The organism is Microbacterium sp. F01 (genome assembly GCF_056156365.1).
Genome location: NZ_CM149592.1, coordinates 1 through 57671, shown reverse-complemented (window position 1 = coordinate 57671; position 57671 = coordinate 1). Strand labels below are relative to the sequence as shown.

At 69.5% G+C, this 57671-nt stretch carries 48 protein-coding genes and 3 tRNA genes (1 of these 51 running past the window's edge); 25 read left to right on the top strand and 26 right to left on the bottom strand.

Going from position 1 to position 57671, the window contains the following annotated elements:
• Nucleotides 1-3590, bottom strand: the 5' portion of a protein-coding gene (locus ACVN90_RS00255) for a DUF5979 domain-containing protein (RefSeq protein WP_475100160.1). It extends 5404 nt beyond the left edge of the window; the window shows 3590 of its 8994 coding nt (coding positions 1-3590); it begins with the start codon at nucleotides 3588-3590; its stop codon lies off the left edge, out of view.
• Nucleotides 3591-3765: 175 nt separating this feature from the next.
• Between ACVN90_RS00255 and argG the strand changes: the two genes are divergently transcribed.
• The 5 genes from argG (at nucleotide 3766) to ACVN90_RS00230 (ending at nucleotide 11328) form a co-directional block, all read left to right on the top strand.
• The gene (argG, locus tag ACVN90_RS00250; protein ID WP_475100159.1) at nucleotides 3766-5208 is read left to right on the top strand and encodes an argininosuccinate synthase; all 1443 of its coding nucleotides are present in this window, start codon (nucleotides 3766-3768) and stop codon (nucleotides 5206-5208) included.
• Nucleotides 5209-5260: 52 nt separating this feature from the next.
• A complete protein-coding gene (locus ACVN90_RS00245) occupies nucleotides 5261-5902 on the top strand; it encodes a TetR family transcriptional regulator (RefSeq protein ID WP_475100158.1) in 642 nt (213 codons plus the stop codon).
• Nucleotides 5899-6567, top strand: a complete 669-nt coding sequence (locus tag ACVN90_RS00240) for a hypothetical protein (RefSeq protein WP_475100157.1) — start codon at nucleotides 5899-5901, stop codon at nucleotides 6565-6567. Before ACVN90_RS00245 ends, ACVN90_RS00240 begins: the two co-directional genes overlap by 4 nt.
• Nucleotides 6564-8417, top strand: a complete 1854-nt coding sequence (locus ACVN90_RS00235; RefSeq protein ID WP_475100156.1) for a YhgE/Pip family protein — start codon at nucleotides 6564-6566, stop codon at nucleotides 8415-8417. The genes ACVN90_RS00240 and ACVN90_RS00235 overlap by 4 nt, the downstream gene beginning before the upstream one ends.
• Before the next feature lie 256 nt (nucleotides 8418-8673).
• Nucleotides 8674-11328, top strand: coding sequence for a penicillin acylase family protein (locus ACVN90_RS00230; protein ID WP_475100155.1), 2655 nt, complete (start codon nucleotides 8674-8676; stop codon nucleotides 11326-11328).
• 20 nt (nucleotides 11329-11348) lie between these two features.
• Here the strand turns inward: ACVN90_RS00230 and mnhG are convergent, their stop codons facing one another.
• The 7 genes from mnhG to ACVN90_RS00195 all read right to left on the bottom strand — a co-directional run bounded on the left by mnhG (nucleotide 11349) and on the right by ACVN90_RS00195 (nucleotide 18840).
• Entirely contained in the window at nucleotides 11349-11705 is a 357-nt protein-coding gene (mnhG, locus tag ACVN90_RS00225) for a monovalent cation/H(+) antiporter subunit G (RefSeq protein ID WP_475100154.1), read from the bottom strand.
• Nucleotides 11705-11971 carry an MrpF/PhaF family protein gene (locus ACVN90_RS00220; protein ID WP_220288949.1) on the bottom strand — a complete coding sequence of 89 codons (267 nt, stop codon included), beginning with the start codon at nucleotides 11969-11971 and terminating at the stop codon, nucleotides 11705-11707. Before ACVN90_RS00220 ends, mnhG begins: the two co-directional genes overlap by 1 nt.
• A complete protein-coding gene (locus tag ACVN90_RS00215; protein ID WP_475100153.1) occupies nucleotides 11968-12567 on the bottom strand; it encodes a Na+/H+ antiporter subunit E in 600 nt (199 codons plus the stop codon). The genes ACVN90_RS00220 and ACVN90_RS00215 overlap by 4 nt, the downstream gene beginning before the upstream one ends.
• Complete coding sequence (locus tag ACVN90_RS00210; protein ID WP_475100152.1) at nucleotides 12564-14147, bottom strand: Na+/H+ antiporter subunit D; 1584 nt, start codon at nucleotides 14145-14147, stop codon at nucleotides 12564-12566. The genes ACVN90_RS00215 and ACVN90_RS00210 overlap by 4 nt, the downstream gene beginning before the upstream one ends.
• On the bottom strand, nucleotides 14144-14689 hold the full coding sequence (locus tag ACVN90_RS00205) for a Na(+)/H(+) antiporter subunit C (RefSeq protein WP_475100151.1): 546 nt from the start codon (nucleotides 14687-14689) through the stop codon (nucleotides 14144-14146). Before ACVN90_RS00205 ends, ACVN90_RS00210 begins: the two co-directional genes overlap by 4 nt.
• The gene (locus tag ACVN90_RS00200; RefSeq protein WP_475100150.1) at nucleotides 14686-17616 is read right to left on the bottom strand and encodes a Na+/H+ antiporter subunit A; all 2931 of its coding nucleotides are present in this window, start codon (nucleotides 17614-17616) and stop codon (nucleotides 14686-14688) included. Before ACVN90_RS00200 ends, ACVN90_RS00205 begins: the two co-directional genes overlap by 4 nt.
• Before the next feature lie 156 nt (nucleotides 17617-17772).
• Nucleotides 17773-18840: a LacI family DNA-binding transcriptional regulator gene (locus ACVN90_RS00195; protein ID WP_475100149.1), complete on the bottom strand. Its 1068-nt coding sequence runs from the start codon at nucleotides 18838-18840 to the stop codon at nucleotides 17773-17775.
• 82 nt (nucleotides 18841-18922) lie between these two features.
• Here ACVN90_RS00195 and ACVN90_RS00190 point away from each other — a divergent pair, with 82 nt between their 5' ends.
• Entirely contained in the window at nucleotides 18923-20152 is a 1230-nt protein-coding gene (locus ACVN90_RS00190) for an MFS transporter (RefSeq protein ID WP_475100148.1), read from the top strand.
• Between the two features lie 41 nt (nucleotides 20153-20193).
• Here the strand turns inward: ACVN90_RS00190 and ACVN90_RS00185 are convergent, their stop codons facing one another.
• Entirely contained in the window at nucleotides 20194-21516 is a 1323-nt protein-coding gene (locus ACVN90_RS00185) for a MinD/ParA family ATP-binding protein (RefSeq protein ID WP_475100147.1), read from the bottom strand.
• A 139-nt stretch (nucleotides 21517-21655) separates the two neighbouring features.
• Here ACVN90_RS00185 and nucS point away from each other — a divergent pair, with 139 nt between their 5' ends.
• The 6 genes from nucS (at nucleotide 21656) to ACVN90_RS00155 (ending at nucleotide 30106) form a co-directional block, all read left to right on the top strand.
• Nucleotides 21656-22351, top strand: a complete 696-nt coding sequence (gene nucS / locus ACVN90_RS00180) for an endonuclease NucS (RefSeq protein ID WP_475100146.1) — start codon at nucleotides 21656-21658, stop codon at nucleotides 22349-22351.
• Nucleotides 22352-22457: 106 nt separating this feature from the next.
• The gene (locus ACVN90_RS00175) at nucleotides 22458-25394 is read left to right on the top strand and encodes a glycosyl hydrolase (RefSeq protein WP_475100145.1); all 2937 of its coding nucleotides are present in this window, start codon (nucleotides 22458-22460) and stop codon (nucleotides 25392-25394) included.
• Between the two features lie 32 nt (nucleotides 25395-25426).
• Complete coding sequence (locus ACVN90_RS00170) at nucleotides 25427-25945, top strand: MarR family winged helix-turn-helix transcriptional regulator (protein WP_475100144.1); 519 nt, start codon at nucleotides 25427-25429, stop codon at nucleotides 25943-25945.
• Nucleotides 25946-25955: 10 nt separating this feature from the next.
• A complete protein-coding gene (locus tag ACVN90_RS00165; protein ID WP_387142574.1) occupies nucleotides 25956-26675 on the top strand; it encodes an HAD hydrolase-like protein in 720 nt (239 codons plus the stop codon).
• On the top strand, nucleotides 26668-27939 hold the full coding sequence (locus tag ACVN90_RS00160) for a hypothetical protein (RefSeq protein ID WP_475100143.1): 1272 nt from the start codon (nucleotides 26668-26670) through the stop codon (nucleotides 27937-27939). The genes ACVN90_RS00165 and ACVN90_RS00160 overlap by 8 nt, the downstream gene beginning before the upstream one ends.
• Nucleotides 27940-27991: 52 nt before the next feature.
• The gene (locus ACVN90_RS00155) at nucleotides 27992-30106 is read left to right on the top strand and encodes a bifunctional lysylphosphatidylglycerol flippase/synthetase MprF (protein ID WP_475100142.1); all 2115 of its coding nucleotides are present in this window, start codon (nucleotides 27992-27994) and stop codon (nucleotides 30104-30106) included.
• A gap of 92 nt (nucleotides 30107-30198) precedes the next feature.
• Here the strand turns inward: ACVN90_RS00155 and ACVN90_RS00150 are convergent, their stop codons facing one another.
• On the bottom strand, nucleotides 30199-30405 hold the full coding sequence (locus ACVN90_RS00150; RefSeq protein ID WP_229384785.1) for a cold-shock protein: 207 nt from the start codon (nucleotides 30403-30405) through the stop codon (nucleotides 30199-30201).
• Between the two features lie 385 nt (nucleotides 30406-30790).
• Here ACVN90_RS00150 and ACVN90_RS00145 point away from each other — a divergent pair, with 385 nt between their 5' ends.
• Together ACVN90_RS00145 and ACVN90_RS00140 are read left to right on the top strand one after the other, a co-directional pair.
• Nucleotides 30791-31423: a GntR family transcriptional regulator gene (locus ACVN90_RS00145; RefSeq protein ID WP_475100141.1), complete on the top strand. Its 633-nt coding sequence runs from the start codon at nucleotides 30791-30793 to the stop codon at nucleotides 31421-31423.
• A gap of 43 nt (nucleotides 31424-31466) precedes the next feature.
• The gene (locus ACVN90_RS00140; protein ID WP_475100140.1) at nucleotides 31467-31958 is read left to right on the top strand and encodes a GNAT family N-acetyltransferase; all 492 of its coding nucleotides are present in this window, start codon (nucleotides 31467-31469) and stop codon (nucleotides 31956-31958) included.
• Between the two features lie 56 nt (nucleotides 31959-32014).
• Here ACVN90_RS00140 and ACVN90_RS00135 read toward each other — a convergent pair.
• Nucleotides 32015-32098, bottom strand: a tRNA-Leu gene (locus ACVN90_RS00135).
• 157 nt (nucleotides 32099-32255) lie between these two features.
• On the opposite strand from ACVN90_RS00135, the gene ACVN90_RS00130 reads away from it, so the two are divergent.
• The 7 genes from ACVN90_RS00130 (at nucleotide 32256) to pknB (ending at nucleotide 41208) form a co-directional block, all read left to right on the top strand.
• Nucleotides 32256-32999, top strand: coding sequence for an FhaA domain-containing protein (locus tag ACVN90_RS00130; RefSeq protein WP_475100139.1), 744 nt, complete (start codon nucleotides 32256-32258; stop codon nucleotides 32997-32999).
• Nucleotides 32996-33538, top strand: a complete 543-nt coding sequence (locus tag ACVN90_RS00125) for an FHA domain-containing protein FhaB/FipA (RefSeq protein ID WP_475100138.1) — start codon at nucleotides 32996-32998, stop codon at nucleotides 33536-33538. The genes ACVN90_RS00130 and ACVN90_RS00125 overlap by 4 nt, the downstream gene beginning before the upstream one ends.
• An 18-nt stretch (nucleotides 33539-33556) precedes the next feature.
• Entirely contained in the window at nucleotides 33557-34795 is a 1239-nt protein-coding gene (locus tag ACVN90_RS00120) for a PP2C family protein-serine/threonine phosphatase (protein ID WP_475100137.1), read from the top strand.
• Complete coding sequence (locus ACVN90_RS00115) at nucleotides 34792-36186, top strand: FtsW/RodA/SpoVE family cell cycle protein (RefSeq protein WP_475100136.1); 1395 nt, start codon at nucleotides 34792-34794, stop codon at nucleotides 36184-36186. The genes ACVN90_RS00120 and ACVN90_RS00115 overlap by 4 nt, the downstream gene beginning before the upstream one ends.
• A 66-nt stretch (nucleotides 36187-36252) precedes the next feature.
• On the top strand, nucleotides 36253-37713 hold the full coding sequence (locus ACVN90_RS00110; protein ID WP_475100135.1) for a peptidoglycan D,D-transpeptidase FtsI family protein: 1461 nt from the start codon (nucleotides 36253-36255) through the stop codon (nucleotides 37711-37713).
• Entirely contained in the window at nucleotides 37710-39419 is a 1710-nt protein-coding gene (locus tag ACVN90_RS00105; protein ID WP_475100134.1) for a serine/threonine protein kinase, read from the top strand. Before ACVN90_RS00110 ends, ACVN90_RS00105 begins: the two co-directional genes overlap by 4 nt.
• Nucleotides 39420-39513: 94 nt before the next feature.
• Entirely contained in the window at nucleotides 39514-41208 is a 1695-nt protein-coding gene (pknB, locus tag ACVN90_RS00100; RefSeq protein ID WP_475100133.1) for a Stk1 family PASTA domain-containing Ser/Thr kinase, read from the top strand.
• Between the two features lie 25 nt (nucleotides 41209-41233).
• On the opposite strand, the gene ACVN90_RS00095 is transcribed toward pknB, so the two are convergent.
• The 3 genes from ACVN90_RS00095 to ACVN90_RS00085 are packed head-to-tail and all read right to left on the bottom strand — an operon-like array spanning nucleotide 41234 to nucleotide 42854.
• Entirely contained in the window at nucleotides 41234-41875 is a 642-nt protein-coding gene (locus ACVN90_RS00095) for an anthranilate synthase component II (RefSeq protein WP_475100132.1), read from the bottom strand.
• A complete protein-coding gene (locus ACVN90_RS00090; RefSeq protein WP_475100131.1) occupies nucleotides 41872-42060 on the bottom strand; it encodes a hypothetical protein in 189 nt (62 codons plus the stop codon). The genes ACVN90_RS00095 and ACVN90_RS00090 overlap by 4 nt, the downstream gene beginning before the upstream one ends.
• On the bottom strand, nucleotides 42060-42854 hold the full coding sequence (locus ACVN90_RS00085; protein WP_475100130.1) for a class E sortase: 795 nt from the start codon (nucleotides 42852-42854) through the stop codon (nucleotides 42060-42062). Before ACVN90_RS00085 ends, ACVN90_RS00090 begins: the two co-directional genes overlap by 1 nt.
• A 55-nt stretch (nucleotides 42855-42909) precedes the next feature.
• Between ACVN90_RS00085 and ACVN90_RS00080 the strand changes: the two genes are divergently transcribed.
• A complete protein-coding gene (locus ACVN90_RS00080) occupies nucleotides 42910-43149 on the top strand; it encodes a cell division protein CrgA (RefSeq protein WP_045301992.1) in 240 nt (79 codons plus the stop codon).
• A gap of 164 nt (nucleotides 43150-43313) precedes the next feature.
• Here the strand turns inward: ACVN90_RS00080 and ACVN90_RS00075 are convergent, their stop codons facing one another.
• Both ACVN90_RS00075 and ACVN90_RS00070 read right to left on the bottom strand, forming a co-directional pair.
• Nucleotides 43314-44204 (bottom strand): rhomboid family intramembrane serine protease, encoded by an 891-nt coding sequence (locus tag ACVN90_RS00075; RefSeq protein ID WP_475100129.1) that lies wholly within the window; start codon nucleotides 44202-44204, stop codon nucleotides 43314-43316.
• 87 nt (nucleotides 44205-44291) lie between these two features.
• Nucleotides 44292-44864 carry a peptidylprolyl isomerase gene (locus tag ACVN90_RS00070; protein WP_475100128.1) on the bottom strand — a complete coding sequence of 191 codons (573 nt, stop codon included), beginning with the start codon at nucleotides 44862-44864 and terminating at the stop codon, nucleotides 44292-44294.
• A gap of 97 nt (nucleotides 44865-44961) precedes the next feature.
• Between ACVN90_RS00070 and ACVN90_RS00065 the strand changes: the two genes are divergently transcribed.
• Nucleotides 44962-45477, top strand: coding sequence for a DNA helicase (locus ACVN90_RS00065; protein ID WP_475100127.1), 516 nt, complete (start codon nucleotides 44962-44964; stop codon nucleotides 45475-45477).
• On the top strand, nucleotides 45470-45967 hold the full coding sequence (locus ACVN90_RS00060) for an aminoacyl-tRNA deacylase (RefSeq protein WP_475100126.1): 498 nt from the start codon (nucleotides 45470-45472) through the stop codon (nucleotides 45965-45967). The genes ACVN90_RS00065 and ACVN90_RS00060 overlap by 8 nt, the downstream gene beginning before the upstream one ends.
• Before the next feature lie 12 nt (nucleotides 45968-45979).
• Here the strand turns inward: ACVN90_RS00060 and ACVN90_RS00055 are convergent, their stop codons facing one another.
• The 3 genes from ACVN90_RS00055 to ACVN90_RS00045 all read right to left on the bottom strand — a co-directional run bounded on the left by ACVN90_RS00055 (nucleotide 45980) and on the right by ACVN90_RS00045 (nucleotide 46642).
• The gene (locus ACVN90_RS00055) at nucleotides 45980-46411 is read right to left on the bottom strand and encodes an NUDIX hydrolase (protein WP_475100125.1); all 432 of its coding nucleotides are present in this window, start codon (nucleotides 46409-46411) and stop codon (nucleotides 45980-45982) included.
• Nucleotides 46412-46484: 73 nt separating this feature from the next.
• Nucleotides 46485-46557: transfer RNA gene (locus ACVN90_RS00050), tRNA-Ala, on the bottom strand.
• Between the two features lie 11 nt (nucleotides 46558-46568).
• Nucleotides 46569-46642 (bottom strand) — tRNA-Ile (locus ACVN90_RS00045).
• 75 nt (nucleotides 46643-46717) lie between these two features.
• Between ACVN90_RS00045 and ACVN90_RS00040 the strand changes: the two genes are divergently transcribed.
• Entirely contained in the window at nucleotides 46718-47443 is a 726-nt protein-coding gene (locus ACVN90_RS00040) for a VIT1/CCC1 transporter family protein (RefSeq protein ID WP_475100124.1), read from the top strand.
• A 66-nt stretch (nucleotides 47444-47509) separates the two neighbouring features.
• On the opposite strand, the gene ACVN90_RS00035 is transcribed toward ACVN90_RS00040, so the two are convergent.
• From ACVN90_RS00035 to dnaA, 7 genes are all read right to left on the bottom strand, one after another.
• Nucleotides 47510-47914: a DUF3566 domain-containing protein gene (locus tag ACVN90_RS00035; RefSeq protein ID WP_475100123.1), complete on the bottom strand. Its 405-nt coding sequence runs from the start codon at nucleotides 47912-47914 to the stop codon at nucleotides 47510-47512.
• Nucleotides 47911-50556 carry a DNA gyrase subunit A gene (gene gyrA, locus ACVN90_RS00030; protein WP_475100122.1) on the bottom strand — a complete coding sequence of 882 codons (2646 nt, stop codon included), beginning with the start codon at nucleotides 50554-50556 and terminating at the stop codon, nucleotides 47911-47913. Before gyrA ends, ACVN90_RS00035 begins: the two co-directional genes overlap by 4 nt.
• Before the next feature lie 52 nt (nucleotides 50557-50608).
• The gene (gene gyrB / locus ACVN90_RS00025) at nucleotides 50609-52651 is read right to left on the bottom strand and encodes a DNA topoisomerase (ATP-hydrolyzing) subunit B (protein WP_475100121.1); all 2043 of its coding nucleotides are present in this window, start codon (nucleotides 52649-52651) and stop codon (nucleotides 50609-50611) included.
• Between the two features lie 121 nt (nucleotides 52652-52772).
• Nucleotides 52773-53336 (bottom strand): DciA family protein, encoded by a 564-nt coding sequence (locus tag ACVN90_RS00020; RefSeq protein ID WP_475100120.1) that lies wholly within the window; start codon nucleotides 53334-53336, stop codon nucleotides 52773-52775.
• Nucleotides 53329-54543, bottom strand: a complete 1215-nt coding sequence (recF, locus tag ACVN90_RS00015) for a DNA replication/repair protein RecF (protein ID WP_475100119.1) — start codon at nucleotides 54541-54543, stop codon at nucleotides 53329-53331. Before recF ends, ACVN90_RS00020 begins: the two co-directional genes overlap by 8 nt.
• Nucleotides 54544-54581: 38 nt before the next feature.
• Nucleotides 54582-55736, bottom strand: coding sequence for a DNA polymerase III subunit beta (dnaN, locus tag ACVN90_RS00010; protein WP_475100118.1), 1155 nt, complete (start codon nucleotides 55734-55736; stop codon nucleotides 54582-54584).
• A gap of 483 nt (nucleotides 55737-56219) precedes the next feature.
• Entirely contained in the window at nucleotides 56220-57671 is a 1452-nt protein-coding gene (gene dnaA, locus ACVN90_RS00005; RefSeq protein ID WP_475100117.1) for a chromosomal replication initiator protein DnaA, read from the bottom strand.

The window sequence follows — 57671 nt, the reverse complement described above, 5'->3', positions numbered from 1 at the left end:
ACCGGGGCGGGCACGGTGATCCGGGCACCGGTGTAGTCCATCGTGTTCCAGAACGTCGGCGTCGTGTCGGTGAGGCTGAAGAACGTGGCACGTGCGGTCCCGTTGGGACGGCCCCCGAGCTGCGTCGTGTAGTCCTTGGACTGGTCCTCGTAGATGGACTCCGGCGTGATCGTCTTGGTCGTCGTGATGGCGTAGCTCGCGTCGACGATCTGGAAGTCGTCGTTCGCTGTCGCCGCACCCGTGCCGCACTGGTTGTCGTCGCAGTCCGTGAGCACGGGACTCTCCAGCTGCGTGCTGGCGTCGTTCTCGATGCTCTCGCCGGGCGCCGTCACATCGACGGGCGTGCTCGGGTCGGAGCGCAGCACGTCCCGCAACTTCCACGTGAGGGTGACGCCGCCCTTCGCTCCGGTGGCGATCACGGCGCCGCCCGCGTCGTCGCGGAAGGCGATCGAGATCCCGGTCACGTCGGCGAGATCCGTCGGATCGAGGGCGAGCGCGTCCGTGTAGCTGTAGCCCTGCGTCGCGGCGCCGCGCGTGAGGGTGACGGTCGTCTCGGCCTGGGTGATGCCGGAGGGGATCTGGATCGAATCGATGTCGTAGAGGTTCAGGGTGTCGAAGGCGGTCGGGGCGGCCTGCGTCGGCGACGGGTCGGTGATCACCATTCCGGTCACGCGCGCTGCGGACGTGTTCTCAGCCACCAGCGTGGCCGAGATGAGCGGATAGTCGGCCGGATCGACGCCGAGCGCGGGATCGGGCAGCCCGAGCGCATCCTGGTCGAACTCCTTGGTGAGGGTGGCGTTGATGGGCTGGTCGACGATCAGGATCGTGTCGTCGGCGACGTCGACACTGTCGACACCGGTCGTCGTGTTGATCCCGTGCGCACTCGCGGTGTTGTCGACGAGGCCCTGATCCCCCGTGTTGTAGGTGTAGGGGTGGAGGTCGCCGAGCACGAACTGCGTCGGGTCGCTGCGCAGGGTGTCGCGCACGCGGAAGTCGAGGTCGACCGGTCGCCGGTCGTAGGACGTGCCCACGCCCGCGCCCGCCACCCTCTCGGTCAGGACGATGCGAACGGCGAGCGTGTCGGCGCTCTGCGGGCCGCTGAGCGCGTAGCCGCCGAACTGCCCGTCGCAGCCGTTCACGCACGCCTGCGCGGTGATGTCGGTCCACCCGTCGCCGTCGATCCACAGCGACACCTCGCTGATCACCGCGTTCACGATGAGAGGGTCGGTGGCCGGCGTGATCGGATCGATCGCCACGAGGTCGAACGCGTCGTAGACCGACGTCACGGTGTCTACCGGATCCTCGGTCTCCGAGATGTCGGTGAGCGTCATCTCGCTGATGTTCAGGCCGTCGGTCGACCACAGCAGCCTTGCCGTCCTGACTTCGGCGGACAGGGCCGGAACGTCGTCCTGCAGCCACTGCTTGTCGAGGAAGTCCGGCCCCGTGCCACCGCCGTCGATCGGCCGCAGGTGGATGTCATCCTCGTCGGTGGCGGTGTGCTCGCCACCGGCGTCCGGGTTGTCCACCAGAGACTCGGCGGTGTTCGTATAAGTGGCCTCGGTGTCGTGCGGGTCGGTGACCTCCACGCCGACGTGCGTGACCACGGTGAAGCCCGGCGGCAGCAGAGCGGGGCACCCCGGCGCGCCCGAAGGGTCGTACTCGAACTGGATGCCGCCGATGTCGTCCTGCAGGTCGGCGGGGATCTGGTACGACCACAGCGCCTGAGGTCCGGCGACGTCGGTCGCTCCGGGCAGATCCGTCCACGGCCCATCTGTGGACTTCGGCCAATAGCGGACCGTGAGCGTGGTGCAGTCGGGGATATCGGTGTTGCTGATGTCGGTGGCTGTGAAGTTGTCCCAGAACTCCGTGTCGCCGGACGGGTCGGCCGGGTCCGAGATCACCAGCTTCTCCGAGCCGGCGTTCGATTCGGGCGTGACGTTTCCCGTGAGGGTCATGTCGGCACGGGTGCCGGGCACCCCCCAGATGTCGGACGGCGTGATGGTCTTGGTCACGCTCGTGTCGAGGTTGAGCGGATCGATGGTGAACGAGGCGTCGGCGTCGTCCACCCCGGTCTGCCCGTTGGTGTTCTCGACCTCGGTGTCGACCTCGTTCGTGCTCGTGACCGGCACGTCGGTCGGCAGCGCCGTGACGTCCACCGGGAGCGTGGCGTAGGCGCCCGAGACGATGTCGTCGCCGGCCGCGGAGAAGACGACGGTGAAGCCCTCGACGGTGCACCCGGTGTCCGGATCGGGCAGTGTGTCGACCGCCGTGGTCGACGCCGTGCTCGACGGACAGTCGGAGTACGTGTAGGTGATCTCGGCCGATGTCGCCGCGACCGGCCACGCGAGTCCGGCGCCGAAGCCGTCGAACGACAGACCCTGGTCCGAGAACGAAGGGCTGCCGGCGGACGGCTCGGTGATCGTGAGTGTCTGCACGTTCTGCTGACCGACTGTCGCGGTGATGTTCGCCGTGGTGCTCTGGCCGCTGACCAGCGTGTTGTCGCCGAAGGACTTGGTGATCGACACGTCGGGCTCGCGCTGGGCGATCGTGATGCTCGCGTCATCGGTGACCCGGTCAGTGGTGACCCCCTGCTTCGAGACGGTTGCCGAAGCGTCGTTGTCGACCGTGACGTCGGTGCCGTCGGGAATCGTCGTCACGGTGTCGTTGGTCTCGGTGTGCACCACGACGCTGCCACTGGCTCCCGGGGCGAAGTTCCCGGTGAAGACCACCCGCACGCCGCCGGCGCCGGAGATGGGGTCAGGCGGCGTGTCCGTCCAGCCCGCCGGGTCGACCCAGTACTGGACGGTCTGCCCCGTCGTGCCCGGCGGCGCGGTGATGTCGACGCCGGTGACATCCAAGTAGCCGCCGAAGTCGGCGGGCGGGTTCACCGGGTCCTGCACGGTGATCGTGTCGACGTTCTGGTTCGAGTTGTTCCCGGGGGTGATCGTCCAGTCGACGGGCTGGCCGGCGACGGCGGGGAGGGTGCTCGTCGGGTCGACGGTCTTCTCGACCTTCGGCGCCAGGGTCACCGGGATGTCCAGGACGATGTTCGCCGACGCATTGGCGGGCGGCGCGTTGTCGCCATCCACATTCGCCACGTTGGTGACGGTCTGGCCGTCGAATGTGCCCGATGCGGTGGGGTCGACGATCGCGTTGACCGTGATGGTCATGCTGTAGCCGGCCGGCCAGAGCACCGGGCTCACCGACGTGTCGAGGCCCGGGACGACCGTGAAGCTGTTGCCGGCGGTGTCGACGTTCAGGTCGTACTCGCCCACGGGTTGTCCGCCCGGCGGGTTGATCTGCACGGTCACCGGGTTCGGGTTCGCCGGGTTGAACAGGAGCGGTGCCGGCAGCGTGTCGCTCAGCAGTGTGTTGTAGCAGCCGGCGTCGTTGGCCGACGAGCAGTTGACGGTGATCTGGTAGGTGACGCTGTCGCCCGGCCCGAACGGCCCCGCCTGCACCGCCGACTTCTGGATCGAGTACGTCGCGGTGTCGTCGGCGAGCGCCGCAGGCGCGACCCCGACGAAGACCGATGCCGCCGCCAAGATCAACGCTGTGATGCCCGCGAGAAGACTCCGACGACGTTTCATGCTTCGACCCCCGAACGCGAACACGTAACGGCCCTCAGCCTAGGGGCAGATCAGCGAGCATTTCCAGACGCGGGGTGTTACTCGAGTGAATATTGTGGCCTGCTCGAAACGTGTGCCGGCCGGACGGATGCGGGCGGCCACGGCAACCGTCACCGCCTCAGTAAACTGGGGGACTATGTCGAAGGTCCTCCAGTCCCTGCCCGTCGGCGAGCGCGTCGGCATCGCCTTCTCGGGAGGACTTGACACCTCCGTAGCCGTCGCGTGGATGCGCGACAAGGGCGCGATCCCCTGCACGTACACCGGCGATCTCGGTCAGCCCGACGAGGACGACATCGACGCGATCCCGAGCCGGGCTCTCGAGTACGGCGCCGAGGTCTCGCGCCTGGTCGACTGCAAGCCCGCCCTCGTCGAAGAGGGCTTCGGCGCCCTCGCGTGCGGCGCGTTCCACATCCGCTCGGGCGGACGCACCTACTTCAACACGACGCCCATCGGCCGCGCCGTCACCGGCACGCTCCTCGTGCGCGCCATGAAGGAGGACGGCGTCGACATCTGGGGCGACGGCTCGACCTACAAAGGCAACGACATCGAGCGGTTCTACCGCTACGGCCTGCTCGCCAACCCCGCTCTGCGCATCTACAAGCCCTGGCTCGACGCTGACTTCGTCACCGAGCTCGGCGGCCGCCAGGAGATGAGCGAGTGGCTCGTCGAGCACGGCTTCCCCTACCGCGACTCCGCCGAAAAGGCGTATTCCACCGACGCGAACATCTGGGGCGCGACGCACGAAGCCAAGACCCTCGAGCACCTGAACGTCTCGCTCGAGACGGTCGAGCCGATCATGGGCGTGCGCTTCTGGGACCCGTCGGTCGAGATCGAGACCGAGGACGTGACGGTCACGTTCGAGTCCGGCCGCCCCGTCGCGCTCAACGGCGTCGAGTTCGCCGACCCGGTCGCGCTCGTCTTCGAGGCGAACCGCATCGGCGGCCGCCACGGCCTGGGCATGAGCGACCAGATCGAGAACCGCATCATCGAGGCCAAGTCGCGCGGCATCTACGAGGCACCGGGCATGGCGCTGCTGTTCACCGCGTACGAGCGCCTGGTCAACGGCATCCTGAATGAAGACACGCTCGCGACCTACCACGAGCAGGGCCGCCGTCTCGGGCGCCTGATGTACGAGGGCCGCTGGCTCGAGCCGCAGTCGCTCATGCTGCGCGAGTCGATCCAGAAGTGGGTCGGTTCGACCATCACCGGCTCGGTGACGCTGCGCCTGCGCCGCGGCGAGGACTACACGATCCTCGACACCACCGCCCCGCGCCTGTCGTACCACCCCGACAAGCTCTCGATGGAGCGCGTCGGCGATGCCGCGTTCGGCCCCACCGACCGCATCGGCCAGCTCACCATGCGCAACCTCGACATCGCCGACTCGCGCGTGCGCCTCGAGTACTACGCGTCGAAGGGCCTCATCGGCGGCGCGACCGGCGAGCTCGTCGGGCACCTCACGCAGGGCGAAGCCGGCGAGATCACGGAGCGCGCCGAGGACTTCAGCGCCGAGCAGGAGGAGCTGGCGGAGGCGACGGATGCTGCGAACGAGGCGTCCGCGTTCGACCTGGGAACCGACTGACAGACGCGGCAATAACTTGCACACAACTGTGCAAGTTATCTAACGTGGAGGGATGACCTCCCCGATCGATGCCGCGCGCCGTCCGCGGCGCGACGCCCTCGAGAACCGCGCGGGCATCCTCGCCGCCGCTCACGTCGCCCTCGCGCACGACCCCCGCGCTTCCGTCGACGCCATCGCCCGGCAGGCCGGCCTGTCGCGCCGCGCGCTCTACGGGCACTTCGACGACCGCGACGCCCTGGTGCGCGAACTCGTCGCGCAGGGCGCCGCGCGCTTCAACGCCGTCGCCGCCGCGATCGACGACGCCGACGCGCGCGTCGCGCTCGCGCGTCTCGCCGCGGCCCTCTGGAACGAAGCGGCGCACGTGCAGGTGCTGGCGGCGATCGCGCTCGACGAGGCCCACCTCGAAGAGACCGCGACCGCGCTCGCACCCCTGCGCCGCACGGTCGTGCGCATCGTGCGCGACGGGCAGGAGGCCGACGTGCTGCGCACCGACGTCGCCGCCCCGACGCTCGCCCGCCTGGTCGAAGAGACCGCGCGCACGGTCATCACGCGCATCGATGCCTCGTCCCCCGCCGCTCGCGACCTCGCGGTGCGCGCCGTGCTCAGCATCGCCGGGCTGTCGTGGCGGCAGGCCGACGCGCTCCTCGAGGCGCATCCCGAGATCCTCGCCGCTCCCGAGGCGGCGAGCGCGTGAGGGTCGTGCTCGACGCGGTCGGCAAGGGCCGCCGCGAGCACGCTCTGCCGGTGACCTCGGCCTTCTTCGAGTCCGGCCGCGCCACGCTGGTCGCCGCCGAGACCGAGCAGCGGCCGACGGTGCTCGGGCTCATCGCGTCCGGGCGCATGCGCCCGGACACCGGCCGCGTCGAGCTGGACGGGCGGACGGATGCCGCGGCCCTCCGTCGCCGCATCGCACTCGTGGACGCTCCCGAGGTGTCGGAACCCGAGCCCAACGTCACGCTCGCCGGTGTGGCCGCCGAAGAGCTCATGTTCGCCGGACGCCGGTCGGATCCCGTCGCGGTGCGACGCTGGCTCGACGAGCAGGGCCTCGGGGACGAGGCATCCGTCCCCGTCTCGAACGTCGACCCCGCCGGCCGCGTGCGTGCGCTGTGCGAGTTGGCCGTGCTGCGCAAGGGCGTCGAGGGGATCGTGCTCGTCTCGCCCGATCGCCACGGCGGCGCGCCCGCCGCATGGTGGGCCGTGGCCGAGGACTTCGCCGAGCGCGGCTTCGCCGTGCTCGTGATCGCGGGGCAAGCGTCTTTCCCGCTCGTTGAGCGAGCGAAGCGAGTCGAAACGCCCCGCACCATCGGACGACCCCGGATCCACCGCCTCACGACCCCCACGAAGGAGGGTCGGGCATGAAGGTCCCCCAGATGATCCTCGCGGAGCTCCGGCGGCTCGGGTCGACGCGCATGTCGCTCATCGCCCTCATCGCGCTCATGGTGGTGCCGATCCTCTACGGCGGCCTGTACCTGTGGGCGAATCGCGACCCGTACGGCCAGCTCGACCAGGTGCCGGTGGCGCTGGTCGTCGCCGACACCGGCGCGGAGCTCAACGGCTCCGCGCGCAACCTGGGCGACGAGGTCGCGCAGGAGCTCATCGAGGACGGCACGTTCGACTGGCACCTCGCCACCATCGAAGAGGCCGATGCCGGGCTCGACGACGGTGGTTACGACTTCGCGATCGAGCTGCCCGCCGACTTCACGGCCGCCATCGCCTCGATCACGACCGGCGACCCGCGCACGGCCGACATCATCCTGCACACCAGCGACGCCAACAACTACCTCGCCTCGACGATCGGCACGCAGGCGGTCGAGCGCATCCAGGCGACGATCACCGAGAAGGTCGTCGCCGAGGCGGGCCTCACGATGCTCGATGCCCTCGACACCATTCGCGTGCAATTGACGGATGCCGCCACCGGCGCCTCGCAGCTGGTCGACGGCCTTGCGCAGGCCGGCGACGGTGCGTCGCAGCTCTCCGACGGGGCGACGCAGCTCGCCGACGGCACCGCCCAGCTGCGGGACGGCGCCGCCCAGCTCTCCGACGGCTCCGCGCAGGTCGCCGACGGCGCGGCCCAGGTCGCCGGCGGCACCGCACAGCTCGACGCGATCGCGGATCGCATCGGCGCAGCATCCGCGTCGGCGATCTCGGCACTGCCCCAGGTGCGCGACGAGATCGCCGCGAAGCTCGCCGAAGCGGGACTCGACCAGGCGCAGATCGACGACGTGCTCACCACGCTCGATCCGGTGGGCGACCGCCTCGACGCGGTCGACAGCCGCGTGCAGGGAGCCGTCGCCCAGATCGACCGGCTGAACGCCGGCGCCCAGCAGGTCTCGGCGGGAGCGGCATCCGTCGCCGCCGGCTCGGCGACCCTCGCCTCGGGCACGGCGACCGCGGCCGACGGCGCGGCGCAGCTGCGCGAGGGCGCGACGACGCTCGACAGCGGCCTCACGCAGCTCGAGGACGGCGCGACCCAACTGCGCGACGGACTCTCCGCGGGCGCAGCGCAGCTCCCCTCCTACGACGCGAACACCCGTCAGGCGCAGGCCGACACCCTCGCGGCGCCCGTCGAGGTCGAGCGCTCGTCGCTCACGCAAGCGCAGAACTACGGCGCCGGTCTCGCGCCGTTCTTCGCCGCCCTCGCGGGCTGGATCGGCATCTACGCGCTGTTCCTCATCGTCAAGCCGGTCTCGAAGCGCGCGGTCACGGCGCTGCACTCGCCGATCCGCATCACCCTGGCCGGGTGGGCGACCCCGGCGCTCCTCGGCGGCGTGCAGATGCTCGGCCTCTTCGGCGTGCTGTCGCTGGCGCTCGGCTTCTCGTTCGCGCATCCGCTCGCGACCCTCGGCATCCTGCTGCTCGCCTCGGCCACGTACGCCGCGATCGTGCTCGCGCTCAACGTGTGGCTCGGGTCGGTCGGACAGTTCCTCGGGCTCGTGCTCATGGTGCTGCAGCTCGTGACCGCCGGCGGCACGTTCCCGTGGCAGACGCTGCCCGCGCCGCTGGCGGCGCTGCACCACGTGCTGCCTATGGGCTACGTCGTCGACGCGATGCGCCAGGTCATGTACGGCGGCAGCGCCGACCGCGTCTGGCTCGACCTCGCCGTCCTGCTCGCCTGGCTCGTCGGCGCGGGCGTGATCGCCGCGATCGGCGTCACCCGCATGACCCACTTCCGCACGCTGCGCGACCTGCAGCCGAGCGTGATCGGGTAGCGGGCACACCGAGGACACGGATGCTGCGGGGACGCGGCATCCGTGTCATTCGATGCTTCTCAGCCGACGCTGCCGGGCACTCACGACAAGAGGCCGGTCTCGTGATTCCCGGAGGGATCGGGGGGGCGATTCGGCGGCCGGCGCACCCCGGGGTTAGCATGCGGAATGGTGCCGTGCGACCCGAACGCGCGCGGCACCGAATGTCGCGGTGTCCGGCACCGCGTATCCCCCCACCTCGCCCGGAAAGCCTTTTTCAATGACGAAGCCCCAGCCCTCCCCGTATGCCGTCGACGACACCGTGCCTCGCCGGTCCGCGGGGAGGACGATCGGCATCGTCCTGTTCAGCATCCTCGCGGGCATCGTGGTGCTCGCCCTCATCGCGGTCGGCTTCGTCACATACACCGCGCAGCACTCTTTCCCGCAGCTGAGCGGCGAGGTGAAGGCAGAAGGGCTCGAGGCCGAGGTGACGGTCCAGCGCGACGTGCTCGGCATCCCGACCATCACCGCGGACTCGCCGGGTGACCTCTTCTTCGCGCAGGGCTACGTGCACGCACAGGACCGGTTCTGGGAGATGGACTTCCGCCGGCACGTCACGAGCGGGCGCCTCTCCGAGATGTTCGGCGAGTCGCAGCTCGGCACCGACAAATTCCTGCGCACCCTCGGCTGGCACGACATCGCCCAGCGGGAGGTCGACGCACTCGACGCCACCGAGCGCGCGTACTACGACGCCTACGCCGACGGGGTGAACGCGTACCTCGCCGACCACCAGGGCGCCGACGCGTCCTTCGAGTACGCCGTGCTGGGCCTGCAGAACTCGGACTACCAGATCGAGCCCTGGACGCCCGCCGACTCCGTGGCGTGGCTGAAGGCGATGGCCTGGGACCTCCGCAGCAACATCGAGAGCGAGACCGAGCGCGCCGTCATGGCGCCGGACTTCACCGAGGCCGAGATCGATCAGCTCTACCCCGGCTACCCGTTCGATCGGAACCCGGTCATCGTGCCGAAGATCTCGACGGTGCCGGCGCTCGGCACGGCTCCCGACCTCCCCGCGGAAGAGGGAGCGGCCGAGGGCGAGGGTGATGCGGCCGGCGACGCTGCGGGAGAGACGGATGCTGCCACCGCCGCGATCGAATGGACCGAGGTCGACAGCGTGATCGAGGCCGTCGGCGAGCTCGTCGGCGACGCGGGCGAGGGCATCGGCTCGAACTCGTGGGTCGTGTCGGGGAGCGCCACCGACACCGGGATGCCGCTCCTCGCCAACGACCCGCACCTCGGCGCGTCGCTGCCGAGCGTGTGGCACCAGATCCAGCTCACGTGCTCCACCGTGAGCGAGGAGTGCCCGTTCGACGTCGCCGGCTTCGGCTTCTCGGGCCTCCCCGGCGTCGTGATCGGCCACAACGCGCGCATCGCGTGGGGGTTCACGAACCTCACCACCGACGTCACCGACCTGTACCTCGAGAAGGTCGAGGGCGACTCGTACTGGTACGACGGCGCGCTCGTGCCGCTCGAGACGCACACCGAGACGTTCAAGGTCGCCGGTTCCGAGGACGTCGAGCTCGAGGTGCGGTCCACCGCGAACGGACCGATCGTCTCCGGCCTCACCGACGACTTCACCTCGATCGCGAAGGCCCCGTACACGGGGACGGGCGGCACGGTGGCGGAGCCGCCGGCTGATGCGCCGGCGGGCGAGACGGCCGTGAGTCTGCGGTGGACCGCGCTGCAGCCCGGGACCACCGCATCCGCCATCTTCGCGCTCAACACCGCTGAGGACTTCGACGACTTCCGGGGCGCCGCGGCCCTGTTCGACGTGCCGGCGCAGAACCTCATCTACGCCGACGTCGACGGCAACATCGGGTATCAGACGCCGGGCAAGCTGCCGATCCGCGGTGCCGGCGACGGCTCGATGCCGCAGCCCGGGTGGGACTCGACGTATGCCTGGAAGGGCTATATCCCGTTCGAGGAGCTTCCGGTCTCATACAACCCCACCGAGGGGTACATCGTCACCGCGAACAACGCGATCGTCGGGCAGGACTACACCTACCCGCTCACGCGCGACTGGGACTACGGCTGGCGCGCTGCCCGCATCACGGAGCTGATCGAGCGCGCGATCGCCAAGGGGCCGGTCACCGCGGACGACCTCAACGCCATCCAGGCCGACAACTACTCCTTCATCGGCATGCGCCTCACGGCCGCCTACGCCGACGTCACCACGGGCGACGACGAGACGGACGCCGCGCTCGACCTGCTGCAGGAATGGGACGCCCAGAACAGCGCCGACTCGGCGGCCGCGGCGTACGCGAACGTGCTGTGGGACACCCTGGCCGAGAACGTGTTCGTCGACGGGCGCGAGAACCCGGCGCCGATGAGCGGTCAGGGCCGCCAGTTCCTCGTGATCGATGCGCTGCTCGACGACGAGGCATCACCGTGGTGGACCAACGACGAGCTCGGAGTGGACGGCATGACCGACATGCTGAAGCGCTCCGCGATCGACGCCTACGAGCGCCTCGTCGACGCCCAGGGCGATAACCCGTCGCGCTGGAACTGGGGGAACCTGCACGCCCTCCCGCTCGAGAACGAGAGCTTCGGCCAGTCCGGCATCGCGCCGATCGAGTGGCTGTTCAACCGCGGCCCGTTCCCCGTGGGCGGCGGCTCGTCCGTCGTCAACGCGACCGGCTGGGACCTCGGCTCGAGCTTCGCGACCGTCACGGTGCCGTCGATGCGCATGATCGTCGACCTGTCGGACTTCGACGCCTCGCGCTGGAACCAGCTGACCGGCCAGAGCGGCCACGCCTTCCACACGAACTACATCGACCAGGTGGAGTCGTGGCAGAAGGCGGAGCTGACGCCCTGGGCGTTCACACCCGAGGCTGTGGAGGCGGCGACGACCGACACGCTCGTGCTGAAGCCCTGACCGCAGGCCCCGTCCCGCCGTCAGCCGCCCGAGGCGGGCGGGGTGCGCTTGGATTCGGCGAGCTCGTCGACGTGCAGGCCGGTCTCGTCGATCGTGCCGTTGCGGTAGGCCTGACGGCCTACCATGTGCGCCGACAGCGGTGCCGTCGCGAGCTGGATCAGCACGACCGGCACCAGGAAGGCGACCACGGGCCACGACCGCAGCGACAGCGCGATCGCGAGACAGATGAGGATCAGCCCGAGCACCTGCGGCTTGGTCGCGGCGTGCAGGCGGGTCGGCACATCGCGGAAGCGCAGCACGCCGATCGCGGCGGTGAGGCACAGCAGCGCGCCGATGAGGATCAGCACCATCGCGGCGATGTCGAGAGCGGCGTCCATCAGCGGTCCTGGTCCCTTCTCGCGACGAACCGCGCGATCGAGATCGACCCGAACACGCCGACGGCGGCGATGATCAGCAGCACCGGCAGCGTGCGCGTGTGGTGGTTGATCGCCATCTCGGCGCCGAGCACGCACATCACCAGGGTCAGCAGAACATCGGATGCTACGGCCCGATCGAGGATCGAGGGTCCGATGACGATGCGCCACAGCGTGAGCAGCGCCGCGACCGCGAAGATCACGTAGATCGCGAGCAGCAGCACGTTCATCGGGAACCCCCTCGGGCCACGGTGCCATGGGGCGCGGCATCCCTCATCGCCTGCAGCTGCGCATGCGAGCCGACCGCGCGCACGATGCGCTCCTCCCAGTGGTGCACGCTCGCGCGCTGCTTCTCGACGTCGGCGTCATCGCGCACGCCGATGACGTGGAGGTACAGGATGCGGCGGTCGCGGTCGGTGTCGACGATGAGGGATCCCGGGATGAGGGATGCGGTGACCGCCGTGTGCGTCATGATGAGGTCGTCGTCGGTGACGAGCTGCGCCGCGATGATCGCGGCACCGGGCTGCCGGCGGAAGTCGAGCACCTGCCACGCCACAGTGAGCGAGCCCTGCACCACCGCGAGGAGGAATTCGACGACGAAGACGAGCCCCCACCAGAGGTTCACGCGGCCCGACAGCTCGACGGGCGGCAGGCGGAAGACGCGTGTCACGACGAGGGCGGCGACGAGCCCGGTGAAGAACGCGAGCCACGTGAACTGGCCCCACAGCAGCATCCACAGCGCGATCAGCCACACGAAGAACGGCAGCTGCCGCCACGCCGTCGCGAACCCGCGGCGGAGCCGGCTCTGCGGCAGGTCGGGACTCACGGCGCCTTCTCCGTTCCCGAGGTGTCGGCTTCGAGCTGCGTCAGCGACACCGGCTGCAGCAGCGCCTCGCCGATGCGCGTGCACACGTCGTAGAGCGGCCCGGCGAAGATCGTGAGGGCGACGGTGATCGCGACCATGCCGGTCGTCGCGGCGGTCATGATCTTCGGGATGACGCGGCGCTCGGTCTCGACACCGGCAGCGGGCGCCGAGCCGAGGTACGAGATGCGCGCCTCGGTCTCGGCCGAGTCCTCGTCTTCCCGCCAGAACGAGAGGTTCCACGCCCGCATCAGTGCGTAGAGCGTGAGGAGGCTGGTCAGAATGCCGCCCACCATCAGCACCAGCATGATCGGCGTGCCCACCTGCGCGGCCGCGTCGAACAGCGCGAACTTGCCGATGAAGCCCGAGAACGGCGGCAGTCCGCCCAGATTGACCGCGGGGATGAAGTACAGCACTGCGATGACGGGCGCCGCCTTCATGAGGCCCTTGACCCGCAGGATCGACGTCGAGCCTGCGCGACGCTCGACGAGGCCGACGGCGAGGAACAGGGTCGTCTGCACCACGATGTGGTGGACCATGTAGTAGATCGTCGCGCCGATGGCGGCAGGCGTCGCTATCGCCAACCCGAAGATCATGTAGCCGATGTGGCTCACGAGCGTGAACGACAGGATGCGTTTCAGCTCCGCCTGCGCCACCGCGCCCAGCACGCCGACGATCATGGTCGCGAGCGCCACCCACATGAGCAGCTGGTTCACGTCGTTGTCGAGGAAGAGCTCGGTCTCGGTGCGGATGATCGCATACACGCCGACCTTGGTCAGCAAGCCCGCGAAGACCGCGGTGACCGGGGCGGGCGCCGTCGGGTACGAGTCCGGCAGCCAGAACGACAGCGGGAAGACGGCGGCCTTGATGCTGAACGCGAGCAGCAGCATGAGGTGCAGGATCAGCTGCGTCTCCTGCGGCAGCTCGCCCATGCGCTCGGAGATCTGCACCATGTTCACGGTGCCGAGCGCGCCGTAGATCATGGCGATCGCCGCGAGGAAGAGGATCGACGACACCAGTGAGACGACGATGTAGACGACGCCGGTGCGGATGCGCGACTCGGTCGAGCCGAGGGTGATCAGCACGTACGAGGCGACGAGCAGGATCTCGAACCCGACGTAGAGGTTGAAGAGGTCGCCCGCGATGAACGCGTTGAAGATGCCCGCGCCGAGGATCAGATACGACGGATGGAAGATCGAGACGGGGGTGTCGTCGTCGCCGTCCGCGGCACCCTGGCCGACGGAGAACAGGAGGACCGCGAGCAGCACGATGCTCGACACGACCACGAGAAGGGCCGCGAGCCGATCGACGTAGAGCACGATGCCGAACGGGATCGGCCAGCCGCCGACCGACACCGCGATCGGCTTGTCTCCGGTGTCGACGACGTACAGCAGGATCGCGGCGATGACGGTGACCGCGCTGAGGGTGACGACCGAGACCGTGACCTGGGTCTTGCGGTGACGCCCCGCGATCAGCGCGATCGCGGCGCCGAGCAGCGGCAGTGTGACGAGGAGGGGGACGAGGGCGGGCGCGATCTCGGTCATGCGTCGTCGCCCCGATCCCGCGGATCCTGGTCGGGGCGGTCGACCGGCGCGTCGTCGCGCAGGCCTGCGAAGTCCCGCGCCCCCAGGATCGTGATCGGAGCGGTGTCAGTGCCGACGAAGTCCGTGGTGGCGTCGTCGTCGGTGTCCTCGATCTCGGTCTCCTCGTCCATCGTCTCCTCGGCCTCGGCGGCGCGTTCGCGCACCTCGAGGTCGGCCTCGTCGTCTGCCACGGTGTCGGCTTGACCGAGCTGCCAGGACCGGTAGATGAGGGCGAGGAGGAACGCCGAGACGGCGAAGGTGATGACGATGGCGGTGAGCGTGAGGGCCTGCGGGAGCGGGTCCGACATCTCGTCGACGGAGGCCGAGCCGAAGAACGGCGCGACGCCCGGGTCTCCCATGACGATGAGCAGCAGCAGGTTCGTCGCGTTGCCGAGCAGCAGGAACCCGATGAGCACACGCGTGAGGCTGCGCTCGAGCATGGCGTAGACGCCGCAGGCGAAGAGCACGGCCATCACGATGATGAGCACGAGGGAGACGTTCACGGCACGCTCACCCCCTGCTGCTCACGCGCTTCCTGCGCCTGGCGGTCGACCTCGGCGCCGAGGCTGCGCAGCACGTCGAGCACGAGACCGATGACGACGAGGTAGACGCCGATGTCGAACAGCGTCGAGGTGACGAACTCGACGTGGCCGAGCAGCGGCACATCCCATTCCCAGAAGTAGCTCGTGAGCGGCTGGTCGCCGAAGAACACCGGCACGATCGCGCACGCGACGGCGATCGTCATGCCCGTGCCCAGCAGGCGCCCGGCGTCGGTGGGCGCGGCGGCGCCGAGTTCGTAGCGGCCGCCCGCGACGTAGCGCATGACGAGGGCCATGCCCGCGACGAGGCCGCCCGCGAACCCGCCGCCCGGCAGGTTGTGCCCGGCGAAGAGGAGATACAGCGACACGATGATGATCGTGTGGAAGAGGATCCGCACGATCACCTCGAGCATGATCGAGCGGTTCTCGGGCCGCACGCGCTGGCCGCCGACGAGCCACGCCATCCGCCCGCCGCCCGCGCCGCGCGGCTGGACGCCCTCAGCGGTCTCGACCAGGGGGCGCCGCGTGCGCGTCGCGCCGGTGGGCAGCGACGAGATCGCGCGTGACAGCGTGTCGGCGCGGTGGGTGACGAACACGAGGGATGCCACGCCCGTCGCGGCGAGGATCAGCACCGACAGCTCTCCCATGGTGTCCCAGCCGCGCAAGTCGACGAGGGCGACGTTGACGACGTTCTTGCCATGGCCCAGCTCGTACGCGAGGTCGGGGAAGGCGTCCGAGATCGGCTTCTCGACACGGGCGCTGGTGGCGACGATGGCGACGAGCGCCATCGTGATGCCGACCGCCGCGCCGAGGACGGCGCGGGCGACGGGCCAGACCGAGGCGTTGTGCTCGCCCAGGCGCGATGGGATTCGGCGCAGCACGAGCGCGAACGCGACGAGCGTCACCGTCTCGACGAGGATCTGAGTGAGCGCGAGGTCGGGCGCGCCGCTGGTCGCGAAGAGCAGCACCATGCCCAGGCCCGTCACCGACACCAGCACGACGCCGGTGTACCGCTTGCGCGCGCGGATCGCGATGAGGCCCGCGGCGATCATGACGGGCGCGACGAGCAGCTGCGTCGGCGTCTGATACGCGTCGAGCTTCGCCTGCCAGTCGTCGCTCGCGAGCAGGGCGGTGGCCTCGGCCGCGACGAACACGACGAAGATCGTGCCGACGTAGACGGGCAGCGAGCCGCGCTGCGTGAGGCTCGTGGTGATCACCGACAGGCGCGCGACGACGCGCAGCGTGCCGTTGTACGCCTCGGCCGCAGTGAACGGCAGCAGGCGCTTCGCCGGTCGCCAGCTGCGCGTCGCCCAGAACACGAAGACGCCGATCGCGATCGTGGCCAGCGAGATCCACAGCGCCGGCTCGAGCCCGTGCCACAGCGCGAGGTGGGCGGGATGCTCAGGTGGGGCGACGCCGGGCGTCGACGACGGCGCCTGGTCGGCGTAGGGCGTGAAGACCTTGTCGAGCCACGGCGCGAAAGCGCCCGCCACGACCGTGAGGCCCGAGAGCACGATCGGCGCCACGAGGAATCCGATCGGCGGGTCGGGCCATTCCGTATCGGGCATACGGTCGCCGTTCGCTTCGCGCTTGGTTGAGAACGCGCCCCAGAGGAAGCGGATGCCGTAACCCGCCGTCAGCACGGATCCCAGAGCGATGCCCACGAGGGCCACCATCCCCCACGCGGAGCCGCCCAGCGCCTCGTGCAGCAGCGCGGCGAGGGCGCCCTCCTTGGCGACGAAGCCGATGGTGGGGATGATGCCGATCATCGACGCGACGGCGATGATCGAGAACGTCGCCATGACCGGCGCCTGCCGGCCGACGCCCGAGAGCTCGGTCAGGTCGCGGGTCGACAGCTGGCGGTCGATGACGCCGACCACGAGGAACAGCGCCGACTTGAAGAGGGCGTGACTCAAGAGCAGCGCGAGACCTGCGAGCGCAGCATCCCGTGTCCCGTATCCGAGAACGACGGTCAGAAGGCCCAGCTGGCTCACCGTGCCGAAGGCGAGCACGCGCTTGAGGTCGGTCTCGCGCAGCGCCTGGAAGCCGCCGAGCAGCATCGTGAACACGCCCAGCGAGATCACGATCGGCCGCCACGGCGGGGCGATCGCGAACACCGGGGCGAGTCGCGCGATGAGGTAGATGCCCGCCTTCACCATGGCTGCGGCGTGGAGGTAGGCGCTCACCGGCGTCGGCGCCGCCATCGCACCGGGAAGCCAGAAGTGGAAGGGGAAGATCGCCGACTTGCTGAGCGCGCCGACCAGGATCATCACGAGCGCCGCGTTCACGACCGGGCCTGACGGCGCCTCGGCGAGGATCGTCGAGATGCTGGAGGTTCCCGCGTCGACCACGAGCAGCACGACGCCGATCAGCATGACGAGTCCGCCGAGCGTCGTCACGAGGAGCGCCTGCAGGGCGGCACGACGGCTCGCCGCGCGCTTGTTGTAGTACCCGATGAGGAGGTACGACAGGACGCTGGTGACTTCCCAGAACATCACCAGCACGACGAGGTCGTCGGTGAGGACGAGTCCGTACATCGCCCCCGCGAACGCGAGCAGCACCGCCGCGAACTGGCCGAGATTCTCTTTCTTGCCGCGGAAGTACCAGCGGCAGTAGATCATCACGAGCGCGCCGACACCGGTGACGACCAGCGTCATGAGCCACGACAGCGTGTCCATCCGCATCGAGAGGTCGATGCCGAGCGGCGGGATCCAGGCGTATGTCTCGAACGGAATGTCACCCGCGAGCACCTGCGGCGTGAGCACGACGGCGTAGAGGAATCCGGCGATCGGGAGGATCGCCGCGATGTAGAACGCGCGGGCGCCGATGCGCGCCACGAACCACGGGAGAAGGATCGGAACGACCGCGAACGCGCCGAGAACGAGGAGCATACGGGCCTCCTCGGGGTCGTCGGCAGTCGCACATCAGAGGAGGACGGCGCAAAGCCCAGGCGATCGGGGTGTCGGTAACCATCCTAACGGGCGCGTCGCACCCGATCGCCCGGACGGCATACATCGCTCGCCTCGGGAGCCCGTGGGGACGCCGTCTCAGGCAGAGGTGGGAGCCGGTCCCGTGGTGTTGCCCTCGCGGAAGGTGCAGGTGAACCGGATCGACGCCGCCGGGGTCCCCTCGAGCATCGCGGCGACGGCCGCGCCCGCCGCGCGACCCTTGTCGGTGGCGGGCTGCACGAGGGTGGTGAGCTCGTACGGAGCGAGGCCGTCGACGACGATGCCGTCGAAGCCGGTGACGCTCACGTCCTCCGGCACGCGCAGGCCGGCCTCTTCGGCCGCCCGGATCACGCCGGCCGCGAGCAGGTCGCTCTGCGCGATGACCGCGGTCGGTCGCCGGTCGGGATCGGAGAAGATCTCGCGGCCGGCGGCGAACCCCTCGTCGATGAAGCTGCCGGCGGCGGCGAAGGCGGCGGCATCAGGGAAGACGTCGAGGGCGCCGGCGAGCCGCTCACGGGTGACGTCGACGGTGACGCCGGTGGCGTCGTGCAGCCAGCCGCGCTGCCAGTCGACCCGCGCGGGAAGGGTCACGACGGCCACCTCGCGGTGCCCCAGCGCACGCAGGTGACTCGCCGCCTGGCGCTGGGCCTCGCGGTTGTCGAGGCCGATGCGTGGGACGTCGTCTCCGGCATCCCCTTCGATGACGACGACCGGGATGCCTCGTGCCTTGACGGTCTCGAGGGACTCGCGCAGCAGGCCGCTGCAGCCGATGAGGACCGCGGCGTCGAGCGGTGCGGTGGTGAGTGAGGGGCCGCTCCCGGTGGGCTCGTGGTCTCGCAGCAGCAGGAGCCCCGCGCCGAGCGGGGTGACGGCGTCGGCGAGACCGTCCATCATGAGGGTCTTCACCGGGTCGAGGAACGCGGTGCCCAGATGCTCTTCGAAGACCACGCCGACGATCCCCGAGCGCCCGCGGCGGAGCGACGCCGCGCGCGGGTCGGGACCGGTGTAGCCGAGCGCGGCAGCCGCGTCGAGCACGCGACGGCGGGTCGCGTCCGACACCGGTGTCTTCCCGCTGAACACCACGGAGGCGGTCGACGGCGAGACGCCTGCCTCGCGGGCGACGTCCGAGATCGTGGCGCGGCGGATGCCGGTGTCCTGTCGGCTCATGCTGTCACGATCGTAGCCCGTCGCGAACACGTGATGTCGAATCGATTCGGGCAACTCCGAATCGATTCGGTAGCATGTGCGGATGGACACCGCGCTCACCCGTCGGCAACTGGTCGCCTGGCGCACCGCGATCTTCACGATCTTCCTCATCATGGGCGTCGGCTTCGCGTCGTGGGCGTCCCGCCTGCCCGCGGTGAAGGTGGTCCTGGGCATCAACGACCTCCAGGTGGGCGTCCTCCTGTTCGTCTCGGGTGCGACATCGATCCTGGGCCTGTCGCTCGCCAACGTGATCGTCGCGCGCTGGGGCGCACGGCGCGGCATGTTCGCGACGATCATCACGTTCGCGCTCGGCGTCGTGGTCGCGGGCGTCGGCGTGGAGTTCACGCAGTCGTACGTCGTCGCCGCCGTCGGGCTGGGACTCATGGGCCTCGGAATGAGCGCCACCGACGTCATGATGAACGTCGAGGCCGCGGCCGTGGAGCAGGCGTTCGAGCGCACCCTCATGCCGCTGTTCCACGCCTTCTTCAGCCTCGGCACGGTCGCCGGCGCGGGACTGGGGGTGGCGATGGCGGCCCTCGGCATCGGTGTCGGCTGGCATCTCGGCATCGCCGGCCTGCTCGTCGCCGTGGCCGGCCTGCTGTCGCTGCGCGCCGTCCCCGTGCGCGAGTCCATGCACGACGACCCCGCGACGAGCGTCACGCGCCGCGAGCGCTTCGCCGAGGTCCTGGCCGTGTGGCGCGATCCGCGCACCTACGCGATCGGCGCCATCATGCTGGGCATGGCCTTCGCCGAGGGCAGCGCGAACGACTGGCTCACGATCGCGATGGTCGACGGCCACGACCAGACCGAGGCCGTCGGTGCCATCGCGCTGACCGTGTTCTCGGTCGCGATGACGACGTTCCGCATCCTCGGCGGTCCGCTCGTCGACCGGATCGGCCGCGTCTGGTCGCTGCGCATCCTGTCGATCGCGGCCGGCGTCGGCCTCGTCATGTTCATCCTCGCGCCGAACCTGCCGATCGCCTTCATCGGCATCGCGCTGTGGGGCGCCGGCGCATCGCTCGGCTTCCCCCTGGGGATGTCCGCGGCGGCGGACGACCCGAAGAAGGCGGCGGCGTCCGTCTCGGCCGCCGCGACCATCGGCTACCTCGCCTTCCTGTGCGGTCCGCCGATCCTCGGCTGGATCAGCCACGAGATCGGCATCCTGCCGACCCTGTGGATCATCGTCGCCCTCATCGCGATGTCGGGGCTCGCTTCGGGCGCCGCGAAGCCGATCGCCGGCTCCAAGGTCGGCGCGGGCCACGCCCACCACTGAGCCGGCGCCGACCGCGGCGGCCGGACCCGGATCAGGTCAGGTCAGAGCCGGTCGGCCACGGTCGCTGCGACAGTGAGCCACGCGTCGCGGGTCTCGGGCGAGAGCGCGTCGAAGTCGATGGGTCCGCCGTCGACGAGCGACGGATCGAACGGCGCGTTCACGACGGCCGACGTCACCTGCTCGAAGTGCTGCGAGAGGCGCGCTTCGAGCTTGCGGTCGGGGCGCGAGGACGGCGCCGTGAGCACGGTCACGGCCTCGTCGATCTTGCGGCCGAAGCCCTTCTCGCGCAGGCCGTCGAGCAGCCACGCAGCGCTGGCCGCCGTGTCTTCGCGGACCGTCGACACGATCACGAGCTGGTCCGCGGCGGCGACGGCCGCGACCCAGTTCGACGCGCGCATGTTGTTGCCGGTGTCGACGATCATCAGACGGTAGTAGCGGCGCAGCAGCGCGTGGAGGCGGTCGAACGCGGCCGCGTCGATCGTCGAGGAGGCCGCGGCATCCTCATCCGAGGCGAGCACGTCGAAGCGCGCGTCGACCTGCGTGCGGACGTAGTGGTCGAGCGCCGCGAGGCTCGACCCACGGAAGTTCGAGGCCTCGTCGAGGTCCTCGAGGAGGTCGACCGCGGTGCGGTGGTGCGGGGCGTGCTGTGCGCGCCAGCCGAGCGTGCCACGGGTCTCGTTGTTGTCCCACGCGAGGGTCGCCCCGCCGCGCAGCGTCCCGAACGTGGCGGCGAGCAGCAGGGTGCTCGTCGTCTTGTGCGCGCCGCCCTTCGGGTTGAGCACGACGATCGTTCGCGGGGCGTCGAGGCGACGCTGAACGCGCTTCTCACGGTCCAGGCGCGACCGCTCGACACGACCGGGAGCGGGAGAGATGAGGCCGCCGGTCGCGCGGCGCACCGCGCCCTGCCAGCCCGTCGTGGCGCGGGGGCGGCCGCCGCCGGTGCGCGAATCGAGCAGGTCCTGCACGGTCGGGCGCGCAGGGTCTTCGGCGACCGGGGCGGCCGACGGCACCGCGGGCACCGGCGTGGGGGCTGTGACCGGAAGGGCCGACACCGGGGCCGGAGCAGCAGCGGGCACCGCGGCCACGACCGGCACCGCCGTCGTGTCGACCGCCGCCTCCTCCAGCGCCTCGTCGAAGGTGCCGTCGGGATGCACCACGAGGGGCCAGCGGGACGCGCCCTCGACGAGCGTCGCGTGGGCCGGTTCGCCGGCGGATGCCGCGAGCTGGCGGATCTCCTCCACCACGCGGTCGCGCAGCGCGAGGCTGTCGGGGGCGACGACCTCCGCCACGTCGCTGCCGACGTGGAGCTCGGCGACGGTGCTGGACAGGATGTGGACGGTCGCGTCGGGCTGACGAGAGTTCATCGGTTCTTCTCCGGACGAAGGGGCGGCGTGGGGAGCCGGGGTCTGGGGGTCGCACGGACGCACGACTGCGCGCGCAACGAGGGGAAAGGCTATCCGACCAGCCTGCGGGCAAGCTGATGCGGGAGGCTAGGCTCTTCGGGTGCGTCTTGTCATCGCCCGCTGCTCCGTCGACTACACCGGGCGGCTCAACGCCCACCTTCCCCTCGCCACCCGCCTGCTCGTCCACAAGGGCGACGGCTCGCTGCTGGTGCATTCCGACGGCGGCTCGTACAAGCCGCTCAACTGGATGAGCCCGCCATGCCGGCTCGACGTCGAGCTGCCCGACGAGGAGTCGGCGTCCGCCGGCGTGCTCGAGCACTGGCGCGTGACGCACGCCAAGACCGGCGACGCACTGCTGGTGCGCATCTACGAGGTCATCCACGACTCTTCGCACGAGCTCGGCATCGACCCGGGACTGCAGAAGGACGGCGTCGAAGCCGACCTCCAGCGACTCCTCGCCGAGCAGGTCGACGTCATCGGCGAGAACCTGACGCTCGTGCGCCGCGAGTTCCCGACCGCGATCGGTCCGGTCGACCTCCTGCTGCGCGACCCCGAGGGCGGCACGATCGCCGTCGAGGTGAAGCGCCGCGGCGACATCGACGGCGTCGAGCAGCTGACGCGCTACCTCGAGCTCCTCGGCCGCGACCCGCACCTCGCCCCGGTGACGGGGGTCTTCGCCGCGCAGGAGATCAAGCCCCAGGCCAAGGTGCTCGCCGCGGATCGCGGCATCCGTTGCGTCACCCTCGACTACGAGGGCATGAAGGGCATCGAGTCCGGCGCCCCGCGCCTGTTCTAGGCGACCCCGACAGACTCCCCGACGTTCGACGGGGTCTTGTGTCGTGTCTTGGTGACAGTACATACTGTCGCCGAGACAGTTCTTGATTCGAACGGATGCTGCAGCAATGACGCTCGACGACTTCCGGCGCGCGATCGCCGAACCCGCCATCGAATACCGCCCCGAGCTGCGCTGGTGGCTCGCCGAGGGCCTCCACAGCGACGCGACGCTCCGGCGCGAGATCGCCGACGCCCATCGCCTCGGCTTCGGCGGCATGGAGTTCCTCGCCATGGACGAGGGCGCGATCGACCACGCGCGCTACGGCTGGGGTTCGGAGGAGTGGGTGCACGACTCGCAGGTCGTGGTCGAGGAGACCACGAGCCGCGGCATGTCGGTGAGCTTCACCTCGGGCACCAACTGGTCCAACGCCAACCTCCCCACGATCACGCCCGACGACCGCGCCGCCGCGCAGGAGCTCGACGTGGCGTCCGAGACGCTCGCCCCCGGCGAGCGCCGCTCCGGTCCGCTCCCCCGGATCGATCTCGCGGCGCCGGCCGCCGCACGCCACCTCCCGGGCGATCGCGGAACGATCCGCGACCAGCACCTCGTCGCCGTCGTCGCGGCCCGCGTGATCGACGCCGAGGCGGGCGTGCTCGATGCCTCGTCGCTCACCGAGCTCACAGCATCCGTCACCGAAGACACCCTGGAGTGGACGGCCCCGGACGCCGGCGACGACTGGCGGGTCTTCTGCTACTGGCTGCACGGGACCGGCCAGACCGCGGAGCCCTCGGCGTCGGTCAACTACACCGTCAACTACCTCGACCGCGACGGCGTCGACGCCGTGATCGCGTACTGGGACGAGGTCGTGCTCACGCCCGGGCTGCGGGCGCAGATCGCGCAGAACCCTCGCGCGCAGATGTACATGGACTCGCTGGAGCTGTCGACCTTCGGCGCCGGCGGGCTGTTCTGGGGCCACACCGTCGTCGACGAGTTCCGCGCGCGCCGGGGCTACGACGTGGTGCCGTGGCTGCCGTTCCTGACGCGCGACGTGCCCTTCATGGCGGTGTCGACGGTCTACCACCACCAGCCCGCCGACGACGGCGATCGCATCACGGTCGACAAGGTGCGCCACGATCTCGTCGTCACCTTCACCGACCTGTACATCGAGAACATGCTGCGGCCCTTCGCGGAGTTCCTGCACGGCGTCGGCATGACGCTGCGGGCCGAGATCAGCTATGGCCTGCCATTCGAGCTGACCCGCCCCGGCCCTGAGGTCGACGGGATCGAGACCGAGTCGCTCGAGTTCGGCGCGCAGATCGACGCCTACCGGCTGCTCGCCGGGCCCGCGCACCTCTTCGGCAAGCAGTACTCGTCCGAAACCGGCGCGACCACCCGCAACCACATGCTCGACCACCGCTTCTACGACCAGATCATCGCGACGCAGCTCGCGGCCGGCATCACGAAGACCGTGCTGCACGGCTGGGCGAGCCCTGCCGGCGCCGAGGGCGTGACCGAGTGGCCGGGTCACGAGGGCATGTGGCCGATGTTCTCCGAGCGCTTCGACACACGCCAGCCCGGGTCCGAGTTCTACCCCCTCTGGACGGCGGCGATCGGGCGACTGCAGTACGCGCTGCGGCGCGGCCGCCCGCGCATCGACGTCGGAATCCTCCGCACCGACCATTTCACGGACAACCTCGTCGGACTCTCGCTCTCGGGCTCCGACGGCGAGCGCATCCCCGACGAGGTCGCCTACGGCACGATGTGGATGCGCGACCGCGACAACTTCTGGTGGCAGGACCTCGGCATGCAGGACGCCGGCATCACCTACGAGTTCTTCGACGGCTCGCTGCTGCTGCGCGACGACGTCGCGTTCGACGGCGACCAGGTGCAACCGGGCGGCCCGGGCTATCGCGCGCTCGTCGTGTACCAGGAGACCCTGGACCCCGACGTCGCCGCGCACCTGCTCGCCTGGGCGCAGCGCGGCCTGCGCCTGGTGATCGTCGACGGCGCCCGCGAGGTGCAGTCGCTGAGTGATGGCCGCCACATCACCCATGGGACGGCGGCGGCACGCACCCCGGGGCTCGACGGTCGCGACGAGGAGCTCGCCGCGACGATGGCGGAACTGCGACGGATGCCGCGGGTCCGCGTCGCGGCCCCCTCGGGCGTGGTCGCGGCCCTCGACGAACTGGCGGCAGGCGGACGCGCGCGGTTCGAGACCGACGACCCGCACGTTCTCACGCACCTGCGCGAGGACGACGGCCTCACCGTGCTGTATGCGTACCACTTCCTCTACGAGACGACCGAGCCCACGACGGTGCGGGTCATGCTCGAAGGCGCCGGCGCCGCGCATCGGCTCGACGCCTGGACCGGCGAGCTGCGCCCCCACCGCGGCGCGCGCCGCGACGGCGACCGCACGGTGGTCGAGCTCACGCTCGCACCCGGCGAGGTCGCGATCGTGGTGCTCGACAGGACGACGGATGCTGCGGACTCGATCGCGCCGGCCGTCGCCGAGGTCGCCCGGGCCGACGCGTGGCGCCTCGTGGTCGAGAGCTGGGACGCGGGCGAGCCCGAGGTGATCGAGGAGGACCGCGGCCTCGGCTACGTCTCGCGCGAGGTGCGCCCGACGACGGCCGTCACCCGTCTCGACGCCGGCGACATCGAGCTCGCCCCCTGGTCGGAGATCGCCTCGGTCGGCCCCGATGTCTCCGGCGTCGGCGAGTACACCGCCATCCTCTCCGTCCCCGAGGTCGCGGACGACGCGCGATACATCCTCGATCTCGGCTCGACCGGGGGCGGCCTCGGGTCGGTGCGCGTCGGCGACGGCCCGGAGCGTGGATTCGACACGGCGCACCCGGTCGTCGACGTGAGCGGCAGCATCCGTCCCGGCGATAACGCGATCACGGTGCGCGTCTCGAGCTCGCTCAACAACCGGCTTCGCGCCCGCGGATACTATGACGGCATCCGCGACATCGGGGCGGAGCTCACCGGCCAGGGGCGCACGCAGCACGCGATCGTGCGCGAGTACGGGCTTCTCGGCCCGGTGCGGCTGCTGCGCGAGGAGTGACGGCGGACGCCGAGCGAGAGGAAGGAGAGCCGATGGCCAGAGGCGACGTCGACAGCGACGCCTCCGCAGACCTGAGCCCCGTCATCGCGCCCGACCCGCTCGACCTCCGGCTGTCGCTCGCCTCGATCGTGCACTGGGCCGACAGCACCGGGGTGCGGCGCGACGTCATGGCGCGGGTGTCGTTCCCCGTGGACGACATGGGCATGTTCCTCGTCGTCAACCAGCTGTCGTACAACGGCGCCATGCGGCCGGTCGATCTGTCGCTCGCGCTCGGGCAGACCGCGACGAACATGAGCAAGATCGTCGGACGACTCGTGAGCACCGGGCTGGTGGTGCGCGTCGCCGCGCCCGACGATCACCGCGGAGTTCTCGTCGCGCTCACCGATGAAGGCCGGCGCATCGGCGAGCGCATCATGTCGACGGCCGAGTCCAACATGAGGACCCTGCTCGCCGACTGGTCCCCCGCCGAGATCGAGGATCTGCGGCGCATGATGGCGCGCCTCGCCCGCGTGCACCGCTCCGTCTCGGAGCGGAGGGCCGCCTCCGCATAGGCTGGTCCCTATGCCGACCCGATCGCCGTGGACCTGTGTGCTGTGGGACGTCGACGGAACGATCGTCGACGCGTCCGACGGCATCCTCCGTCGCCTCACGATCGCCCTCGAGCACTTCGGCAAGCGTCCGCCGACCCGGGCGGAGCTCGTGCACTGGATCGGCCCGCCGATGTACGAGTCGTTCCAGGTGAACGTCGGCATGACGCCCGAGCAGTCGGCCGAGGCCGTCGCGTTCTACCGCACGCTCGGCAAGGCGGACGGGTACACGACGGGCGCCAAGCTCTTCCCCGGAGTGGGTGAGCTGATCACGGATGTCGCGGCCGCCGGCATCCCTCAGGCCACCGCGAGTTCGAAGCCCGAGGTGCAGGTCGTCGCCCTCATGGACCACTTCGACCTGTCGACCTCGCTCACCGCGATCGTCGGCGCGACGCCGGACGAGAAGACCCTCAGCGCGAAGTCCGACATCGTCGCCGAAGCGCTGCGACGCCTCGCCGCCGCGGGCGTCGACACGAGCCGCCCGGTGCTCGTCGGCGATCGGCACCACGACGTCGACGGCGGCGCGGCCCAGGGCGTGCCGGTGATCTTCGTGCGGTGGGGCTTCAGCTGGCCGCACGAGTCCGAGGGTGCGCAGGCGGTCGTCGACGACGTCGACCAGCTCCGTGCGCTCCTGCTGTTCGGCGAGCACGCCGACGAGGGTGCGGCCGCGACCGCCGGCGTCGCCGATGCCTGAGCTCGCCGCCACGATCCTGGGGTGGATTTTGCCGGCCCTGGTCGTGTTCGGCGTCACGGCGATCGCCGTCGCCGTGATCGCGTGGGCCGTCCGTCGCGCGCGGCGCTCGCCCCGTGCCCGCGCCGGGGCCGAGCAGGAGAGAGCGAAGGCCGGCGCCACGCTCGTGAAGCTCGACGACGAGGTCGCTGAGCTCGACCTCGAAGTCGGCCTCTCGGGCGCCCTCTACGGCGGCGACGCCCCGGCGTCGCTGCGGCGGGCACGCCTCACGGCGCAGCACGTGCGTGACGACGCCTTCGAGGACTACCGCGCGATCAGCGATCCCGCCGTCGCCCCCCACGAGGTCCACCGCGTCGCAGCGCGCATCGAGCGCCGCGCGGCCGAGGCGCTCGCGACCGTCGCCGCCGCCCGCCGGGAGCACGGCGCGTGGGTCACCGCGAACGTGTCGGCGGCCGGCCAGATCGACGCCGCCCGCCGCCGCCTCGGTGAGCTGCACGCGTCGATGGGCGACCCGGCCGCGCTCGTCGCAGAACTCTCGTCCCGCTTCGCCGAGGAGGAATGGCGGGATGCCTCACGCTCGGCGCACGCCGCGTTGTCCGGGGTGTCCGCCGCCGAACGCCACCTCGACGCCGCCGCGACCCGCGCCGCCGATCCGTCGCTCAGCGCCCTCCCCGACCTCGCCGCCGCCGAACGGGCGCTCCGCCAGGCGGAGGCTGACGCCCGCAACCTCGAAGAGACGCACCGTCTCGTGCTGCAGGCGGCGCAGGCCGTGCCCGACGAGATCGCGTCGGCGCGCACCGCGCTGCGCCAGGCCTCCGTCACGCGGGAGCACCTCGACGCTGCGGACGCCGCACGGCTCGGCGCGGAGCTGCACTCCATCGACAGCGAGCTGAACCGCATCGAGACGGATGCTGCCCGCCGCCCCACCCGCACGGTCGAGGCCATCGCGCGCCTGCGCAGCCGGCTCGACCTCGCCCTCGGCGACGCCCGCGCCGCGCAGCAGCGCCTGCGCGGCGCGCGCACCGCCCTCCCCGGCACCCTCGCCGCCGCGCGCGGCGCACTGGCGCAGGCCGAGGCATCAGTGTCCCGTTCCCGTGCCGGAGCCGATGCGCGGGCGCGACTGCTCTCGGCCCAGCGCGAGCTCGCCCGGGCCCGCCAGGCGCAGGATCCTGTGGCCGCGCTCGATGCCGCCCGCCGCGCGATGCGCGACGCCGAGGACGCCAAGGCCCTCTCGGACTTCGCGCGCCAGACGGGCCCGCTCGGATAAGGGCCCGCTCGGATAACGGACAGCGGGAAGCCCCACCGCTATCGTGATCCCCATGAGCGACGGGGCGACTCAGAGACCGAACCGCGTGCTCGCCGGGGTGGGGCGGATTCCGGCGACACTCACGATGATCGCGCTGATCCTCGTCGCGGGTGTCGTGTGGCAGGGACTGTGGCGGCCGTTCGAGGATTCCGACCTCTTCGACGCGGTCGCGTACGGACTGCCCGCCTTCGAGGCGGGGCGATGGTGGACGCCGTTCACCGGCACGTTCTTCGTCAACGCGCCGTGGGTGTACGCGTTCACGATCGCGAGCTTCGTCGGCATGGCGTACCTGGAGTTCCGGCGCGGCTGGCGCGTGGCCCTCGCCTACTACTGGGTCGGCCAGCTGTTCGCGATCTTCGCGACGGCTCTCGTGCTGTGGGGGTGCTCCGCGATCGCGTCGTGGGACTGGGCGCAGGCCCAGGCCGCGGCACTGGACGTCGGCCCGTCCGGCGGCACGTTCGCGTGCATCGCGGCGGCTGTCGGGCTGCTGCGGAGCCCCTGGCGCGTGCGCGCGTGGCTCGTGCTGCTCGGCTTCGTGTTCATCGCGATGATCTTCTGGGGCACGCTCGCCGACCTCGAGCACCTGCTCGCCGTGCTGCTCGTGCTGTTCGTCGACCGGTCGCTGCGCGTCCAGCACACCACGATGCGCGAGCAGCGGCTCATCGCCTTCATCTCGGTGCTCGTGCTCGGTGCGGTCGAGGTCATCACGATCCTGGTGCCGACCGACGGCCCGTTCGGACCGACCGAACCCGCTTCGGGCGGATTCTGGGACTTCCTGATCGACGTCGTGATCATCCTGATCATCGCGAACGGGCTCCGCCGCGGGCGCCGCTGGTCCTGGGTGCTCGCCGTCATCCTCGCGGTCTTCAACATCCTGACCGCACTGCTGGTCGCCGCGGTCATCATCATCGCCTCCGAGGCTCAAGTCGAGGCGACGATCGACGGCGAGACCGAACTGTCCCTCGCGAGCGGCGCGATGTGGCTGCTCATGCTCATCTACCTGATCTGGGTGCGTCACGCCTTCCGCGCGCGGCGCCGGTCGCGCATCGGTCGGCAGCCCGCTCCCGGCATCGAGGACGTGAAACGGATGCTGCACGCCCACGGCGGCGGAACGCTCTCGTGGATGACGACCTGGGAGGGGAACTCCTACACGCGGACGACCGACAGCATCGTCGCTTACCAGCGCCGCGCGGGAGTGGCGCTGGCCCTCGCGGACCCCATCGGTCCCGAGGCGTCGCGCGCAGCATCCGTGCAGGAGTTCATCCACGATGCCGAGCGGGCAGGACTGATCCCGTGCTTCTTCAGCGCCGATGAGGCCACCCGGGCCGCGGTGCCGGCGTCGTGGCGCAGCCTGGTCGTCGCCGACGACACGATCGTGGACCTCCCCGGCCTCGAGTTCACCGGCAAGCGGTGGAACTCGGTGCGCTCCTCGCTCAACCGGGCGGGGCGCGAGGAGATGACGTTCCGCATGACCCACCTCAAGGAGGAGTCGTGGGGCGTGCAGCAGCAGCTGCGCGCGATCTCGGAGATGTGGGTCGGCGACAAGGGCCTTCCCGAGATGGGGTTCACGCTCGGCACGCTCGTCGAGGCGGAGGACCCGGAGGTGCGCCTCGCCCTGGCGCTCGCACCGAACGGCGACGTCGACGGGTTCCTGTCGTGGCTGCCGGTCTACGGTCCCGGCCCCCGGGGCGGCGGGGAGGGCCGCGGAGGCGAAGAAGCAGTCGTACGGGGATGGACCCTGGACCTGATGCGCCGGCGCGAGGGCGGCTTCGGCCCCGTGATGGAGTTCCTGATCGGCTCGTCGGCGAGGCTGTTCTCCGACGAGGGCGCCCAGATCATGTCACTGTCGGGGGCGCCCCTCGCCCACGATTACCCGCCGGACGCCGGCATGATCGCCGTGCTCAGCGACAAGCTCGCCGACGCGCTCGAACCGGTATACGGATTCCGATCGCTGCACCGCTTCAAGGAGAAGTTCCACCCGCGGTACGAGACCATGTACCTGCTGTTCCGCGACGAGAGCGACCTCACCCGCATCGGCGGAGCGCTCACGCGGGCGTTCCTGCCCGACGCGACGCTGCGTCAGTTCGCCGGAGCGGGTCTGGAGCTCGTCCGCGGTGACCGGGATTGACCTGCGATTCGAGTCCCGCGCGCGCGACGAAGCCGCGGCACCCACCACTGGGATACCGCGGCTTCGACCGCGTGAAGCGATCGGTCCGCCGATCAGATCGGGCGGATGTTCTCGGCCTGGAGGCCCTTGGGTCCCTGCGCGATCTCGAACTCGACGCGCTGGTTCTCCTCGAGGGAGCGGTATCCACCCGACTGGATTGCGCTGTAGTGCGCGAAGACGTCTGCGCCGCCTTCATCGGGGGCGATGAAGCCGAATCCCTTCTCCGAGTTGAACCACTTGACGGTGCCCTGCGTGCTCATTACTTGCCGTTCTTCGTTGATCTCGCCGCGATTGCGACGATTGCCTCCAACGTAGTGAAGAGGCGGGCGCGCGGCGAGACCCAGTTGCGAAGGTGACACAAATGTTGCAGAGCAACCGATGGACCGAGCGCCGTGATTCCAGGGGCCATCGTCCGCCCGGGCTGAGCTTCGCTCGAAAGCCCGGGCGTCGACGGATCCCCCCGGATAGGCCACGTCATAACGTGGACACGCAACATCGTACCGATATATCAGCGCAAGAGCGAGGCCGGATCCTCAGTGTTTCCGCATCTTCCGGCGCGGTCCGGCGGCCCGCTCACGGGCCTCCTGAAGGCCCGCTCAAGAGGGTCTATGCAGGTGAATCCTCCGGCGTACACTGGTGCCACTCATGACCGCCCCCTTCGTCCCGCTCGAGCCGAGCCGCGCCGTCCTCGGAGACGAGGTGTACGCGCGCCTGGGCGAAGCCATTCTCGACGGCCGCCTTGCGCCGGGAGAGCGGCTGCGCGACCAGGAGCTGGCCGAATGGCTGGGAGTCTCGCGCACGCCGGTGCGCGAGGCGCTGCAGCGCCTGGAGCGCGCCGGCCTGGTCGAGGTGTCGCCGCACCGCTATACGCGGGTATCCCACCCCAACCAGCAGAACGACACGGTCGAGCTCGTCGCCTTCAACATGGGGCTCGCGGTGCGCATGGCGTCGGCACGGGCCGACGCCGACGGCCTCGAAATCGCCCTGGAACGGCTCGACGACGTGATCACGGCGTCCCGCGCGGACGACGCCGAGGCCCTGGCCGTGGCCAGCCACTCCTTCTTCTCCGTGGTCACCCGCGCGAGCGGCAACTTCGCCCTCCGGCAGTTCGTCCGCGAGTACGAGTTCGCGATCCGTCGTGACATGGTCGGATGGCGACCGTTCATCGAGTGCCCCATCGGCCGCACCGCCGCGTACGAGGAGTTCCGCGCCGCCTTCGCCGCCCGAGACGCCGACCGTGCCGAATCGCTGCTCCGCAGCATCCACGGCCTGAACTGATCCGCTCTTTCTCGGTGACGGAGGCCGCGGCTACCGTGAGACCGTGCACCACATCGAGCTGCGACCCGTCGACGAAGACGACCTCGACGCCATCTTCGAGATGATGCGCGACCGCGAGGCGATCGGGATGGCCGCGTTCACCGCCGAGGATCCCGACGACCGCGCCGCGTTCGACGCGTGGATCGCGCGGCAGTTCGCGACGACCGACGTGCTCTCCTTCGTGGTCACCGAGAACGGCGGCTTCGCCGGGACCGCGGCATCCTTCACCGTCGACGGCGACCGCGAGGTCACCTACTGGATCGCGCGCCACGCGTGGGGTCGGGGCGTCGCGACCGCGGCGCTGCGCCATCTGATCTCGCGCGAGCCCATCCGCCCGCTCTTCGCCCGCGTCGCCGCCCACAACGCCGCCTCGATCGCCGTGCTCACAAAGGTCGGCTTCACCGAGGTGTCGCGCAACGTCGATTACGCCCCCGGTGTGGGCCGCGAGATCGAGGAGATCGTCTTCACGCTCCCGCCCGCGCTCGACGGCGCCTGAGCCGCAATCGGCGCAGACGAAGAAGAGGACCCCCTCGGGAGTCCTCTTCTGCGCTGTGCGCGAGGGGGGAGTTGAACCCCCACGCCCTTTCGGGCACTGGCACCTGAAGCCAGCGCGTCTGCCTATTCCGCCACTCGCGCGAGCCGCGGAATCCGAAGATCCCGCGAAACTCAACTTCCCGAGGATATCATGCGTCGCGGCCCCTTCCGAACTCACCTGGTCGGGGGCGCGATCCATGACGGGTACAGCGTGTGCAATTAGCATGTAGCAACCGGCACCCCCCTCTAGAGGAGCTCCGTGGGACTACTTGACAGCTTCGAGAAAGGTCTGGAGCGCGCAGTCAACAGCGCGTTCGCCAAGACCTTCCGCAGCGGCATCCAGCCTGTCGAGATCGCCTCCGCCCTGCGCAGCGAACTCGACAAGAAGGCGGCAGTCGTCAGCCGCGACCGCATCCTCGCGCCGAACACGTTCACGGTGCGCCTGTCACCCGCCGACGACGACCGCATCTCGGCGCTCGGCGACGCGCTGCTGCACGAGCTCGACACTCTCGTACACGCCCACGCCAAGGCCCAGGGGTACTCGTTCGCGGGCCCCGTGACGATCGCCATCCGCCGCGACGAGGAGCTCTCGACCGGAACCCTCCGCGTCGAGTCGTCGACCGCCCAGGGCGGCCGCGTCTCGTGGCGCGGCGTCGTGGACGTCGAAGGGCGCCGCATCCCGCTGACGAAGTCGCGCACGGTCATCGGCCGCGGCAGCGACGCCGACATCACGGTCGCCGACTCGGGCACCAGCCGCAAGCACGTCGAGATCCTGTGGGACGGCGAGCGCGCCATGGTGCGCGACCTCGGCTCGACCAACGGCACGATGCTCGACGGCCGCAAGGTGACCGAGGCGGCGCTCCCGCCCGACTCCACCGTGCGCATCGGCCGCACCGACATCGTGTTCCGCGTCGTCGCGCAGGCGAGCGCGCAGCGGCCCGCAGCATCCGTCGACGATGCCACCCGGGCGTTCGACGCGCAGGAGAGGGGCCCGCTGGCATGAGCGAGCTCACCCTGCTGCTGCTGCGCATCGGGTTCCTGGTGCTGCTGTGGGCGTTCGTCTTCGCCGTCGTGTATTCGCTGCGCGCCGACCTCTTCGGCGTGAAGGTGAGACGGATGCCGGATGCTGCGACCGCCGCAGCGGCCGCGCCCGGGGCATCCGCTGCCGGCGCCGCCTCGTCCGTCACCGCACCCGTCGCTCCGGCGGCCGCCGCCCCGGTGGCGAAGCCCAGCGGACCCGCAACGACCGCCACCGCGTCGCGCATCGTGATCACGAGCGGACCGAAGACCGGGCTCGAGCTCCCGCTGGGGAACGAGCCGCTCACGATCGGTCGCTCGAGCGAGTCGGGCCTCGTCGTCCGCGACGACTACACGTCGAGCCACCACGCACGCCTGGTGCTGTGGGGCGACCAGTGGATGATCCAGGATCTCGACTCGACGAACGGCACGTGGCACGACGGTGCCCGTGTGACAGCCCCGGTCCCCGTGAACCTCGGCGCCCCGATCAAGGTCGGCGCGACGACGTTCGAGCTGCGGAAGTAGCGGGCGGACCCCTCGCACATGGTCTTCCAGGGCTCGAGCGCCGCGATCTCGCACACCGGCAAGGTGCGCTCCAACAACCAGGATTCCGGGTACGCCGGCTCGAATCTGTTCGTCGTCGCCGACGGCATGGGCGGCCACGCCGGCGGCGACGTCGCGTCGAGCCTCGCGATCTCGCGCCTGGAGGGGCTCGACCGGCCCTTCGACTCCACCGCGGAGGCGGAGCGGGCGCTGCGCGACGCGATCTCGGACGCCGCGGTCGACCTCATCGACACGGTCGGCGCCCGCCCGGAGCTGGCCGGCATGGGCACCACGGTCAGCGCCCTGATCATGGTGGACGACTACGCCGTGATCGCCCACATCGGCGACTCGCGCATCTATCTGTTCCGCGACGGCGCCCTGACCCAGATCACCACCGACCACACGTTCGTGCAGCGCCTCGTCGACTCGGGCCGCATCACGCCCGAGGAGGCGCGCTACCACCCGCGTCGATCGGTGCTGATGCGCGTGCTCGGCGACATGGACACCGACCCCGAGCTCGACACGTTCATCATGCCGACGCAGCCCGGCGACCGCTGGCTGCTGTGCTCCGACGGCCTGTCGGGCGTGGTCGACGACCCGCACACGTCCAAGGCGCTCGGGCTGGGTCTCGCTCCCGGGCGCACCGCCGACAACCTGCTCAAGCAGGCGCTCGACGGCGGCGCCCCCGACAACGTCACGATCGTCATCGTCGACGTCGGCGGACAGCATCCGCTCTTCTCGGGAACACCCACCATCGTGGGCTCGGCCTCGAACCCGGTGGGCATCGAGGTGCCCGCCGCCGCGCCGCGCCGCTCGAGCTGGCTGCACCCGAACCGCCAGGCGGCGAACGAGCCGACACATTTCGAACCGGCGCCGGAGTTCCTCGAGGAGCTCATCGAAGAGGACCGCCGCCGCGCGCGCCGACGCCGCATCGGGTGGATCGCGGGCGTCGCGCTCGTGCTCGTGATCATCGCGGGCGCGACGTGGATCGGCTACCAGTGGACGCAGACGCGGTACTACGTCGGCGCCGACGAAGACACCGTCGTCATCTACCAGGGCGTGCAGCAGGGCATCGGGCCGATCTCTCTGTCGACCCCGTACGAAGACACCGGGATCCCGCTCGATTCGCTCTCGAACTTCGCGCGTGCGACGGTGGAGCAGACCATCTCGGCGAACTCGCTGTCGCACGCGCGGCAGATCGTGTCGGGAATCAGCGACCTGGCGGGAGGCGGCGGATGAACGCATCCACGAGCACGCCCACCGACGCGGTCTCGACCGACACCGCGGTGGTGCGGGCCCTGCGCCGCATCCGTGTGCCGCAGACCCAGCGCAACCGCGAGCTGGCCCTGCTGATATTCGCGTTCGCGATCAACGGCTCGGCCATCGCGCTCGTGCAGCTCGGGGCACAGGACTTCATCGACTGGACGTTCCTCGTCTACTGCGGCGGCCTCACCGCACTGGTGATCGCGCTGCACATCCTGCTGCGCCTGCGCGCCCGCGCCGCCGATCCGTTCGTCGTCCCGATCGCAACCCTCCTCACCGGGCTCGGCCTCGCGATGATCTACCGGCTCGACCTGTACTGGGAGCGCCACGGATGGGACGCGTTCTCGACGCGGCAGCTCGCGTGGGCGGCGATCGCCCTGGTCGCGGCGATCCTCGTGGTGATGTTCCTCAAGAACTACCGCGTGCTGTTCCGGTACACGTACATCTTCGGATTCGTGGGCATCGTGCTGCTGATCCTGCCGGTGATCCCGGGACTCTCTGGTGGCGGCAACGCCGACGTGTGGATCGACCTCGGCTTCTTCACGTTCCAGCCCGGCGAGCTCGCGAAGATCGCGCTCGGCATCTTCTTCGCCGGGTATCTCGTCCGCACGCGCGAGAGCCTGACGTCGACGGGCACGCGGTTCCTCGGCATGACCTGGCCCCGCGCCCGCGAACTCGGGCCCCTGCTCGTGATCTGGCTCGTGTCGCTCGGCATCATCGTGCTGCAGCGCGACCTCGGCACCGGTGTGCTCATCTTCGGCATGTTCGTCGCGATGCTCTATGTCGCCACGGGCAAGACCAGCTGGGTGCTCATCGGCGTCGTGCTCGCGGTGTCGGGCGCGTTCCTCGCGTCGCGGATCCTGCCGTACGTCGGTGCGCGCTTCAACAACTGGCTCGACGCGTTCAACCCCGAGCTGATGGACAACTCCAGCTACCAGCTCGTCAACGGCATCTTCGGCATGGCGAACGGCGGCCTCCTGGGCACCGGGCTCGGCCAGGGGCGGCCGTACCTCACGCCCGTCGCCGAGAGCGACTACATCCTCCCGGCGCTCGGGGAGGAGCTCGGGCTCATCGGCGTCTTCGCGATCCTGTGCCTGTACATGGTGTTCACGAGCCGCGGCATCCGCATCGGCCTCGCCGGCCAGGACGACTTCGGCAAGCTCCTCGCGACGGGCCTGTCGTTCACGATCGCACTGCAGGTGTTCATCATGGTCGGCGGCGTCACGCGCCTCATCCCGCTCACGGGCCTCACCACGCCGTTCCTCGCTGCGGGTGGTTCGTCACTCGTCGCGAACTGGATCATCGTGGCCCTGCTGCTGCGCATCTCCGACGCCGTCCGCAGCCGGCCCCGGGTGGTGATCGGCTGACATGACGAATGAGTACGCCGTGAAGAGCGGGAGCCTGCGAGCGCGTATCGCCCGAAGGGGGCGATCATGACAAAAGAGCTCCGCCGGCTCAGCATCCTGATGCTGGTCATGTTCCTGGCGCTCTTCGCGTCGACGAGCTGGATACAGGTGATCCAGACCGACGAGCTCGCCGCGAATCCCGAGAATCGCCGCTCGCTCTACGACTCGTATGAGGTGCAGCGCGGATCGATCATCGCGAGCGGCTCGGCCATCGCATCGTCGGTGCCGTCCGGCGACCTCTACAGCTGGCAGCGTGTGTACACGGATGCTGACATGTGGGCGCCCGTCACCGGCTACATCAATCCCGCCCTGAACTCGGCGACCGGCATCGAACAGGCGATGAACCAGGAGCTCAGCGGCACCGCGGGTTCGCAGTTCCTGTCGCGCATCGAGCGCATCTTCACCGGTCAGCCCCCGCGCGGCTCGAACGTCGTGCTGTCGTTGGATGCCGACGTGCAGCGCGCGGCATACGAGGCGCTCGGCGACCTGCAGGGCGGCGTCATCGCGATCGAGCCGTCGACCGGACGCGTGCTCGCCATGGTCACCAGCCCGAGCTACGACACCAACGTGCTGGCGTCACACGCCACGAGCGAGGTCAACGCCGCGTACGACGCGCTCGTCGCGGATCCCGGCAAGCCGCTGTCGAACCGCGCGATCGCCGGCGACCTCAACCCGCCCGGGTCGACGTTCAAGCTCGTCACCGCGTCGGCCGCGCTCGCGTCGGGGGACTACACGCCCGACTCGCAGCTGCCGAACCCGGCGACCTATCAGCTGCCGCAGTCCTCGAGCGTCGTGCACAACGCCAGCGGCGGAACGTGCGGTCCCGGCGAGACCGTCTCGCTCGCCGATGCGCTCCGCCTGAGCTGCAACATCCCGTTCGCGGAGCTCGCCGTCGAGCTCGGCGACACCGCGATCCGCGAAGAGGCCGAGAAGTACGGCTTCAACCAGGCCTTCGAGCTGCCACTCATGTCGACGCCCTCGGGCTACCCGCGAACGATCCAGGACGACGCGCAGACCGCGCTGAGCGGCTTCGGCCAGGGTCAGGTGACGGCGACGCCGCTGCAGATGGCGATGGTGTCGGCGGGCATCGCGAACAACGGGATCGTGATGAACCCGAGGATGGTGGATCGCGTGATCGGCCCGGATCTGTCTGTTCAGAAGACCTTCGACGACAGTGAATTCGGGCGTGCCCTCGACACGGGGCTGGCTGATGAGCTGGTCCAGATGATGGTCGCCAATGTCAGTGACGGCGCCGCGTCGGGTGCAAGAATAGACGGGGTCGACGTGGCCGGAAAGACGGGAACCGCGGAGAACACGGGCGATGAGCCGTACACGCTCTGGTTCACCGGGTTCGCACCTGCCGCCAACCCCGAGGTCGCCGTCGCCGTGGTCGTCGAGGACGGCGGCAGGCAGGGACAATCGGGCAGCGGCAACACCATCGCTGCCCCTATCGCGAAGAAGGTCATGGAGGCGGTGCTGGGACGATGAGACCGACGCAGGGCGTGACCTTCGGCGGCCGATACGAACTCGATTCGCGCATAGCGATCGGCGGCATGGGCGAGGTCTGGGAGGCGACAGACCACGTCATCGGACGAACCGTCGCCATCAAGATCCTCAAAGACGAGTACATGGGCGATCCGGGCTTCCTGGAACGCTTCCGTGCCGAGGCCCGCCATGCGGCGCTCGTCAACCACGAGGGCATCGCCAGCGTGTTCGACTACGGCGAGGAGAACGGCAGCGCCTTCCTCGTGATGGAGCTCGTGCCCGGCGAGGCGCTCTCGACGATCCTCGAGCGCGACGGGTCCCTCTCGACCGACAAGACGCTCGACATCGTGGCCCAGACGTCCGCGGCACTCCAGGCCGCGCACGCGGCCGGCCTCGTGCACCGCGACATCAAGCCCGGGAACCTCCTCATCACGCCCGACGGCCGCGTGAAGATCACCGACTTCGGCATCGCGCGCATCGCCGACCAGGTGCCGCTGACGGCGACCGGCCAGGTCATGGGCACCGTGCAGTACCTGTCGCCCGAGCAGGCGTCGGGGCACCCGGCATCCCCGGCCACCGACATCTACTCGCTCGGCATCGTCGCGTACGAGTGCCTCGCCGGCAAGCGTCCCTTCACGGGCGAGTCGCAGGTCGCGATCGCGATGGCGCAGATCAACGAGCAGCCGCCCGCGCTCCCCGCGACGGTCGCCGAGCCGGTCCAGAACCTCGTCATGGCGATGATCGCGAAGAAGCCCGAGGAGCGCCCGGCGTCAGCCGCCGCCGTCGCGCGCGCCGCGACCGCGCTGCGTCGCGGCGATGTCGCGGCCGCCGCCGCGGCCGTCCCGGCCATCGCGGGAGCGGCCGCCGCGGGCGATGCGGCGACCCAGCTGCTCACCTCCGGCTCCGACACGTCCGCGGCGACCCGTCTCATGCCGGCGCCGGGCGAAGAGGGCGCCGAGGAGACGCCGGAGAAGAAGAAGCGCAGTCCGTGGACGTGGCCGCTCATCGCGCTCATCGCCCTGCTGCTGCTCGTGCTGATCGGCACGATCTGGGCCGTCGTCGCGAACTCGGGCAACGAACCCGAGCCCGACCCTACGAAGACCTCGGCCTCGCCGTCTGCGACGCCGACCAATACGCCGACGCCGACGCCCACCACGGCGAACGTCGTCTCGGACGACTACGTCGGGCAGGACTGCCCGACCGCGTCGGCCGCGCTCGACGCGCTCGGACTCGGCGTGAACTGCCAGGAGGGCAACGCCGCGCCCGACGAGGCCAGCGTCGGCAAGGTCTACAGCGTGAGCCCGACGGGCAATGTGCCGAAGGGCACGATCATCGAGCTGACGACGTACGCGGGTCAGACTCCGATGCCGGCGCCCGCCACCCCGACGTTCCAGGGATCCCCGGCGACGGTCGAGCCCGGCGAAGACCTGACCGTGATGTGGGACGGGTACACGTGCCCGTCCGGCACCGGCTCGGTGAGCTCGTACACCTTCACGGTCCAGAACGGCACGATCGCCAACGGCCCGAACTTCCCGCAGAACGCGCGCAACGCGACGGTGACCGCGGGCGACACGGCGGGTCAGACCGTGATCGTCACCTACACCGTCACCTGCAGCGGGGGCACGGCCGGCAACCGCACCTCGGGTGCGTCCGGCGAGGCGACGGTGCTGATCGAGGCCGCGGCTCCGATCCCGACGCCCACGCCGTGAGCTTGGCTGAGTGAGTCCTCCGAGCGGGTCGCGCGACACGTGCGACCCGCTCGGGCTCGGCTAGTGTGGCTGATGTTCCAGGCAGGGAGTGACCGTGACAGCTGAGCCGCGCGTGCTTTCGGGGCGCTATCGCATCGATGAGCCGATCGGCCGGGGCGGCATGGCGAGCGTCTACCGCGGGTACGACCTCACGCTCGGCCGCGAGGTCGCGATCAAGATCCTCGACCGCGAGCTCGCCGACGACAACGCGTTCCGTACCCGGTTCCGTCTGGAGGCGCAGGCGGCCTCGCGTATGGCGCACCCGACGATCGTGCGGGTCTACGACGCCGGCGAGGACTCGCTGACCGCTCCCGACGGCACGGTGCGCCCGGTCCCGTTCATCGTGATGGAGCTCGTCAAGGGGCGGCTCCTCAAGGAGATCATCGCCGCGGGCCCAGTCCCCGTGACGGATGCCGTCCGCTACGTCGACGGCATCCTCGAGGCGCTCGAATACTCGCACCGCGCGGGCGTCGTACACCGCGACATCAAGCCCGGCAACGTCATGGTGACCGATGCCGGTCAGGTGAAGGTGATGGACTTCGGCATCGCCCGCGCCGTCTCGGACTCGTCGTCGACGGTCGCCGAGACCACGCAGATCCTCGGGACCGCCGCATACTTCTCGCCCGAGCAGGCCAAGGGCGAGCCCGTCGACGCGCGCGCCGACGTCTACTCGACGGGCGTCGTGCTCTACGAGCTGCTCACCGGACGTCAGCCGTTCCGCGGCGAGTCGCCCGTCGCTGTCGCGTACCAGCACGTCAGCGAGGCGCCGGTACCGCCGTCCGAGGTGAACGACACCGTTCCGCGCTCCCTCGACACGGTCGCCCTGCGCGCCCTCGCGAAGGACCCGTTCCAGCGCTACCAGGACGCGGCCGGCTTCCGCGAGGCCCTCGATGCGACGGTCGACGGCCGGCAGCCCTCCAAGCGCCAAGTCGGCGCCCTCACGAGCGAGCTGTACGGCCCGAACCCGCGGCAGGCCGCCGAGACGGCGCGGTCGCTGCGTCAGCTCAGCACCGACACCACGATGAAGCGCACGCAGGCGGGGCCGCCGGTCGCGTGGATCTGGGCGGGCGTGGCGCTGCTCGCCGTGCTGCTCATCTCGCTGCTGTTCTGGGTGCTCACGATCCAGCCGCGCGACGAGCTTCCGGGCAACGCGCGCGAGGTGCCGGACGTCTCGGGCATGACCTACGAGCGGGCGAACGACACCCTCGCCGAGTCCGACCTCCGCGCCATCCGCGTGGACGAGGAGAGCACCGAGGTCGCGGAGGGCAACGTTATCCGCACCGATCCCGAGTCGGGGACGTCGGTCACGCCCGATCAGCAGGTGAGGGTCTACGTGTCGACCGGGCAGCAGATGTCGACGGTGCCGACCCTCACCGGACTCGGCCAGGATGCCGCGACCTCCGCCATCTCCGGGGCGGGCCTGCAGCTGGGCACGATCACGCAGCAGAACGACAAGGACCTCGCCGCGGGAACGGTGATCTCCAGCGACCCCGTGGACGGGGCGAGCGTGCCCACCGGCACGATGGTGAACCTCGTGGTCGCCTCCGGTCGCGTCGCCATCAACGATGTGCGCGGCTATACCGTCGACGCCGCGACGCGGCAGCTGGAAGACCTCGGCCTCACCGTGATCCCCGCGGAGGACCCGAACTGCGCGGGCTCGAACCCGCCCACCGTGTCGTCGCAGTCCCTGACGCCCGGCGACGTGGCGGTGCACTCCGAGATCACGCTGACGTACTGCACGGGCGCCTGAGCCGGCGGCTCGTCGCCTCGGCGACTCAGCGCCGCGGGCTCAGCGCAGCGCCGCGGGACGCAGCATCCGTGTATCCGATCGAGGCGAGCCAGTTGCCCAGCAGGCGGTAGCCGCCCTCCGTGAGCACGCTCTCGGGGTGGAACTGCACCCCGAGGATCGGTGCGGTGCGGTGCGCGACACCCATGACGACGCCGCTCGACGTGCGGCTCGTGACGACGAGGTCGTCGGGGAGCGTGGCGGGGACGATCGCGAGCGAGTGGTACCGCGTCGCGATGAACGGGTCGGGGAGTCCGGCGTATAGGAGCGAGGAGTCGTGGTGCACGAGCGAGGTCATGCCGTGCATGAGCTCGGGCGCGTGATCGACCGTGGCGCCGAACGCCTCGCCGATCGCCTGATGGCCGAGACATACTCCCAGGAGAGGGATGCCGTCCGCCGCCGCCGCGCGGACCACCTCGATCGACGCGCCGGCGTCGGCGGGGGTTCCCGGTCCGGGGGAGACGAGGACGCCTGGCCGGCCGGAGATGTCGCGCGCCGGATCGGCGAGGGCGTCCGCCTCGACGAGGTCGGTGTCGGCGCCCAGCTCGTGCAGGTACCCGATCAGGGTGTGAACGAAGCTGTCGTGGTTGTCGACGACGAGGATGGGCGCCGACGACGAAGGGACGGTCACGACAGCGGCGTCCCGGAAGGCGCCGTGGGGAGGGTCACCGTGACCTCCTGTGGATTCACGAACTGGCTCACCCACGGGAAGACGTAGAAGAGGAGTCCATACAGCACCGCGGCGATCAGCACGAGCAGGATGAGCGTCCGCACCCACCACGGGCCGGGGAGGATCCGCCACAGACCCGCGTACATCAGGCCACCGCCTGGAGGGAGGCCGGCTCTTCCCCCGACGCCGTGCGGGGTGTGAACGACTCGAAGACGCCGTACGCCACGATGCGCTCGGTCATGGCGTACATCGGGCTGCAGCTCGTGAGCGTGATGTAGGCCGTGCCCGCGGGGACGTCCATCGCCTGGGGGACCGGAAGGAGCACCTCGACCTCGTTCGGTGTGACGTACTCGAGCGTGCGGAACCGGTAGGTGTACCAGCCGGCCTGCGTCTCGACGACGATCGCGTCGCCGACACGCAGGTCGGCGATGCGATTGAAGGGCTTGCCCCAGGTCGTGCGGTGGGCCGCGAGCGCGAAATTGCCCGCCTGGCCCGGCATCATGGTGCCGGGGTAGTGGCCGATGCCGATCGGGTCGAGGGTGCGGGCCCGCGTGACGCCGCCGGCCATGGGCACGGCGTAGTCGGCACCGAACCGGGGGATCCGCATGATGGCGAAGGTCTCGGCGTCGGCGGGCTCCGGGATCACCGGTGGTGCCGCCGTGACGGGCTCGACCTCGGGTTCGGCGGTCGGAGCGGGCGCGGCCTCGGGATTCTGCTCCTCGTACTGCTGCTGCCACTCCTGCGACAGCTCGGTGCCCTCGGCGTTGCGCTCGGCGCCGTAGATGAGGTCTCCCACCCAGAGCTGCCACACGACGTACAGGAGCACGACCACGCCGGCGGTGATGAGCACCTCGCCGATGACGCCGACGACGGACGTGCGCCGGCGCGGAGTACGGGTCCCGCGGGCGGCTCGCCTCGGTCCGGGCAGCGCGTCATCCACAGGTGGATTCTAGTCAGGGCGGGCTGTGGCATGGCTGGCAGTTAGACTCTTGTGCATGGCACGACCCGGCAAAGACGACGACTCGCTCGTCGAGCGCGCAGAAGGCGAAGCCGCACCCAACCCGGTGTGGTTCAAGCCGATCATGATCGGACTGATGCTCATCGGTCTGGTGTGGATCCTCGTCTTCTACCTGAGCGGCATGGCGTTCCCGATCCCCGACATCGGGGCCTGGAATCTCGTCATCGGCTTCGGCATCGCCTTCATCGGCTTCCTGATGACGACGCGCTGGCGATAGCGACACTTCGAAAGAGAAACCCCGGTCTACGACGACCGGGGTTTTTCGTTGCCCGGATGCTGCGGATCCGGCCGATCCGGAGTTGTTAACAAGTCTGTTAACACCTGTGAATTACACCGGTGTCATTCTCCCCAGGGTGTGGAGGAGCCTGTGGATAACTCTGTTCAAAGGATGATGAGGGCCGGGAAGAACACCGGCACGAACAGCAGCGCAACGAGCCCCGCACCGACGGCGACCAGCAGGCCGATCTGCAGGCCGCGCTGGCGCACCGAGCGCGTGCGGGTGTAGATGAAGGCGACGAGCAGACCGACGACGAGTCCGCCGACGTGCGCCTGCCACGACACGTTGAATCCGGGAATGAACCCGATCACGAGGTTGATTCCGAGCACGAGGGCGATGCCGGCGATGTTCGCGCCGATGTGCCGGCCGATCACGAGGAGCGCTCCGAAGAGCCCGAAGATCGCCCCGGACGCCCCGACCACCGGCGTCGTGAACGACAGCAGGGTGACCGCGACCGAGCCGCCGAGGGCGCTCAGCAGGTACAGCGTGAGAAACCGCCAGCGGCCGAGAAGGGGCTCGAGGCTGCGTCCGATCATCCACAGGGCGAGCATGTTGAGTCCCACATGCCAGATGCCCGAATGGACGAGGGCGACCGTCAGCAGACGCCACGGTTCGAACGTTCCGCTCAGCGGCGGGTAGAGCAGGGGCGCCCGGAAATAGAGGAGGCCCGTCACCGTGTCGCCGAAGCCGGGGATGAGTGTGAGCAGGTAGACGAACGCGGTGATCGCGATGATCGAGTAGGTCACCACGGGCCGGCCGGACGACGCCGACATCGCACGGGGGCGCGACCACCGCCGCTCGGCCTTCTTCTGCGCCGGCGACTGCGCCTTCTGCTGGTCGCGCAGGCACTCCGGGCAGATGACCCCGACAGCGCCCTGCGTCTGGCATTCCGGGCAGATCGTGCGCAGACACCGCTGGCACAGCACGAAGCTCTGTCGGTCGGGATGCCGGTAGCAGAAGTTGTCGCGATTGCGCTGGAAGTCCTGCGTGCTCACGAAGGCCCCGTCTCTGTCTCGCCTGGGCTCAGGGATGCGGATGGCCCGGGGCAGCGGTCGCCGCCCCGGGCCGGATGACGCTCGCGCTCAGACCGCGGCGACGTCGATCGACTCGATGACGACGGGCTCGACCGGGCGGTCGCCCGCAGCCGTCGGCACCTCGGCGATCGTGTCGACCACGGCCTTCGACGCGTCGTCGACGACCTCGCCGAAGATCGTGTGCTTGCCCTGCAGCCACTCCGGGCCACGGCCGCCCTGGCCGGGGACGGTGATGAAGAACTGCGAGCCGTTCGTGCCCTCGGGCTGACCGGTGATCGCGTTGCGGCGCAGGCCCGCGTTCGCCATGGCGAGCTTGTAGGGCGCGGTGAAGGTGAGCTCGCCGCTGATCTCGTCGTTGAAGTTGTAGCCCGGGCCGCCCACGCCCTGACCGAGCGGGTCGCCGCCCTGGATCATGAAGCCCGAGATGATGCGGTGGAAGATGACGTCCTTGTACAGCGGGCCGTCGCCCGGCTTGCCGGTCGCCGGGTGCGTCCACGCCTGCGAACCGTCGGACAGGCCGATGAAGTTCTGCACGGTGCGAGGAGCCTGGTCGCCGAACAGGTTGACGACGATGTCGCCGTAGTTGGTGTGGATCGTTGCGACAGCTGTGTGAAGCGGCATTTCTACATTGTCTCAGAGTTCCCTGCAACCCCTCCCGTCTCAGCGGTGGTCTGGCAAGATGAAGAGACCGACATCCCCACGACAGGGAGGGCAAACCGTGAGCCTCAGCCGCAAGCGCAAGAAGGAACTCCAGAAGCTTCAGAAGCAGGCCGGAAACCTGTGGGAGGCCCAGCAGGTCCTGGTGGGGGAGGCCGCGACCGTCGCCCGCGAGGCGAGCCGCCAGCTCGGCCACTACGGTCGCGAGCAGGTCAAGCCGCAGGTGCAGGCAGGCTACGACAAGTACGCCGCCCCCTACGTCGACAAGGGCAAGAAGGTCGTGAACAGCACGGTCATCCCCGCGGCGGGCGCCGTGGTCGGCTCCGCGCTGTCCGTGTGGGATGCCGCCAACGAGCAGCGCTCGCACCTCGCCGCCGGGCGCGGGTTCACCGTTCCGTCGTCCTGGTCGAAGGCCGCGCCGGTCCCGGCGAAGAAGGGCATCGGCGCCGGCGGCGTGATCGCCATCATCCTCGGCGTCGCCGCCGCGGTCGGCGTGCTGTACGCCGCGTGGCAGACACTGCGCGCCGACGACGAGCTCTGGGTCGCTGACGACCCGCTGCGCGCACCGGATGCCTGAGCCCGCCACGGGTGAGGCCCTGGCCGGCGTCGACCGCGTCCGCGCGGCGGCTGCCGAGCGCGGCCTCGAGGTCGAGATCCGGGAGCGTCCGGCGGCGAACAGCGTGCCGGAGGCTGCCGCGATCCTCGGCATCCCGCCGTCGGGCATCGTCAAGACGCTCGTCGTCAAGCGCAGCGACGACACCTACCTGTTCGCCCTGATCCCGGGCGACCGCGCGATCTCATGGCCCAAACTGCGCGCCGTTGTCGGCGTCAACAAGCTGCAGCTGCCGGACCCCGCGCGGGCCCTGGCGGCGACCGGATACGAGCGGGGAACGATCGTGCCCCTCGGCAGCACCCACGACTGGCCGATCTACGCAGATGCCGAGATCGTGGGTCAGCGCATCGCGACGGGGGCCGGCGCGCACGGGTACAGCATGTTCGTCGACGCCGACGCGCTCATCGCGGCCTACGGCGCGACGGTCGCCGACATCTCGCAGCCCGTCGACTGACGGCCTCCGTCGTCAGGGGAGTTCGATCCCCGCCATGTCGAGGGCGATGTCGACGAGTTTGACCCGTTGCAGCGCCCGCACGTCAGCGAGTGGGAACCACTCGGCGCGATCCGTCGAACCATCGGTCTCGTTGCGCAGCTTTCCGCCCGTGATGCGGGCGCGGTAGACGATGCGCAGCGTGTGCAGCGGGAGGTCCGCGCCGGGCTTGAGGCGCCGCCCCGGCGGGATCACACGGGAATGGATGCCGAGGAGCCCGTCGATCTCGACCCGGTAACCGGTCTCTTCCTTGACCTCGCGGCGCGCAGCGCTCTCGGGGTCCTCTCCGGGCTCGAGGCCGCCACCGGGCATCGTCCACGCGGCACGACGGCCCTCGTTCCAGTGCGCGAGCAGGACGCGGTCGTGATCGTCCACGATCACCGCGTACGCCGCGACGCGCAGGTCCATGCTTCACCCTAACTGGGCCGGGGCTCGGGGAGAACGCAGAAGCCGGTCCCTCTCGGAACCGGCTTCGTGTCTGTGGAGCCTAGGAGATTCGAACTCCTGACATCCTGCTTGCAAAGCAGGCGCTCTACCAACTGAGCTAAGGCCCCGGGGCTTACGGTGGGGCTACCAGGACTTGAACCTGGGACCTCTTCATTATCAGTGAAGCGCTCTAACCGCCTGAGCTATAGCCCCGTTTGACTGCGGAAACTGCGCTCCGCAACCTCCAAGACTTTACCCGACGAATCCGGATTTCACGAATCGGGCTGGTTGACTGGGCTCGTGGCGCAGACATCTCACTCCGGGGAGCCGCACGGCGTCGGTCTCGGACAGCGGCTCAACTGGCTGCGGGCCGGCGTTCTGGGCGCGAACGACGGCATCGTCTCGGTCGCCGCGCTCGTCGTCGGTGTCGCCGGAGCCACGACCAACACCGCCGCGCTGTTCACCGCCGGCATCGCCGGGCTCGTCGGCGGCGCCATCTCCATGGCCCTCGGCGAGTACGTCTCGGTCAGCAGCCAGCGCGACTCCGAGCGCGCGCTCATCGCCAAGGAGAGCAGCGAGCTGCGCGACATGCCCGATGCGGAGCTCGAGGAGCTGACACAGCTCTACCGCGACCGCGGTCTGACCGACGCGACAGCGCGTCAGGTCGCGCAGGAGCTCACGGCGCACGATGCGCTGTCGGCGCACCTCGAGGTGGAACTCCACATCGACCAGCACGACCTCGTGAACCCGTGGCACGCCGCGATCTCGTCGGCGATCGCCTTCACACTCGGTGCCCTGCTGCCGTTGCTCGCCATCCTGCTCCCGCCGCCCGAGTGGCGCGTACCCGTGACCTTCGTCGCCGTGCTCGTCGCGCTGGCCGCGACCGGCACGATCTCCGCGCATCTCGGCGGTGCCCCGAAGTCGCGTGCGGCCACCCGCCTCGTGCTCGGCGGCGCGCTCGCGCTCGTCGCCACCTGGCTCATCGGCACCTTGCTCGGCACCACGGTGGTCTAGCCCGCAAACGCCGAGCGCCGGCATCCCGGAATGGATATCCCGGATGCCGGCGCTCGGCGTTGTCGGTCAGTTCGAGGTGAAGCCGACCAGGAGGCCGCCGGTCACCTTGACCGCGAGGTTGTAGATGCCCGCGATCACGGCGCCGAGCACCGTCACGACCACCAGGTTCAGGATCGCGACGACGGCCGAGAAGGCCAGCACCTGGGGGAAGCTCACGAACTGCGACAGCAGGATGCTGCCGTCGGAGAAGCTCGCGAAGAACTCGTCGGCCTTCGCGATAAGCCCGGTGGTCTGCACCACCAGGAAGACCATGACGAATGCCACCACCGTCACCACCGCGATGGCGATCGCGGCGAGGAAGGACAGCTTCACCGCGGACCAGAAGTCCACGTACACCAGGCGCAGGCGAACCTGCTTGGCGCTGGTCTTGTGACTCGATTTCTTGGCGAGCTTGTCGGCTACCGTGCTCATGCGTCAGTGCTCTCTTCGGGGGTCTGGGGCGAGGCATCCGATCCGAGGCTGTCGGTCTGATGGGGGGTCTCGGACGACGGTGCTGCGTCGGCGCCGTCGGCGGATGCATCCTCGGATTCTTCTGCGAGGCCGCGTTCGCCGTTGCGCGCGATCGCGATGATGCGATCGTCGTCGCTGGAGCGGGCGAACACGACTCCCATCGTGTCTCTGCCCTTGGCGGGGACCTCGGCCACGGCAGAGCGTACCACCTTGCCGCTGGCAAGAACCACCAAGACCTCGTCGTCCTCGGAGACGATGAGACCGCCCGCGAGATCGCCGCGATCCTCGCTCAGCTTGGCCACCTTGATGCCCAGTCCGCCCCGGTTCTGCATGCGGTACTGGTCCACCGCGGTGCGCTTCGCGTACCCGCCTTCGGTCACGACGAAGACGTAGCCGTCGTCGGTCGCGACCGATGCCGACAGCAGGCTGTCGCCGGCACGGAAGTCCATTCCCTTCACGCCGGACGTCGAGCGGCCCATCGGGCGCAGCGCCGAATCGGTCGCCGAGAAGCGCAGCGACATGCCGTGCCGGCTGATGAGGAGGATGTCGTCGCCCTCGTCGACCAGCAGTGCGCTGACGACCTCGTCGTCGGGTCCGGCTTCGGCCTCGTCACCCTCCTCGGGCACCTGCCCGCGGAGCTTGATGGCGATGATGCCGCCCTGGCGGTTGGTGTCGTACTCGGTGAGGCGCGTCTTCTTGACGAGGCCGCTGCGGGTCGCGAGCACGAGGTACGTCGCGACGGAGTAGTCGCGGATGTCGAGGATCTGGGCGATCTCTTCATCGGGCTGCAGTGCGAGCAGGTTCGCGACGTGCTGGCCCTTGGCGTCGCGCCCGGCCTCGGGCACCTCGTACGCCTTCGAGCGGTACACGCGACCCTTGTTCGTGAAGAACAGCAGCCAGTGGTGCGTCGTGGTGACGAAGAAGTGCTCGACCACGTCGTCGGCGCGCAGCTGCGCGCCCTTGACGCCCTTACCGCCGCGGTGCTGCTGGCGGTAGTTGTCGCTGCGCGTGCGCTTGATGTAGCCGGCGCGCGTGACCGAGATGACCATCTCCTCTTCGGGGATCAGGTCTTCCATCGACATGTCGCCGTCGAATCCGTGGAGGATGTGCGTGCGGCGCTCGTCGCCGAACTTGTCGACGATCGCCGTGAGCTCCTCGCGGATGATGTCGCGCTGGCGCTGCGGCGTCGCCAGGATCTCCTTGTAGTCGGCGATCTGCAGCTCGAGCTCGGCGGCCTCGTCGATGATCTTCTGCCGCTCGAGGGCCGCGAGGCGGCGCAGCTGCAGCTGGAGGATCGCGTCGGCCTGCGCCTCGTCGACGTCGAGGAGCTTCTGCAGGCCCTCGTTCGCCTCCTGCGCGTTGGGCGACCGGCGGATGAGCGCGATGACCTCGTCGAGCGCGTCGAGCGCCTTCAGGTAGCCGCGCAGGATGTGCATGCGCTCTTCGGCCTTGCGCAAGCGGTATGCGGTGCGACGGACGATGACGTCGATCTGGTGGTCGAGCCACAGCGTGACGAAGCCGTCGAGCGACAGCGTGCGGGGCACGTTGTCGACGATCGCCAGCATGTTGGCGCCGAAGTTCTCCTGCAGCTGGGTGTGCTTGTACAGGTTGTTCAGCACGACCTTGGCGACAGCATCCCGTTTGAGCACCACCACGAGACGCTGACCGGTGCGGTCGGAGGTCTCGTCGCGGATGTCGGCGATGCCGGTGATCTTGCCGTCGCGGGCCAGGTCGCCGATCTTCACCGCGAGGTTGTCGGGGTTGACCTGGTACGGCAGCTCGGTGATCACGAGGCAGGTGCGGCCCTGGATCTCTTCGATCGACACGACGGCGCGCATCGTGATCGAGCCGCGACCCGTGCGGTACGCCTCGCGGATGCCCTTGGTGCCGAGGATCTGCGCGCCCGTCGGGAAGTCGGGTCCGGGGATGCGCTCCATGAGCGCCTCGAGCAGCTCTTCGCGCGACGCCTCGGGGTGCTCGAGCGCCCACAGCGCGCCGGCGGACACCTCGCGGAGGTTGTGCGGCGGGATGTTGGTTGCCATGCCGACCGCGATGCCGACGGAGCCGTTGACGAGCAGGTTCGGGAAGCGCGCCGGGAGCACCGACGGCTCCTGGGTCTGACCGTCGTAGTTGTCGTGGAAGTCGACGGTCTCTTCTTCGATGTCGCGCACCATCTCGAGCGCGAGCTGAGCCATCTTGGTCTCGGTGTAACGCGGGGCGGCGGCGCCCATGTTGCCGGGCGAGCCGAAGTTGCCCTGACCCTGCGCGAGCGGGTAGCGCAGCGACCACGGCTGCACGAGACGGACGAGGGCGTCGTAGATCGCGGTGTCACCGTGCGGGTGGTACTGACCCATGACCTCGCCGACGACGCGCGCGCACTTCGAGAACGACTTGTCGGGACGGAACCCGCCGTCGTACATGCCGTAGATCACGCGGCGGTGCACCGGCTTCAGGCCGTCGCGCACGTCGGGGAGCGCGCGACCGATGATGACGGCCATCGCGTAGTCGAGGTAGCTGCGCTGCATCTCGAGCTGCAGGTCCACCTGGTCGATGCGGCCGTGGTCGTGCTCGGCGTTCACGTCGGGACGTTCGTCTTCTGCCATGTCTTCTATCTCGTCTTCTTTGTGAACCGCGGTCTCTGAGCCAGCCTGTGGGTCAGATGTCGAGGAAGCGGACGTCCTTGGCGTTGCGCTGGATGAACGTGCGACGCGACTCGACGTCCTCGCCCATCAGCACCGAGAAGATCTCGTCCGCCGCGGCCGCGTCGTCGATGGTCACCTGACGGAGCGTGCGCGTGGAGTGGTCCATCGTGGTCTCCCACAGCTCTTTGGCGTTCATCTCGCCGAGACCCTTGTACCGCTGGATGCCCTCCTTGGGGATCCGCTTGCCGTTCGCGAGACCGTCGGCGAGCAGCGCGTCGCGCTCCTTGTCGGAGTAGACGTACTCATGCGCCGAGTTCGTCCACTTGAGGCGGTAGAGCGGCGGCATCGCGAGGTACACGAAGCCGGCCTCGATCAGCCCGCGCATGTAGCGGAACAGCATGGTGAGCAGGAGCGTCGTGATGTGCTGGCCGTCGACGTCGGCATCGGCCATCAGCACGATCTTGTGATAGCGCGCCTTGTCGATGTCGAAGTCCTCGCCGATGCCCGTGCCGAAGGCCTGGATCATCGCCTGCACCTCGCGGTTGCCCAGCGCCTTGTCGAGACGCGCGCGCTCGACGTTGAGGATCTTGCCGCGCAGCGCCAGGATCGCCTGGGTGTGCGGGTCGCGACCCTGCACCGCCGAGCCGCCGGCCGAGTCGCCCTCGACGAGGAAGATCTCGCTGATCGAGGGGTCCTTGCTGGTGCAGTCCTTGAGCTTGTCGGGCATCGCCGCCGACTCGAAGACGCTCTTGCGACGCGCGGTCTCGCGTGCCTTGCGGGCCGCCATGCGCGCGGTCGCGGCGTCGATCGCCTTCGTGATGACGCGCTTGGCCTGCACCGGGTTGCGGTCGAGCCAGTCGGCGAGCTGGTCGCCGACGACCTTCTGCACGAACGCCTTCGCCTCGGTGTTGCCGAGCTTGGTCTTGGTCTGCCCCTCGAACTGCGGCTCGGAGAGCTTGACCGAGATCACGGCGGTGAGACCCTCCCGGATGTCGTCGCCGGTGAGGTTGTCGTCCTTCTCCTTGAGGAGGCTCTTGTCGCGCGCGTAGGTGTTGATGCGCGTGGTCAGCGCTGCCCGGAAGCCCTCCTCGTGCGTGCCGCCCTCGTGGGTGTTGATCGTGTTCGCGAAGGTGAAGACGTTCTCGGTGTAGCTCGACGTCCACTGCATCGCGAGTTCGAGCGAGATGTGGCGGACGGTGTCCTCCGATTCGATCTCGATGATCTCCTCGTTCACGACGTCGGCGTGGCGCACTTTGTTCAGGTACTCGACGTAGTCGACGAGACCGCGCTCGTAGTAGAAGTCGTCGAACGGCTGGCGCTCCTCGGAGCCTCCGCCCTCAGCATCCGTCACGTATGTCGACTCGGGACGCTCGTCGGAGAGCGTGATGCGCAGCCCCTTGTTGAGGAACGCCGTCTGCTGGAAGCGTGTGCGCAGCGTGTCGTAGTCGAAGTGCACCGACTCGAAGATCGTGTCGTCGGGCCAGAACTGGATGACCGTGCCGGTCTCGTCGGTCGGCTCGCCCTTCGCGAGGGGCGCCTGGGGCTGCCCGCCGTCGCGGTAGGACTGGTGCCAGACGTGACCCTGCCGCTTCACCTCGACCTCGAGGCGCGTCGACAGCGCGTTCACCACCGACGAGCCGACGCCGTGCAGGCCGCCCGAGACCGCATACCCGCCACCGCCGAACTTGCCGCCGGCGTGCAGCACGGTGAGCACGACCTCGACTGTCGACTTGCCCTCGGTGCGGTGGATGTCGACGGGGATGCCGCGGCCGTTGTCGACGCAGCGGATGCCGCCGTCGGGCAGGATCGTGACGTTGATGGTGTCGCAGAAGCCGGCGAGCGCCTCGTCGACGGAGTTGTCGACGATCTCGTACACCAGGTGGTGGAGGCCGCGCTCACCGGTCGACCCGATGTACATGCCGGGGCGCTTGCGGACGGCCTCGAGGCCCTCGAGCACCTGGATGGCGTCTGCCCCGTAGTCGCTGGGAGTTCCGTTGGGAGCCGGAGCGGGCGTTTCGGGTTCCTCGGAAACGTTATCGGGGTTGTCAGACGTCATCTTCGCGAGGGCTCCAAATCCTTCGACACGGGCCCTGACAGTCTATCGGGTAACAGCCCGATCACAGCGCTCTACGCCCCTGTAAGGGGATGAAAATCGCCTGGATGCCTCCCGACGTGGCTTATCCGTAGGTATCGCGCGGACCCCGCCCTGGAATCGTTCTGGGACCCCATTTCCAGGAGGGGACGTCCGGCCCGATGAAGCGGACCGCGTCGACCCCCGCCTCGGGGTACCGCCGCACGATCTCCGAGAGGATCTGCGCACGCATCAGCTGGAGCTGCTTCGCCCACGCCGTCGAGTCGGCCTGGATGGTGAGCGTGCCGTCCGAGAACGCGACCGGCCGGGTGTGCTTCGCGGTGTCTTCGCCGGCGACCTGATCCCACGCGCGCACCACGTCTTCGCGCGCGAGCTGAGGGTCCCAGCCGGCCTCGCGAGTGAGATCTGCGAGCACATCGCCGACCCCGCGCGGGTCGCGTCCCGGCGCGAACGGGATGTTCTCGTCGTCCGCCGCGCGCCGGCGCCGCTTGCGGTACGACCGGGCGGACGGCTCGAGTCCGCGCAGTCGCAGGTAGGTCGAGATGGTCTCCGGGACGGCCGTGCGGTCCAGGGGTGCCGGCTTCGGAACGGGAGCGGATGCTGCGTCCCGCGGCTGTCCGGTCCCTGAGCCTGTCGAAGGGTCAGGCATCGGCGGCCTCCGCGTCGACGGGGCCCAGAATCCGGCCGGCCTCGACCCGCACCATCCGCGCGCGGAGCTCTGCGGGAACGTCGCCCTCGACCGCGGCGGTCACCACGACCTGCTCGTAGTCGGAGGCGAGGTGCGCCAGGCGGGCGCGGCGATCGGTGTCGAGCTCGGCGAAGACGTCGTCGAGGATGAGCACCGGGTCGCCGAGGCGGGAATCCGCCCGCAGCAGCTCGGCCGAGGCGAGCCGGAGCGACAGCGCGACCGACCACGACTCGCCGTGGGATGCGTAGCCCTTGACCGGAAGACCGCGGATCCGCAGCAGCAGGTCGTCACGGTGGGGTCCGACCAGCGTGAGCCCGCGGTCGAGTTCGGAGGTGCGCTTCGCCGCGAGCGCCTGACGGAAGAGGTCCGCGATGCGGGTGGCCGAGGCATCCGTCCGCTCTTCGCCCGCGGTCGACGTCGGGGCGCCAGGTGATCCGGCTCCGCTGTCGCCGTCTTCGCCGGTGTCGGCGCCGGCGACCGAGAGCGCCCACTCGATCTCAGGGTTGTGATCGGCGCCGGCGATCGCGGTGTATGCGGCCGCGAGCGGAGTCGCGAGGTCGGTGGCAAGAGCGAGGCGCGCGGCGATGAGCTGCGTGCCGAGGGAGACGAGCTTGTCGTCCCACACGTCGAGGGTCGAGAGGGCGTCGCCGCGGATGCCGCGGGCCTTCGCCGACTTCAGCAGCGCGGTGCGCTGCTTGAGCACGCGGTCATAGTCCGCGATCACACCCGCCATGCGCGGAGCGCGCTGCACGAGGAGCTGATCGGCGAATCGTCGACGCGCGGAAGGGTCGCCGCGCACGATCTGCAGGTCCTCCGGTGCGAAGAGCACGACCTGCGCGTAGCGAGGCAGTTCCGCCGGCTTCACGGGAGCGCCGTTGACGCGAGCCTTGTTGGATCCCTGCCGGTTCACCTGCGCCTCGAGCTGAACCCGACGCTCGCCGTGGGCCAGTCGCGCGCGGATGATCGCGGCATCCGCACCGTCGCGCACCATCGGTGCGTCGTTCGAGACCCGGTGGGATCCGAGCGTCGCGAAGAATCCGATGGCTTCCGCGAGATTCGTCTTGCCCTGACCGTTGCGGCCGACGAACACATTCGGACCGGGCCCGAGCTCGACGTCGGCAGCCGCATAGTTGCGGAAGTCGACCAGACTCAGGTGCTCCACGATCACCGGACAAGCCTAGTGATCGGCCCCGACGTTATGCGGGTTCAGCGCAGGAGCAGGTTGGGCTGCAGCAGGTAGCGGAACGAGTCCGAACCCGCGCGGTCGACCGAAGTCTGCGGCGTGATGAGCACCGGGCTGAGCTTGTTCGCGTTCTCGCTCGAGGTGAACGTGATGCGCACGAACTCGCTCTTGACCGCTCCGAGGGACTCGAGCAGGTACTGGGGGTTGAGACCCAGGGTGACCTCGTCGCCGCCGAGCAGCGTCGCGTCGACGGACTCGGTGGCGCGCGCCTGCTCGGTGCCCGAGGCATCCATCGACACACTGTCGGCCGTGAAGGTGAATCGCAGCGGGGCCGAACGGTCGAGGACGAGCGACACGCGGCGGACCGCCTCGGCGAGCTCCGCGGTGTTGACGACCGCGTGGTGCTCGGTCTGCTCGGGGAAGAGGCGCCGCACCGGCGGGAAGTTGCCCTTGATGAGCAGTGACGTCACGGTCTTGTTGCCGGCGGTGAAGGCGATGATCTCGCGATCGCCCGAACCCGAGAACGCGATGGAGATGTCGCCGCCGTGGGCGAAGGTCTTGCCGACCTCGGTGAGGGTGCGCGCGGGCACGAGGGCGGTGGTCGACTCCTCGCTCGCGGCACTGCCGCCGTCCCACGGGATCTCACGCAGCGCGACGCGGTAGCGGTCGGTGGCCACGAGGCTGAGGCTCGTTCCCGAGACCTCGAGCTGCACGCCCGTGAGGACGGGGGTGACATCGTCGCGCGATGCGGCGAACGCGACCTGCGCGATCGCGGTGGCGAAGTCCTCGGAGGGGACGAGCCCGGAGTCACCGGTGACCTCGGGGATCGCGGGGTACTCCTGCACCGGCATGGACGCGAGGGTGAATCGGGCCGACCCGCACGTGAGCAGGATGCCGCCGTCCTCATCGACCTCGATCTGGATCGGCGCGTTGGGCAGACGGCTCGCGATGTCGGAGAGGAGCCGGCCGTGGACGAGGATCGTGCCCGGCTCGTCGACGGTCGCCTCGATCGTGGTGCGCGCCGATGCCTCGTAGTCGAACGCGGCGAGCGAAAGGCCATCAGCGGATGCCTCGATCAGCACGCCCGCGAGGATCGGCTGAGGGTTGCGCTGAGGGAGGAGTTTGACGACGAACGATACGGCTTCGCTGAACACATCGCGATTGACGTGGAACTTCACGAACGCTCCCTTTGCTGCAGCGAACCCTTCGACTGCGGGCTCGGGGTTCTCATGCTAGTGCCAGCCTCGGAGATTGCCAGTCCGCGTCTGGTCTCGGGGCTTGTCCACCGCAAAGGTGATCGGACGGGTTTCATCACAAAGATTTCTTGTCATGGTGTTAACGGCTGTGGAAACTGTGGACAACTGTCGCGTTGCCAGTCGGGAGACGGAAATCACACGCTTGTGAGTTGTGGAGACGCTCCGGAGAGCAGTCGGAAAGACGAATGACAAAACCTGTCGCCTGCGCAATCCATCCACAGGTCTCCCCCGCTCGTTCACAGCGGTTTCCGCAGCCTGGGAGAGTTATCCACAGGTTTTCCACACTGTGAAGAACCGAAATGATGGCCCTGCTCTCGTCGCGTGTCAAGAACTTCTTGGGGCATATGCGCCGAGGGGCCCGCGCGTCGTAACGCACGGGCCCCTCGAAGGGTGTAAGAGGACGACTCAGCGACCGTTGCGGCCGAGCTGGGCGGTGATCTCGGTCACCTGGTTGTAGATGGACCGGCGCTCTTTCATGAGCTCGCTGATCTTCTTGTACGCGTACATCACGGTGGTGTGATCGCGATTGCCGAAGAGCTGCCCGATCTTCGGCAGAGACAGGCTCGTGCGCTCGCGACAGAGGTACATCGCGATCTGACGCGCCTGTGCGACCTGCTGCGAACGGCTCGAGCCGTAGAGGTCGTCGACGGTGAGCTTGAAGTAGGCCGCGGTCGCCGTGATGATGTCGGTCGGCGAGATGACGTTGGCGTCGTCCTGGTCGACGATGTCGCGCAGCACCGTCTGGGCGAGCGACATGTCGAGCGTCGAGCGGTTGAGGCTCGCGAACGCCGAGACGCGGATGAGCGCGCCCTCGAGCTCGCGGATGTTGCTCGAGACGACAGTCGCGATGTACTCCATGACCTCGTCGGGGATGTGGAGCCGCTCGGACTGCGCCTTCTTGCGGAGGATCGCGATACGCGTCTCGAGGTCGGGCGCCTGCACATCCGTGATGAGGCCCCACTCGAACCGGCTGCGCATGCGGTCCTCGAAGCCGGTGAGGTGCTTCGGCGGCACGTCGCTCGTGATCACGACCTGCTTGTCGTGGTCGTGCAGCTGGTTGAACGTGTGGAAGAAGGCTTCCTGCGTCTCGGCCCGGCCCTGGAGGAACTGGATGTCGTCGATCAGCAGGATGTCGACGTCCCGGTACCGCGCCTGGAACGCCGAGCCGCGGTTGTTGGCGATCGAGTTGATGAAGTCGTTGGTGAATTCCTCGCTCGACACGTAGCGCACGCGGATGCCGGCATAGAGGCTCAGGGCGTAGTCGCCGATCGCGTGGAGGAGGTGCGTCTTGCCGAGACCCGAGTCGCCGTAGATGAAGAGCGGGTTGTACGCCTTCGCCGGCGCCTCGGCGACCGCGACCGCCGCGGCATGGGCGAAGCGGTTGGACTGGCCGATGACGAAGTTGTCGAACGTGTACTTCGGGTTCAGTCGCGTATCGCTGCGCGAGACGGATGCTGCGTCCCCCGGCTCGTCGAGCGGCGGGCGTCCGACGGGCGAGGCCGTCTGCAGCCCGATCGCCGGCGCGACGGGTGCCGCGACCGACTGGACGGGAATCGGCGCCGTGAGGTGCACATCGGCGAGGTCCGGATTCACGACGACGCGGAAGTTCGATGCGGGGTCCTGGACATCCTGGCCGACGCGCGTGAGGGCCTCGAGGATCGGGGCACGCATGCGCTTGGTGAACTGGGCAGCGGTCAGATCGTTGGGAACGTCGAGGTAGAGCGTTCCGCCCATCACTCCCTGGGGAACCGCGAGACTGATGAAGCCGTGCAGCTGCGGGGTGATGCGATCGTCTCGCACGAGTTCGTCCAGAACGGCCGTCCAGACCGGTACGTCTGGAACTTCGTGCGGTGTCAT

Excerpts from the sequence above, each read along its gene's own strand:
- argG (WP_475100159.1), top strand. The coding sequence starts at position 3,766 with ATGTCGAAGGTCCTCCAGTCCCTGCCCGTCGGCGAGCGCGTCGGCATC.
- ACVN90_RS00245 (WP_475100158.1), top strand. The coding sequence starts at position 5,261 with ATGACCTCCCCGATCGATGCCGCGCGCCGTCCGCGGCGCGACGCCCTC.
- ACVN90_RS00235 (WP_475100156.1), top strand. The coding sequence starts at position 6,564 with ATGAAGGTCCCCCAGATGATCCTCGCGGAGCTCCGGCGGCTCGGGTCG.
- ACVN90_RS00230 (WP_475100155.1), top strand. The coding sequence starts at position 8,674 with ATGACGAAGCCCCAGCCCTCCCCGTATGCCGTCGACGACACCGTGCCT.
- mnhG (WP_475100154.1), bottom strand. The coding sequence starts at position 11,705 with ATGGACGCCGCTCTCGACATCGCCGCGATGGTGCTGATCCTCATCGGC.
- ACVN90_RS00220 (WP_220288949.1), bottom strand. The coding sequence starts at position 11,971 with ATGAACGTGCTGCTGCTCGCGATCTACGTGATCTTCGCGGTCGCGGCG.
- ACVN90_RS00210 (WP_475100152.1), bottom strand. The coding sequence starts at position 14,147 with ATGACCGAGATCGCGCCCGCCCTCGTCCCCCTCCTCGTCACACTGCCG.
- ACVN90_RS00200 (WP_475100150.1), bottom strand. The coding sequence starts at position 17,616 with ATGCTCCTCGTTCTCGGCGCGTTCGCGGTCGTTCCGATCCTTCTCCCG.
- ACVN90_RS00195 (WP_475100149.1), bottom strand. The coding sequence starts at position 18,840 with ATGAGCCGACAGGACACCGGCATCCGCCGCGCCACGATCTCGGACGTC.
- ACVN90_RS00190 (WP_475100148.1), top strand. The coding sequence starts at position 18,923 with ATGGACACCGCGCTCACCCGTCGGCAACTGGTCGCCTGGCGCACCGCG.
- ACVN90_RS00185 (WP_475100147.1), bottom strand. The coding sequence starts at position 21,516 with ATGAACTCTCGTCAGCCCGACGCGACCGTCCACATCCTGTCCAGCACC.
- ACVN90_RS00175 (WP_475100145.1), top strand. The coding sequence starts at position 22,458 with ATGACGCTCGACGACTTCCGGCGCGCGATCGCCGAACCCGCCATCGAA.
- ACVN90_RS00170 (WP_475100144.1), top strand. The coding sequence starts at position 25,427 with ATGGCCAGAGGCGACGTCGACAGCGACGCCTCCGCAGACCTGAGCCCC.
- ACVN90_RS00165 (WP_387142574.1), top strand. The coding sequence starts at position 25,956 with ATGCCGACCCGATCGCCGTGGACCTGTGTGCTGTGGGACGTCGACGGA.
- ACVN90_RS00160 (WP_475100143.1), top strand. The coding sequence starts at position 26,668 with ATGCCTGAGCTCGCCGCCACGATCCTGGGGTGGATTTTGCCGGCCCTG.
- ACVN90_RS00155 (WP_475100142.1), top strand. The coding sequence starts at position 27,992 with ATGAGCGACGGGGCGACTCAGAGACCGAACCGCGTGCTCGCCGGGGTG.
- ACVN90_RS00150 (WP_229384785.1), bottom strand. The coding sequence starts at position 30,405 with ATGAGCACGCAGGGCACCGTCAAGTGGTTCAACTCGGAGAAGGGATTC.
- ACVN90_RS00145 (WP_475100141.1), top strand. The coding sequence starts at position 30,791 with ATGACCGCCCCCTTCGTCCCGCTCGAGCCGAGCCGCGCCGTCCTCGGA.
- ACVN90_RS00125 (WP_475100138.1), top strand. The coding sequence starts at position 32,996 with ATGAGCGAGCTCACCCTGCTGCTGCTGCGCATCGGGTTCCTGGTGCTG.
- ACVN90_RS00120 (WP_475100137.1), top strand. The coding sequence starts at position 33,557 with ATGGTCTTCCAGGGCTCGAGCGCCGCGATCTCGCACACCGGCAAGGTG.
- ACVN90_RS00115 (WP_475100136.1), top strand. The coding sequence starts at position 34,792 with ATGAACGCATCCACGAGCACGCCCACCGACGCGGTCTCGACCGACACC.
- ACVN90_RS00110 (WP_475100135.1), top strand. The coding sequence starts at position 36,253 with ATGACAAAAGAGCTCCGCCGGCTCAGCATCCTGATGCTGGTCATGTTC.
- ACVN90_RS00105 (WP_475100134.1), top strand. The coding sequence starts at position 37,710 with ATGAGACCGACGCAGGGCGTGACCTTCGGCGGCCGATACGAACTCGAT.
- ACVN90_RS00090 (WP_475100131.1), bottom strand. The coding sequence starts at position 42,060 with ATGTACGCGGGTCTGTGGCGGATCCTCCCCGGCCCGTGGTGGGTGCGG.
- ACVN90_RS00080 (WP_045301992.1), top strand. The coding sequence starts at position 42,910 with ATGGCACGACCCGGCAAAGACGACGACTCGCTCGTCGAGCGCGCAGAA.
- ACVN90_RS00070 (WP_475100128.1), bottom strand. The coding sequence starts at position 44,864 with ATGCCGCTTCACACAGCTGTCGCAACGATCCACACCAACTACGGCGAC.
- ACVN90_RS00060 (WP_475100126.1), top strand. The coding sequence starts at position 45,470 with ATGCCTGAGCCCGCCACGGGTGAGGCCCTGGCCGGCGTCGACCGCGTC.
- ACVN90_RS00055 (WP_475100125.1), bottom strand. The coding sequence starts at position 46,411 with ATGGACCTGCGCGTCGCGGCGTACGCGGTGATCGTGGACGATCACGAC.
- ACVN90_RS00035 (WP_475100123.1), bottom strand. The coding sequence starts at position 47,914 with ATGAGCACGGTAGCCGACAAGCTCGCCAAGAAATCGAGTCACAAGACC.
- gyrA (WP_475100122.1), bottom strand. The coding sequence starts at position 50,556 with ATGGCAGAAGACGAACGTCCCGACGTGAACGCCGAGCACGACCACGGC.
- gyrB (WP_475100121.1), bottom strand. The coding sequence starts at position 52,651 with ATGACGTCTGACAACCCCGATAACGTTTCCGAGGAACCCGAAACGCCC.
- ACVN90_RS00020 (WP_475100120.1), bottom strand. The coding sequence starts at position 53,336 with ATGCCTGACCCTTCGACAGGCTCAGGGACCGGACAGCCGCGGGACGCA.
- dnaA (WP_475100117.1), bottom strand. The coding sequence starts at position 57,671 with ATGACACCGCACGAAGTTCCAGACGTACCGGTCTGGACGGCCGTTCTG.